At 72.2% G+C, this 57671-nt stretch carries 48 protein-coding genes (2 of these 48 only partly in view); 20 read left to right on the top strand and 28 right to left on the bottom strand.

All coding sequences use genetic code 11. The annotated features are described in order from the left end of the window. From AC0693_RS27225 to AC0693_RS27190, 8 genes are all read left to right on the top strand, one after another. Positions 1–1401: the end of a sensor histidine kinase gene (locus tag AC0693_RS27225; protein ID WP_478803135.1), read on the top strand. Its footprint begins 2610 nt before the window's first position; the window shows 1401 of its 4011 coding nt (coding positions 2611–4011); the start codon falls outside the window, past its left edge; it ends in the stop codon at positions 1399–1401. Positions 1402–1410: 9 nt separating this feature from the next. After that, positions 1411–1824, top strand: a complete 414-nt coding sequence (locus tag AC0693_RS27220; RefSeq protein ID WP_008739864.1) for a roadblock/LC7 domain-containing protein — start codon at positions 1411–1413, stop codon at positions 1822–1824. Between the two features lie 148 nt (positions 1825–1972). Further along, the gene (locus AC0693_RS27215) at positions 1973–2368 is read left to right on the top strand and encodes a DUF742 domain-containing protein (RefSeq protein WP_354380051.1); all 396 of its coding nucleotides are present in this window, start codon (positions 1973–1975) and stop codon (positions 2366–2368) included. Continuing rightward, on the top strand, positions 2349–2936 hold the full coding sequence (locus tag AC0693_RS27210) for a GTP-binding protein (protein ID WP_283459846.1): 588 nt from the start codon (positions 2349–2351) through the stop codon (positions 2934–2936). The genes AC0693_RS27215 and AC0693_RS27210 overlap by 20 nt, the downstream gene beginning before the upstream one ends. A 292-nt stretch (positions 2937–3228) precedes the next feature. Then, positions 3229–6447, top strand: coding sequence for a sensor histidine kinase (locus tag AC0693_RS27205; protein WP_478803134.1), 3219 nt, complete (start codon positions 3229–3231; stop codon positions 6445–6447). Between the two features lie 10 nt (positions 6448–6457). Beyond that, positions 6458–6871, top strand: coding sequence for a roadblock/LC7 domain-containing protein (locus AC0693_RS27200; protein WP_319722215.1), 414 nt, complete (start codon positions 6458–6460; stop codon positions 6869–6871). 93 nt (positions 6872–6964) lie between these two features. After that, on the top strand, positions 6965–7543 hold the full coding sequence (locus tag AC0693_RS27195) for a DUF742 domain-containing protein (protein WP_356412598.1): 579 nt from the start codon (positions 6965–6967) through the stop codon (positions 7541–7543). Continuing rightward, complete coding sequence (locus tag AC0693_RS27190) at positions 7524–8111, top strand: GTP-binding protein (protein ID WP_330332823.1); 588 nt, start codon at positions 7524–7526, stop codon at positions 8109–8111. Before AC0693_RS27195 ends, AC0693_RS27190 begins: the two co-directional genes overlap by 20 nt. A gap of 112 nt (positions 8112–8223) precedes the next feature. On the opposite strand, the gene AC0693_RS27185 is transcribed toward AC0693_RS27190, so the two are convergent. Both AC0693_RS27185 and AC0693_RS27180 read right to left on the bottom strand, forming a co-directional pair. Beyond that, positions 8224–8427, bottom strand: a complete 204-nt coding sequence (locus tag AC0693_RS27185) for an acyl-CoA carboxylase subunit epsilon (protein WP_356412600.1) — start codon at positions 8425–8427, stop codon at positions 8224–8226. Positions 8428–8445: 18 nt separating this feature from the next. Further along, positions 8446–10029, bottom strand: a complete 1584-nt coding sequence (locus AC0693_RS27180) for an acyl-CoA carboxylase subunit beta (RefSeq protein WP_356412602.1) — start codon at positions 10027–10029, stop codon at positions 8446–8448. A 277-nt stretch (positions 10030–10306) separates the two neighbouring features. Between AC0693_RS27180 and AC0693_RS27175 the strand changes: the two genes are divergently transcribed. Further along, positions 10307–10921 carry a YceI family protein gene (locus AC0693_RS27175; RefSeq protein WP_356412604.1) on the top strand — a complete coding sequence of 205 codons (615 nt, stop codon included), beginning with the start codon at positions 10307–10309 and terminating at the stop codon, positions 10919–10921. Between the two features lie 31 nt (positions 10922–10952). On the opposite strand, the gene AC0693_RS27170 is transcribed toward AC0693_RS27175, so the two are convergent. The 6 genes from AC0693_RS27170 to ureA all read right to left on the bottom strand — a co-directional run bounded on the left by AC0693_RS27170 (position 10953) and on the right by ureA (position 18551). Beyond that, entirely contained in the window at positions 10953–12305 is a 1353-nt protein-coding gene (locus tag AC0693_RS27170) for a hypothetical protein (RefSeq protein WP_478803133.1), read from the bottom strand. Between the two features lie 103 nt (positions 12306–12408). After that, on the bottom strand, positions 12409–14031 hold the full coding sequence (gene cimA / locus AC0693_RS27165; protein ID WP_469318282.1) for a citramalate synthase: 1623 nt from the start codon (positions 14029–14031) through the stop codon (positions 12409–12411). 281 nt (positions 14032–14312) lie between these two features. After that, positions 14313–14948 carry a TetR/AcrR family transcriptional regulator gene (locus AC0693_RS27160; RefSeq protein ID WP_478803132.1) on the bottom strand — a complete coding sequence of 212 codons (636 nt, stop codon included), beginning with the start codon at positions 14946–14948 and terminating at the stop codon, positions 14313–14315. Between the two features lie 25 nt (positions 14949–14973). Next, a complete protein-coding gene (locus tag AC0693_RS27155) occupies positions 14974–16020 on the bottom strand; it encodes an agmatine deiminase family protein (RefSeq protein ID WP_478803131.1) in 1047 nt (348 codons plus the stop codon). A gap of 87 nt (positions 16021–16107) precedes the next feature. After that, the gene (locus tag AC0693_RS27150; RefSeq protein WP_478803130.1) at positions 16108–17841 is read right to left on the bottom strand and encodes an urease subunit alpha; all 1734 of its coding nucleotides are present in this window, start codon (positions 17839–17841) and stop codon (positions 16108–16110) included. Next, on the bottom strand, positions 17838–18551 hold the full coding sequence (gene ureA, locus AC0693_RS27145) for an urease subunit gamma (RefSeq protein WP_478803129.1): 714 nt from the start codon (positions 18549–18551) through the stop codon (positions 17838–17840). The genes AC0693_RS27150 and ureA overlap by 4 nt, the downstream gene beginning before the upstream one ends. Positions 18552–18709: 158 nt before the next feature. Between ureA and AC0693_RS27140 the strand changes: the two genes are divergently transcribed. Further along, the gene (locus AC0693_RS27140; RefSeq protein WP_478803128.1) at positions 18710–20161 is read left to right on the top strand and encodes a cytosine permease; all 1452 of its coding nucleotides are present in this window, start codon (positions 18710–18712) and stop codon (positions 20159–20161) included. Positions 20162–20408: 247 nt separating this feature from the next. Here the strand turns inward: AC0693_RS27140 and AC0693_RS27135 are convergent, their stop codons facing one another. The 4 genes from AC0693_RS27135 to AC0693_RS27120 all read right to left on the bottom strand — a co-directional run bounded on the left by AC0693_RS27135 (position 20409) and on the right by AC0693_RS27120 (position 24187). Beyond that, a complete protein-coding gene (locus AC0693_RS27135) occupies positions 20409–21509 on the bottom strand; it encodes a branched-chain amino acid aminotransferase (RefSeq protein ID WP_356412617.1) in 1101 nt (366 codons plus the stop codon). 228 nt (positions 21510–21737) lie between these two features. Then, a complete protein-coding gene (locus tag AC0693_RS27130; protein WP_468464476.1) occupies positions 21738–22778 on the bottom strand; it encodes a 3-isopropylmalate dehydrogenase in 1041 nt (346 codons plus the stop codon). 88 nt (positions 22779–22866) lie between these two features. After that, a complete protein-coding gene (locus AC0693_RS27125; RefSeq protein WP_356412621.1) occupies positions 22867–22998 on the bottom strand; it encodes a hypothetical protein in 132 nt (43 codons plus the stop codon). A 259-nt stretch (positions 22999–23257) separates the two neighbouring features. Beyond that, entirely contained in the window at positions 23258–24187 is a 930-nt protein-coding gene (locus AC0693_RS27120; protein WP_478803127.1) for a LysR family transcriptional regulator, read from the bottom strand. 66 nt (positions 24188–24253) lie between these two features. On the opposite strand from AC0693_RS27120, the gene AC0693_RS27115 reads away from it, so the two are divergent. After that, entirely contained in the window at positions 24254–25267 is a 1014-nt protein-coding gene (locus AC0693_RS27115) for an NADP-dependent oxidoreductase (protein WP_478803126.1), read from the top strand. Between the two features lie 118 nt (positions 25268–25385). Next, positions 25386–27410: a phosphocholine-specific phospholipase C gene (locus AC0693_RS27110; RefSeq protein WP_478803125.1), complete on the top strand. Its 2025-nt coding sequence runs from the start codon at positions 25386–25388 to the stop codon at positions 27408–27410. Between the two features lie 23 nt (positions 27411–27433). Here AC0693_RS27110 and AC0693_RS27105 read toward each other — a convergent pair whose 3' ends face one another. Next, complete coding sequence (locus AC0693_RS27105) at positions 27434–27997, bottom strand: GNAT family N-acetyltransferase (protein ID WP_478803124.1); 564 nt, start codon at positions 27995–27997, stop codon at positions 27434–27436. A 134-nt stretch (positions 27998–28131) separates the two neighbouring features. Between AC0693_RS27105 and AC0693_RS27100 the strand changes: the two genes are divergently transcribed. Continuing rightward, the gene (locus AC0693_RS27100; protein ID WP_478803123.1) at positions 28132–28833 is read left to right on the top strand and encodes a nitroreductase family protein; all 702 of its coding nucleotides are present in this window, start codon (positions 28132–28134) and stop codon (positions 28831–28833) included. A 78-nt stretch (positions 28834–28911) separates the two neighbouring features. Here AC0693_RS27100 and pruA read toward each other — a convergent pair whose 3' ends face one another. Together pruA and AC0693_RS27090 are read right to left on the bottom strand one after the other, a co-directional pair. Then, entirely contained in the window at positions 28912–30543 is a 1632-nt protein-coding gene (pruA, locus tag AC0693_RS27095) for an L-glutamate gamma-semialdehyde dehydrogenase (RefSeq protein WP_478803122.1), read from the bottom strand. Between the two features lie 30 nt (positions 30544–30573). Further along, the gene (locus AC0693_RS27090; RefSeq protein WP_469318271.1) at positions 30574–31500 is read right to left on the bottom strand and encodes a proline dehydrogenase family protein; all 927 of its coding nucleotides are present in this window, start codon (positions 31498–31500) and stop codon (positions 30574–30576) included. Between the two features lie 163 nt (positions 31501–31663). Between AC0693_RS27090 and AC0693_RS27085 the strand changes: the two genes are divergently transcribed. Beyond that, the gene (locus tag AC0693_RS27085) at positions 31664–32857 is read left to right on the top strand and encodes a PucR family transcriptional regulator (protein WP_478803121.1); all 1194 of its coding nucleotides are present in this window, start codon (positions 31664–31666) and stop codon (positions 32855–32857) included. Positions 32858–32939: 82 nt separating this feature from the next. Here AC0693_RS27085 and serA read toward each other — a convergent pair whose 3' ends face one another. The 6 genes from serA to AC0693_RS27055 all read right to left on the bottom strand — a co-directional run bounded on the left by serA (position 32940) and on the right by AC0693_RS27055 (position 42802). Beyond that, the gene (gene serA / locus AC0693_RS27080) at positions 32940–34529 is read right to left on the bottom strand and encodes a phosphoglycerate dehydrogenase (protein ID WP_468464494.1); all 1590 of its coding nucleotides are present in this window, start codon (positions 34527–34529) and stop codon (positions 32940–32942) included. Between the two features lie 273 nt (positions 34530–34802). Then, positions 34803–35804: a ketol-acid reductoisomerase gene (ilvC, locus tag AC0693_RS27075; RefSeq protein WP_330332796.1), complete on the bottom strand. Its 1002-nt coding sequence runs from the start codon at positions 35802–35804 to the stop codon at positions 34803–34805. A gap of 118 nt (positions 35805–35922) precedes the next feature. Next, positions 35923–36447, bottom strand: a complete 525-nt coding sequence (gene ilvN, locus AC0693_RS27070; RefSeq protein ID WP_053677671.1) for an acetolactate synthase small subunit — start codon at positions 36445–36447, stop codon at positions 35923–35925. A gap of 28 nt (positions 36448–36475) precedes the next feature. Next, on the bottom strand, positions 36476–38365 hold the full coding sequence (locus tag AC0693_RS27065) for an acetolactate synthase large subunit (protein WP_356412638.1): 1890 nt from the start codon (positions 38363–38365) through the stop codon (positions 36476–36478). Between the two features lie 204 nt (positions 38366–38569). Beyond that, positions 38570–41581, bottom strand: coding sequence for a putative bifunctional diguanylate cyclase/phosphodiesterase (locus AC0693_RS27060; RefSeq protein WP_478803120.1), 3012 nt, complete (start codon positions 41579–41581; stop codon positions 38570–38572). Positions 41582–41854: 273 nt separating this feature from the next. Further along, the gene (locus AC0693_RS27055) at positions 41855–42802 is read right to left on the bottom strand and encodes a 2-hydroxyacid dehydrogenase (protein ID WP_478803119.1); all 948 of its coding nucleotides are present in this window, start codon (positions 42800–42802) and stop codon (positions 41855–41857) included. 73 nt (positions 42803–42875) lie between these two features. Between AC0693_RS27055 and AC0693_RS27050 the strand changes: the two genes are divergently transcribed. Together AC0693_RS27050 and AC0693_RS27045 are read left to right on the top strand one after the other, a co-directional pair. Further along, on the top strand, positions 42876–43895 hold the full coding sequence (locus AC0693_RS27050) for an aldo/keto reductase (protein ID WP_356412669.1): 1020 nt from the start codon (positions 42876–42878) through the stop codon (positions 43893–43895). Positions 43896–44078: 183 nt separating this feature from the next. Continuing rightward, entirely contained in the window at positions 44079–45383 is a 1305-nt protein-coding gene (locus AC0693_RS27045) for a PQQ-dependent sugar dehydrogenase (protein WP_478803118.1), read from the top strand. A gap of 62 nt (positions 45384–45445) precedes the next feature. Here the strand turns inward: AC0693_RS27045 and AC0693_RS27040 are convergent, their stop codons facing one another. From AC0693_RS27040 to AC0693_RS27015, 6 genes are all read right to left on the bottom strand, one after another. Beyond that, a complete protein-coding gene (locus AC0693_RS27040) occupies positions 45446–48481 on the bottom strand; it encodes a helix-turn-helix transcriptional regulator (protein WP_478803117.1) in 3036 nt (1011 codons plus the stop codon). Positions 48482–48561: 80 nt separating this feature from the next. After that, complete coding sequence (locus AC0693_RS27035) at positions 48562–48735, bottom strand: hypothetical protein (RefSeq protein WP_356412644.1); 174 nt, start codon at positions 48733–48735, stop codon at positions 48562–48564. Between the two features lie 205 nt (positions 48736–48940). After that, positions 48941–49537 carry a hypothetical protein gene (locus AC0693_RS27030; RefSeq protein ID WP_478803116.1) on the bottom strand — a complete coding sequence of 199 codons (597 nt, stop codon included), beginning with the start codon at positions 49535–49537 and terminating at the stop codon, positions 48941–48943. Between the two features lie 139 nt (positions 49538–49676). Next, positions 49677–50231, bottom strand: a complete 555-nt coding sequence (locus AC0693_RS27025) for a GNAT family N-acetyltransferase (protein WP_478803115.1) — start codon at positions 50229–50231, stop codon at positions 49677–49679. A 41-nt stretch (positions 50232–50272) separates the two neighbouring features. After that, positions 50273–52492, bottom strand: coding sequence for an MMPL family transporter (locus AC0693_RS27020; RefSeq protein ID WP_478803114.1), 2220 nt, complete (start codon positions 52490–52492; stop codon positions 50273–50275). A 208-nt stretch (positions 52493–52700) separates the two neighbouring features. Next, positions 52701–53159: a cupin domain-containing protein gene (locus AC0693_RS27015; protein WP_478803113.1), complete on the bottom strand. Its 459-nt coding sequence runs from the start codon at positions 53157–53159 to the stop codon at positions 52701–52703. 54 nt (positions 53160–53213) lie between these two features. Between AC0693_RS27015 and AC0693_RS27010 the strand changes: the two genes are divergently transcribed. Together AC0693_RS27010 and AC0693_RS27005 are read left to right on the top strand one after the other, a co-directional pair. Further along, complete coding sequence (locus AC0693_RS27010; protein ID WP_478803112.1) at positions 53214–54002, top strand: GNAT family N-acetyltransferase; 789 nt, start codon at positions 53214–53216, stop codon at positions 54000–54002. A gap of 42 nt (positions 54003–54044) precedes the next feature. Further along, positions 54045–54545, top strand: coding sequence for a DinB family protein (locus tag AC0693_RS27005; RefSeq protein WP_356412654.1), 501 nt, complete (start codon positions 54045–54047; stop codon positions 54543–54545). Positions 54546–54622: 77 nt separating this feature from the next. Here AC0693_RS27005 and AC0693_RS27000 read toward each other — a convergent pair whose 3' ends face one another. Next, complete coding sequence (locus AC0693_RS27000) at positions 54623–55354, bottom strand: siderophore-interacting protein (protein WP_478803111.1); 732 nt, start codon at positions 55352–55354, stop codon at positions 54623–54625. Positions 55355–55439: 85 nt separating this feature from the next. On the opposite strand from AC0693_RS27000, the gene AC0693_RS26995 reads away from it, so the two are divergent. Further along, entirely contained in the window at positions 55440–57551 is a 2112-nt protein-coding gene (locus AC0693_RS26995) for a penicillin acylase family protein (protein ID WP_478803110.1), read from the top strand. After that, a protein-coding gene (locus tag AC0693_RS26990; protein ID WP_468464516.1) for a GNAT family N-acetyltransferase crosses the window boundary here: on the top strand, positions 57548–57671 show its start. It continues 515 nt past the right edge of the window; only the first 124 of its 639 coding nucleotides appear in the window; it begins with the start codon at positions 57548–57550; the stop codon falls past the right edge of the window. Before AC0693_RS26995 ends, AC0693_RS26990 begins: the two co-directional genes overlap by 4 nt.

Below are 57671 nucleotides of genomic sequence, written 5' to 3'. Positions count from 1 at the left end.
CAGAACGACCCCTTCGGCCCGGGCACCCCGCCCGGCGGCCCGCAGGGCAACGGCGGCTTCGAGCGCCCGCAGCCGCAGGCGCCGGGCCAGGCCGGTCCCGGCCAGAACGGTCCCGTGACCCCGCGGGTGCGGCCGCAGCTGCCGCCGCGCGGTGGCGCGCCGCGCCCGGAGCTTCCGGGCGCCGGCACCGCCGCGTCCGCGGGGCTCCCGCCGGCCACCAGCTGGGGCGCGGACCCGGGCCGCCGCGGCGGTCAGGACGTACCGCGCGGGCACGACGAGGTCCAGGGTCCCGGCTCGACGGCCGAGTTCGCCCGCCCGGACTTCAACGGCCCGATGCCGGGCTCCGACGGCGCCTCCACGACGGGCCAGTTCGCCCGCCCCGGCACCGGCGGCTACCCGGACCCCGCGTCCACCGGCCAGTTCGCCGTGCCGGACCTGCGCGGCGCCCAGGATCCCTCCGCCACCGGGCAGTTCGCCCGCCCCGGCTTCCCCGGCGCCCAGGACCCTTCCACCACGGGCCAGTTCGCCCGTCCGGAGTTCCCCGGCGGCCAGGACCCCGCGTCCACCGGCCAGTTCGCCCGCCCCGAGGTCCCGCAGTCCGGGACCGGCCAGTTCGAGCGGGCCGACATCCGCGGGTCGCAGGACCCCTCCGGCACCGGCCAGTTCGCGCGGCCCGACTTCGCGGCGCCGCGGACCGGCGGTCCCGGTGTCGGCGGGTACGGCGACCAGGCCGGCCGGCAGGACCCGCAGCAGTACCCGGTCCAGCAGCCGCAGCAGCCACTCGGGGAGCCCGCAGCGGGCGCCCGCGCCGAGGCCGCGCTGCCCCGCTCCCGTCGGCCGGAGGCGCTGCCCCCGGCCCAGCAGCTGGGTGACGGCCGGACCCCGCTCTTCGACAACCTGGAGTCGAACTGGTTCCGCCAGGAGGGCGAGCAGCCCCCCGGGCAGGCACCGGCCGTACCCCAGCAGCCGCAGCAGGGTCTGCCGACGACCGGCCCCACGCCGGTCCCGGCCGCCCCGCAGCAGCCGCTGCCGCAGCGCGGCCAGGAGCGTGCGGCCGAGCAGCCCGCGCAGACCCCCGCGCCCGGCTCGCCCACGGTGAGCTGGCGCTCGTCCCCCAACGACGAGCTGATGCGGCAGGCCGAGCGCGTGCGCCAGCCCGCCGCGGGCGGGATCACCACCTCGGGCCTGCCCCGCCGGGTGCCCCGCGCCAACCTGGTCGCGGGGACCGCCCAGCAGCAGGCCGAGACCCAGGCGGGACCGCAGGTCTCGCGCGCCCCGGACGACGTCCGCGGTCGGCTCACCAACCTCCGGCGCGGTATCCAGCAGGGCCGTCAGGCCGGCACCACCGGTCCGGCGACCGGCAGTTACCACATCGACCCCACTTACCAGCAGGAGCGATAGTTGAGTTCGATGAGCCAGGCGGCACAGAACCTGAACTGGTTGATCACGAACTTCGTGGACAACACCCCAGGGGTGTCCCACACCGTGGTGGTCTCCGCCGACGGCCTCCTTCTGGCCATGTCCGAGGGCTTCCCCCGCGACCGGGCCGACCAGCTCGCCGCGGTGGCCTCCGGGCTGACCTCGCTGACCGCCGGCGCCTCCCGCATCTTCGAGGGCGGCGCCGTCAACCAGACCGTGGTGGAGATGGACCGGGGGTTCCTCTTCCTCATGTCCGTGTCCGACGGATCCTCGCTGGCCGTGCTCGCACACCCCGAGTGCGACATCGGCCTCGTGGGCTACGAGATGGCCCTCCTCGTGGACCGCGCGGGCAGCGTCCTCACCCCGGACCTGCGCGCGGAGCTGCAGGGCAGCCTCCTGATCTGACGCCCACGTCTCCCGGCCGGCGGGTACTGCCGGCCGGGAAACCGGGGCCCCGCCCCGGAAACCAGTACCGCCGCTCGGCCGTCATCCCGTCCCCCCACCGGCCCCGTCGGACGGCACGTTGACCACTGCTGTCCAGCCCGGAGGATTCATGACCCCGCCCCCCGCCTATTCCGATGCGTACGGCGACCCGTCGTACTCGGAAGGCGACCAGCCGCTGGTCCGCCCCTACGCGATGACCGGTGGCCGGACCCGGCCCCGCTACCAGCTCGCCATAGAGGCACTGGTCAGCACCACCGCCGATCCGATGCACCTGTCGGGCCTGCTTCCCGAGCACCAGCGCATCTGCACACTGTGCCGCGAGGTCAAGTCGGTCGCGGAAGTGTCCGCGCTGCTGTCGATGCCGCTCGGTGTCGCCCGGATCCTCGTCGCCGACCTGGCGGAGGCCGGAATGGTGGCCATCCACCAGCCGGGCAATGGAGAGGCCGGCGGCACGCCGGATGTAACGCTGCTCGAAAGGGTGCTCAGTGGACTTCGCAAGCTCTAGCGGCGGTGGCGGGGCGACCCGCTCCACCACTTCCGCGAAGATCGTGGTGGCGGGTGGCTTCGGCGTGGGCAAGACCACGTTCGTGGGTGCCGTCTCCGAGATCAACCCGCTGCGCACCGAGGCCGTGATGACCAGCGCGAGCGCCGGCATCGACGACCTGACCCACACCGGGGACAAGACGACCACGACGGTCGCCATGGACTTCGGCCGCATCACCCTGGACCAGGACCTGATCCTGTACCTCTTCGGTACGCCGGGCCAGGACCGCTTCTGGTTCATGTGGGACGACCTCGTGCGCGGCGCCATCGGCGCGATCGTGCTGGTGGACACCCGCCGTCTCGCCGACTGCTTCCCCGCGGTCGACTACTTCGAGAACAGCGGCCTCCCCTTCGTCGTCGCGCTGAACGGCTTCGAGGGGCACCAGCCGTACACCCCCGAAGAGGTCCGCGAAGCGCTGCAGATCGGTCCCGACGCGCCGATCATCACGACCGACGCCCGCCACCGCGCGGACGCCAAGAGCGCGCTGATCACGCTGGTCGAGCACGCGCTGATGGCGCGCCTGAAGTAACACCCGTGCCGTCTTCGAGGTTTCAGGGCGGGCTGTGTCCTACGACACGGCCCGCCCTCTCTTTTCATAACGTTTCGACAGAGAATTGGCCTCCGCTGGACACAGCGTGCGTTCGGGCGGTACCACTGCGCTCACAACTCGCCCCGGTTATCCCGTCGGTTGCTCTTTATGTCCGGTTTATGCGGGGCATAAGGCCCTGGGTATGGCCGGATTCAACTGTTTGGAACACGGCCGTTAACCGTGCTGGAATCAATGAACTAGCTAGTAGCACCGCCGAGAGGTTGTTGGTCGAGTGAGGCGAAGCAATTCGAGCCCCGCGGAGGAACCCGCGCGTGGCAACTTCACCCCGCCGCCGCGCGCGGGGGCGTCCTTCGACGTTCCCGTCGACGCGCCCGTCGGCGGTGGCAGCACCAGCAGGTTCGCGCCCCGCAACTGGCGCGTGCCCACCAAGCTGAACGCCATCCTGCTCGTCCCCGTCCTCGTCGGACTGGTCATGGGCGGCTTCCAGGTGAAGGGCTCCATCGACACCTGGAACGAGGCGAAGGACGCCGAGAAGACGGCCCGCATCGTCCAGGCGGCGGCCGAATACGGCCAGGCGCTGCTGAACGAGCGCGACCTCACCGCCGGCCCCCTCCTCAAGGGCGAACGCAGCAGCGAGGTCGTCACCAAGGCCTACGCGGCGACCGACGCGGCCAGGGCGAAGTTCGCCGACGCCGTCAAGGACATGCCGCCCAAGAAGGGCCTGGAACGGCGCCTGCAGCTCTTCCAGGAGGAGGAGCCCAAGCTCGAGGTGATCCGCAAGACCGCCTACGCCGCTCCGGAGACCGCGAAGAAGGACCTCCCCAAGTCGGCCGGGCCCATCCCGACCGAAGAGGGCTACGTCCTGGTCCAGCACAACCTCATGTCGTTCTCCAACGAACTGGGTCTGGGCACCGGGAACATCACCAGCTACGGCCGCATGGTCTACGCGATCGAGCTGTCCAAGGCCGCGAACTCGCTCCAGCGCTCCGTGGGCACCCACCTGCTGGTCCGCCCGAACGAGAGCGAGGACGTCCGCAAGGCCCAGCTGGTGGCCTTCTCCTCCTACGCCTACCTCGAAGAGATCGCGATCGGCGAGTACGTCTCCGCCGGCACCGAGGAGGACACGGACAAGCTCAAGGAGGTCATGGGCAAGCGGTCCGCCCTCGGCGCCGCCAAGCTCGCGGAGGCCCAGACGCAGGCCCAGCAGGCCGGGACCCCCTTCAAGGCCCCGCCCGTGGTCAACGGCTCCGCCCTCACCGGCATGACCGAGGCGATAGCCAGCGGTGCGAAGAACACCAAGCTCGCCGCGGAGGGCACCACCCCGCAGGCCTGGCAGGCCGCCGCCACCGCGAAGTTCGACGGATACGCCGAGATCGAGAAGGACCTCCTCGACAAGGCCGTCCAGGACACCATCGTCATCTCCGACGACGCCCGCAACGCCGCGATCACCAACGGCGCCATCGTGGTCGTGGCCCTGCTCGCCGCCTTCATCCTGGCCGGCATGATGGCCCGCCAGATGGGCCGCTCGATGCGCCGCCTGCGCAGCGCGGCCTTCGACATCGCCGAGCAGCGCCTGCCGATGCTCGTCGACCAGCTCTCGCGGACCGACCCGGGCAAGGTCGACACCCGCGTGGTGCCGATCCCGATCGACTCCCAGGACGAGATCGGCGAGGTCGCCCGCGCCTTCGACCAGGTCCACCGGGAAGCCGTCCGGCTCGCCGCCGAGCAGGCGCTCCTGCGGGGCAACGTCAACGCGATCTTCACGAACCTCTCCATGCGCAACCAGTCGCTGATCGAGGGCCAGCTGACCCTCATCACCGACCTGGAGAACAACGAGGCCGACCCGGACCAGCTGGAGAACCTCTTCCGGCTGGACCACCTGGCCACCCGTATGCGCCGCAACGGCGAGAACCTCCTCATCCTCGCGGGTGAGGAACCGGGCCGCCGCTGGGACCAGCCGGTCCCGCTGGTCGACGTCCTGCGCGCCGCCTCCTCCGAGGTGGAGCAGTACGAGCGCATCGAGCTGTCGGGGGTCTCCGAGGCGGAGATCCACGGCCAGGCCGTGACCGACCTCGTGCACCTGCTCGCCGAGCTGCTGGAGAACGCCACCACCTTCTCCTCCCCGCAGACCAAGGTCCGCGTCAACGCGACCCGGCTGCCCGACGGCCGCGTCATGATCGAGATCCACGACAAGGGCATCGGCCTCACCGCCGAGGACTTCGCGGACATCAACCACAAGCTGGCCAACCCGCCGACCGTGGACGCCGCGATCTCGCAGCGCATGGGCCTCTTCGTGGTCGGGCGGCTGTCGGACCGGCACGGCATCCGGGTCCAGCTGCGCCCCTCGGGCGAGCAGGCCGGTACCACCTCGCTGGTCATGCTCCCGGAAGCGATCACCCACGGTGGTGGCGGCGAGGGCATACCCGACGACGACTTCACGGTCTCCCGGATCGTTCCGGAGCAGCACCAGCTCCAGCAGAGCGCTCCGCTGCGCACGGCCGCCGAACTCGGTTTCGACGACTCGCAGTACGACCGCCGCCCCGCCTCCCCGGACGAGGGCCAGGACGGCGCCCCGCGCGAGCTGGACCCGGTGGGCCGCTCACTGAGCCGCGAGGAACGCCGGGCCGCGCTGGAGGCGCAGGTCGGCTACCCGCAGCAGGCCCAGGAGCAGGCGCGGGCGCAGGAGTATGCGGAACCCCAGCCGGAACACGGCTACCAGCCGTACCAGGGGTACGAGCAGCAGCCCGAACAGAGCTACGACGCGGCTGCGTACGAGACCCCGGACGGCTACCCCCAGCAGAGCGGATACGAGGCGTACCCGCAGGATGGTTACGCCTATCCGGAAGCCGGGTACCAGGACCAGCAGCAGGGCGAGCAGTCCTACGCCACTGGCTACGATGCCCAGCCCCAGCAGGCGGAGTGGCCGGAACAGAACACGTATCCGGCTGCCTACCAGCAGGATTACGGGACCGAATCGGAATCACCCTCCGGTGCCGGACAGGCCCCGGAGCGCGTAGGCTTCGACCGTCCGGACACCGCTGCCGACAACGGTCACCAACTGACCGGAGCGGGCCTGCCGCGTCGTGGCAGCCAGCAGCAGTGGCAGCCGGCACAGCAGGAAACGGAGTCCACCGGATCCCTCTTCGAGCAGCGGCCGCAGCGACAGCAGCAGCCCGCCGCGACGGAGTCGGCGCCGGAGGAGGCGGAAGGTCCCGAGTCCTGGCGTTCGCGCAACGACGAGCGCTGGCAGCAGGCCGGAAAGCTCAAGGAGCCGAAGGCGGGCGGGGTCACCCCGTCCGGTCTCCCTCGGCGGGTACCCAAGGCCAACCTGGTCGAGGGTGCGGCGGAATCGACCCCGCAGGGCGGCCCACAGGTCTCCCGCGCCCCTGAGGACGTCCGCGGCAGGCTGAGCAATCTGCGCCGCGGTGTCGAGCAGGGACGCAGTGCGGGTTCGGAGCAGTCAAGTAACAGCTATGACCAGGAGCGTTAGTGTGAGCCCGATGAGCCAGGCGGCACAGAACCTGAACTGGTTGATCACGAACTTCGTGGACAACACCCCCGGGGTGTCCCACACGGTGGTGGTCTCCGCCGACGGCCTCCTTCTGGCCATGTCGGAAGGCTTCCCGCGGGACCGCGCCGACCAGCTGGCGGCCGTGGCCTCCGGACTGACCTCGCTGACCGCCGGCGCCTCCCGCATCTTCGAGGGCGGCGCCGTCAACCAGACGGTCGTGGAGATGGACCGCGGGTTCCTCTTCCTGATGTCGGTGTCCGACGGATCGTCCCTCGCGGTGCTCGCGCACCCCGAGTGCGACATCGGCCTGGTGGGCTACGAGATGGCCCTCCTCGTGGACCGGGCGGGCAGTGTCCTCACCCCGGACCTGCGCGCGGAGCTGCAGGGCAGTCTTCTCAACTAGCAAACAGGCAGTGCGTTTCGCGCCATCGCACCATAGGGTGCGGTGGCGCGGTTCCACAGGGAGTACTGCGTTCTTGGAGTCGGAGGAGGAAACGTGACAACACCCCACGGAGGACATCCTTATGGCGGCGCGCAGCAGCCGCAGGGTGGGCACGACCAGAACCGCTTCAACTTCCCTTCCTCCCCCAGCCGGCCCGCGCCGGAGCACCAGCCCTACCCGCAGCAGCCCTACGGCATGCCCTCGCAGGCTCCGCAGCGGCAGCAGCCGTACACGCCACCGCAGCAGCACCAGCAGCCGCAGCGGCCTTCGCAGCCGCCGGCCCCCAAGGCGCACAACCCGCTGGTGCGTCCGTACGCCATGACCGGCGGCCGGACCCGGCCCCGCTACCAGCTCGCCATCGAGGCACTGGTCAGCACCACGGCCGATCCCACGCGCCTGCAAGGGCAGTTGCCCGAGCACCAGCGCATCTGCCGGCTCTGCATCGAGATCAAGTCGGTCGCCGAGATCTCGGCTCTCCTCTCCATCCCCCTCGGCGTCGCCCGAATCCTCGTCGCCGACCTGGCGGAGGCGGGCCTTGTCGCCATCCATCAGCCCGGCGGGGACGAATCCGCCGGCGGTCAGCCAGACGTGACACTGCTCGAAAGGGTGCTCAGTGGACTTCGCAAGCTCTAGCGGCGGTGGCGGAGCGACACGCTCCACCACTTCCGCGAAGATCGTGGTGGCGGGTGGCTTCGGCGTGGGCAAGACCACGTTCGTGGGTGCCGTCTCCGAGATCAACCCGCTGCGCACCGAAGCCGTGATGACATCCGCTTCCGCGGGGATCGACGATCTCACCCACACCGGGGACAAGACGACCACCACGGTCGCCATGGACTTCGGCCGCATCACCCTGGACCAGGACCTGATCCTGTACCTCTTCGGTACGCCGGGCCAGGACCGCTTCTGGTTCATGTGGGACGACCTCGTGCGCGGCGCCATCGGCGCCGTCGTGCTCGTCGACACCCGCCGTCTCGCCGACTGCTTCCCCGCGGTCGACTACTTCGAGAACAGCGGCCTCCCCTTCGTCATCGCCCTGAACGGCTTCGACGGACACCAGCCCTACACCCCCGAAGAGGTCCGCGAGGCCCTGCAGATCGGGCCCGACGCGCCGATCATCACCACCGACGCCCGCCACCGCGCCGACGCCAAGAGTGCCCTGATCACTCTGGTCGAGCACGCGCTGATGGCCCGCCTGCGCTGAGCGGCCGGACCGCACGCGAAAGCCCCCCTCACTCGAAGGAGTGCGGGGGGCTTTTCACGTGGTCACGGCGCGCGGTGCGCGGACCGGCCGGGCGGCGGGGCTACGAAGCGGCCTAGCCCTGCCAGCTGTGCGGGGCGCGGAAGCCGGGGGTGCGCTCCAGGCGGCGCCAGCCGGCGGTGGAGCCGGTGCGGTGGGCCGGGCCTGCCTCGGGGGCGGCGGCGGCGCGGGCCAGCAGGATCGCGGTGATCGCGGCCAGCTCCTCGGGCTCGGCGTGGCCCTTTTCGACGCGCAGCACGGTGTCGGCGGTAACGCTCATGCAGGTCTCCTTCACTTCTTACTGCGGCGGGTTGCCGTGCTTGCGGGACGGCAGGTCGGCGTGCTTGTTGCGGAGCATGGCGAGGGCGCTGACGAGGACCTCGCGGGTCTCTGCGGGGTCGATGACGTCGTCGACGAGACCGCGTTCGGCCGCGTAGTACGGGTGCATCAGCTCGGACTTGTACTCCTTGACCATCCGGGCACGCATCGCCTCGGGGTCTTCGGCGTCCGCGATCTGCTTGCGGAAGATCACGTTGGCGGCGCCCTCGGCGCCCATGACCGCGATCTCGTTGGTCGGCCAGGCGTAGGTGAGGTCGGCGCCGATGGACTGGGAGTCCATCACGATGTACGCGCCGCCGTACGCCTTGCGCAGGATCAGCGAGATCCGCGGGACGGTCGCGTTGCAGTACGCGTACAGCAGCTTCGCGCCGTGGCGGATGATCCCGCCGTGCTCCTGGTCGACGCCCGGCAGAAAGCCGGGGACGTCCAGCAGCGTGATGATCGGAATGTTGAACGCGTCGCACAGCTGGACGAACCGGGCCGCCTTCTCGGAGGCGTGGATGTCCAGCACGCCCGCCAGGTGACCGGGCTGGTTGGCGACGATGCCGACGACCTGCCCGTCCATCCGGGCCAGCGCACAGATGATGTTGCGGGCCCAGCGCTCGTGGATCTCCAGGACGTCGCCCTCGTCGACGAGCTCCTCGATGACCTTGATCATGTCGTACGGGCGGTTGCCGTCCGCGGGCACCAGGTCCAGCAGGACGTCCGAGCGGCGGTCGGCCGGATCGGCGCTCTCATGGACCGGGGGGTTCTCCCGGTTGTTGGAGGGCAGCATCGAGATCAGGTAGCGGACCTCGGAGATGCAGGTCTCCTCGTCGTCGTACGCGAAGTGCGCGACGCCGGAGGTCTCGGCGTGCACGTCCGCGCCGCCGAGTCCGTTCTGGGTGATCTCCTCGCCGGTCACCGCGCGGACCACGTCGGGACCGGTGATGAACATCTGCGAGGTGTCGCGGACCATGAACACGAAGTCCGTCAGCGCCGGGGAGTAGGCGGCGCCGCCCGCGCACGGGCCGAGCATCACGGAGATCTGCGGGATGACGCCCGAGGCGCGGGTGTTGCGCTGGAAGATGCCGCCGTAGCCGGCGAGCGCCGAGACGCCCTCCTGGATACGGGCGCCCGCGCCGTCGTTCAGCGACACCAGCGGAGCGCCCGCGGCGATCGCCATGTCCATGATCTTGTGGATCTTCGTCGCGTGGGCCTCGCCCAGGGCGCCGCCGAAGATCCGGAAGTCGTGCGCGTAGACGAAGACCGTCCGGCCCTCGACCGTGCCCCAGCCCGTGATCACACCGTCGGTGTAGGGCTTCTTGGCCTCCAGGCCGAACCCGGTGGCCCGGTGCCGACGCAGCTGCTCGACCTCCTTGAAGGACCCTTCGTCGAGCAGGAGCGCGATCCGCTCCCGCGCCGTCAGCTTGCCCTTGGCGTGCTGCGCCTCGGTCGCACGGTCACTGGGGCCGCGCCGCGCCTGCTCGCGCAGGGCGTGCAACTCGGCCACACGGCCACGGGTGTCCGTCGGCTCGCTCGAAGTCTGGTCCACAACGGTCATGTACTGACCTTACGAAGCCGACCCCCCAAAACCCTCCGTTGGTTCCGCACAGTCTCCGGCCCGATCCGCTGTGCGGCCCGGACAGAAGGCGCCCGTCATGCGAGGACTCCACCAGCTGGGGCCGTCGTCCGTTGTGGAAATACGACAAAAGAGCGGTGACCGGTGGGCTAGATGTTGAAATTTGAACAGAACGGGTCTACTGTCAATCTCGTTGAAGGTTAAACAACTACTTCGACGCGAAGGGCTCCCGCCGGGGGCCGCGACCAAGGAGCGAGTCATGGGCATCTTCACCCGCCGCAGCGAGAACACCACCGCCACCACCGCCGTCGCCACCCTCGAGGTGGACCCCGCCCTCGCCGCGCTCACCGGTGACTACGTGATCGACCCCGCCCACAGCAGCATCGGCTTCACGGTCCGCCACGCCATGGTGACCAACGTCCGCGGCACCTTCGCCGAGCACGAGGGCGTGCTGCACCTGGACGGCGCGGACCCCAGCCGCTCCACCGCCTCCATCGACGTCACGATCGCCTCCGTCGACACCGGGATCGCCGACCGCGACGGCCACCTGCGCTCCGGCGACTTCTTCGACGCCGAGGCCTTCCCCCTGATGACCTTCCGCTCCACCGCAGCGGCGGCCCTCGGCGGCGACACCTACCGCATCACGGGCGACCTGACGATCAAGGACGTCACGCGGCCGCTCTCGATCGACCTGGAGTTCAACGGCTCCGCCACGGACGTCTACGGCAACGAGCGCGTCGGCTTCGAGGGCTCCGCCACGATCCTGCGCTCCGACTGGGGCCTGACCTGGAACGCCGCCCTGGAGGCCGGTGGCGTGATGGTCAGCGACAAGGTCAAGCTGACCTTCGACATCTCCGCGATCAAGCAGGCCTGATGCCGCGGGCGGCCGGAACCGGCGGCCGGGACTAGAAGTCCCCGCCGCCGAAGCCGCCGCCACCGTCGAACCCGCCACCACCGTCGAAGCCGCCGCCTCCCCCGAAGTCTCCCCCGCTGAAGTCGGACGGGTTGAAGTCGGCGCCGGAGACGTCCCCGCCGTCGAAACCGCCTCCCGTGTCGGAGGCGTAGGCGGGACCGGACATCATCATCGAACCGAGCATCGTGCCCATGAGCAGACCGGGCAGCATGCCGCCGCCGAAGTACCCGCCGGCCCAGGGGCCGTAGGCCGGGCCGGCGTCGTAGTACGGACGCGGGCCGTGCTCGGTGTCGACCGTACGGACCGCCGGGTCCCGCCCCTCGCGCAGCCGCACCGCGTCCGCCGCGCAGACCGGGACGGTGCGCGCGGCCCCGCCCGCCGGGGCCCACTGCGCGTCCTCGGTGCCCGGGCCGTGGCGCGGGTCGAAGAAGCACGGCGGACGGCGCTCGGGCACGGGCCTGCCCTGCCGGCGCGCGTCGAGCGAGGCCAGCGCGAAGCGGCCGTCCTCCAGCGCCTGGGTGACGCCCCGGACCTCTTCGGGATGCCGCACCGAGGCCATGATCTGCTTGGCCCGCTCGTACGAGTCGAGGGCCTGTGCGTAGTCCGTGCGCATGGCGTCGTCGGCGCCGGGCTCTCCGGGGTGGAAGTCGAGCCGGTCCAGCTCCTCGCCGAAGGCCGTGATGTCCTCGTCGACGACCACCGAGAGCCTGCGGATCGCCTCGCGCTCCTCCTCTTCCCGCTTCTTGCGGTTGCGGCGGACCAGGACGTACGCGCCGCCGCCGCCCACCAGCGCCACCGCGCCGAGGCCGATCAGCGCGCCGGACCCGCCCGTGTCACCGGATTCCGAGCCGCCCCAGGAGGCCGGGGCGCGGCCCTTGACCTGGGACAGGGCCTGGTCGACGAAGGTGTCGAGCTGGGTGGCCGCGTCGAGGGGACCGCCCGCCTTGACGGCGTCGGTGAGGTTGCGGACCGCGTTGACCGGCATGACCGTGCGGTCGGCCGCGGCGTTGAAGCCGTCCCCGAGGCGGATCGCGTACAGCCCGGTGATGCCGGTCTCTGTACGGACCGTGCGGAGCACGGTGGCGGCCGGGAACTCGGCGGTGGCGGGCAGCACCGCGACGAACACCGGCTTGCCCGCGTCCCTGATCTTCTTCGCCAGGGCGTCCGCCCGGCCCGGGGGCAGCTGCGCCTCGGCGCGGGGGTCGACGTAGACCGAGCCCTTCTTGAGGGCCTCCGCCACGGCGGCCGGACCGGTGGCCGCGGCGGCCTGGGGCGCGGCCACGAGGGCCGTCGCGGACAGGGCCAGCAGCAGACCGGAGAGCGCGGATATCAGCCTGGTCCTCATGGTCCCGACGGTACCCGAACCGGTCGTTTCCCGTGTGAGCGGGACATAAGGGTCCGGGGGCCCGCTGCCGGGCCCCCGGACCGTCTGCCCCGGCGCCCCGGCCCTACTCCGCCGGTTCGACGCCCGCGCGCAGCAGGCCGTAGGTGTACGCGTCCTCCAGCGCCTGCCAGGACGCCGCGATCACGTTGGTGCCCACGCCGACCGTGGACCACTCGCGGTGTCCGTCGGTCGTGGCGATCAGCACCCGGGTCGTGGAGTCCGTGCCGTGCTTGCCCTCCAGGATGCGGACCTTGTAGTCGGTCAGCTCGAACTTGGCGAGCTGCGGGTAGAAGCGCTCCAGCGCCCCGCGCAGCGCCCGGTCGAGCGCGTTGACCGGGCCGTTGCCCTCGGCGGTGGAGACGATGCGCTCGCCCTTGGCCCACAGCTTCACCGTGGCCTCGTTGGCGTGCGTGCCGTCGGGGCGGTCCTCGACGATCGCGCGCCAGGACTCGGTACGGAAGTACTTGCGCGCCCGGCCCTCGACCTCGGCCCGCAGCAGCAGCTCGAAGGACGCGTCGGCGGCCTCGAAGGTGTAGCCCGCCAGCTCGCGCTCCTTGACCCGCTCGACCACCCGCGAGATCAGCGCCCGGTCCCCGCCGAGGTCGACCCCCAGCTCCTTGCCCTTCAGCTCGATCGAGGCGCGCCCGGCCATGTCGGAGACCAGCATCCGCATGGTGTTGCCGACGCGCTCGGGGTCGATGTGCTGATAGAGGTCCGGGTCCACCTTGATCGCCGAGGCGTGCAGGCCGGCCTTGTGCGCGAAGGCCGAGACGCCGACGTACGGCTGGTGCGTCGAGGGGGTGAGGTTCACGACCTCGGCGATGGCGTGGGAGATCCGGGTCATCTCGGCCAGCGCGCCGGCGGGCAGCACCGTGCGGCCGTACTTGATCTCCAGCGCGGCCACGACGGGGAAGAGGTTGGCGTTGCCGACGCGCTCGCCGTAGCCGTTGGCCGTGCACTGCACGTGGGTGGCGCCCGCGTCCACGGCGGCCAGGGTGTTGGCGACCGCGCAGCCCGTGTCGTCCTGCGCGTGGATCCCCAGGCGCGCGCCCGTGTCGGCGAGGACGGTGGCGACGACGGCGCTCACCTGGGCGGGCAGCATGCCGCCGTTGGTGTCGCAGAGGATGACCACGTCGGCCCCGGCCTCGTGGGCGGTGCGCACGACCGCCTTGGCGTAGGCGGGGTTGGCGCGGTAGCCGTCGAAGAAGTGCTCGCAGTCCACGAACACCCGCCGGCCCTGCTCGCGCAGGTGGGAGACGGTGTCGCGGACCATGGCGAGGTTCTCGTCCAGGGTGGTGCGCAGCGCCAGCTCGACGTGCCGGTCGTGGGACTTGGCCACCAGGGTGACGACCGGGGCGCCGGACTCCAGCAGGGCGCGGACCTGCGGGTCCGTCGCCGCCGAGCCGCCCGCGCGCCGGGTCGCGCCGAAGGCGACCAGCTGGGCGTTCCGGAAGTCGATCTCGGTGCGGGCGCGGGCGAAGAACTCGGTGTCGCGCGGGTTGGCGCCGGGCCAGCCGCCCTCGATGAAGCCCACGCCGAAGTCGTCCAGGTGCCGGGCGATCGTCAGCTTGTCCGCGACGGTGAGGTTGATGCCCTCGCGCTGCGCGCCGTCGCGCAGGGTGGTGTCGAAGACATGGAAGCCGTCGTCGAGGGGCGCGCTCGCCGCTGTCGCCTCTGTCGTCGTCATGCTGATCTGACTCCTGTCGGATGAGTGGCTCCGGATGTCCGGGATCCACTTGCCCCCATCATCGCGCGCGGTCCGCGCCCGGCGGGAATGGTGCCGGGAAACGAAAAAACCCCTCGCGGGTGCGAGAGGTCTGCGCGCGGGTCTGGGGCACGATGCCGCTGCCGCGAAGTTCTTCCACGGGGTCAGCGGTCACGGCGGACCGGCGCGCTGCTGCCGGTAATCATGGGCTGAGCAAGCACGCCCGCAGTCTGCCACACGTCCCGCCCCGCGAGCGGGCCGTCTCAGGATGCGGTCGGCGGCCGCGCCGGGGCCGGGGACAGGAGCGTCTCGGCGAGGACCTCTCCGACGTGCGCCAGGATGCCGGCCCGCTCGGTGCCGGGCAGGCCGACGGCCAGCTGAATGCTGAAACCGTCCAGCAGCGCCCGCAGCCGGGCCCCGAACCGGTCCGGGTCCACCGGCCGGAACTCCCCGCGCGAGATCCCCTCGGCGAGCAGGGCCACCAGGTCGCGGTGCCAGGCGCCCTCGATGGCCGCCTGGCGCTCGCGCTCCTCGGGGCCGGCGTTCTGCGAGCGGTTCCAGACCTCCATCCACAGGGTCCAGTGCGGGTCCCGGGCCCCGTCGGGCACGTACAGGTCGACGTACGCCTGGAGCCGGCCGCGGACCGGGCCGCGGCGCGAGAGCAGGGCGCGCCGCTCGTCACCGAGGGCGGCCTCGCTCCACTCCAGGGTCTGCAGGAGGAGTTCGTCCTTGCTGCGGAAGTAGTAGAGGAGGTGCCCGCTGCTCATGCCGACCTGGCGGCCCAGGCCCGCCATGGTCAGGCCCTCCAGACCGCGCTCGGCGATCGTGGCCATGGCGGCGACGAGTACGTCCTCGCGCGGCGGCGCGTTCTTCCGCGCGCGTACCCCACCGGCCGCCATGGCACTCCTTGTCGTCCGCCGCAGGTCACACCTTCGGCTGCTGCTGGGTGATGCAGTGGATTCCGCCGCCCCCGGCGAAAATCGTACGCGCGTCTACCAGCCGTACGGTCCGCTCGGGGAACAGTCCGCGGAAGATCTCGGCGGCCTCCTCGTCGCGCGGGTCGTCGAAGGAGCACAGCACCACGCCGCCGTTGCAGAGGTAGTGGTTGATGTAGGAGTAGTCGACCCACTCGCCGTCCTCCTCCAGGACGGTCGGCGCGGGGACCTCGACGACCTCCAGCCGGCGGCCCCGGGCGTCGGTCTGGGCGCGCAGCAGGGCCGCGATCAGCTTGCAGCGCTCGTGGTCGGGGTGCGCCGGGTCGGGCTGGGTGTGCACGAGCACCACGCCGGGGCGGGCGAAGGCCGCGACGATGTCCACGTGGCCCTGGGTGCCGTAGGTGCCGTAGTCCCCGGCCAGGCCGTAGGGCAGCCAGATCGCCTTGGTGGTGCCCAGGTGCGCGTGGACCTCCCGCTCGACCTGCTCCCGGGTCCAGCCGGGGTTGCGGCCCGCGCCGAGCTGCACGGTGTCGGTGAGCAGGACCGTACCCTCCCCGTCGACGTGGATCGCGCCGCCCTCGTTGACCAGGGGCGTGCTGTACGTCCGGGTGCCGGCCAGGTCGGAGACGTGGCGCGCGATCTTCGAGTCGTGCTCCCAGCGGGCCCATTCCTGGGCGCCCCAGCCGTTGAACGTCCAGTCCACGGCGGCCAGTTCGCCCGCCTCGCTGGTGACGAAGGTCGGGCCGATGTCCCGCATCCAGGCGTCGTCCAGCTCCCGCTCCACCAGCTCGATGTCGTCACCGACGACCGCGCGGGCGCTGTCGGCGTCACCGGGGGCGACGACCAGGGTCACCGGTTCGAAGCCGCGCACGGCGCGGGCGACGGCGCCCCAGGCCGCCCGGGCTTCGGTCAGCTCCTCCTCGGTGGTGAAGGTCGGGTTCGGGCTGGGCCAGGCCATCCAGGTGCGCTCGTGGGGAGCCCACTCGGGGGGCATGCGGAATCCGTCGGCGGCGGGGCTGGCGGGGGTGACGGTCATGGAGGGGTCCTTCCGGGCTGCGGGGCGGGGCGAACGTCGCGGGGCAGGGCAGGGCGGGGCGGGGCGGGGCGGCGGAGCGTGGGCGGATCAGAGGAAGTAGAGCCGGTTCAGCGCGACGGAGTCGGCCGCTTCGGAGCGCAGCGGGTCGCCGTCGAGGCTGACGAGCCCGCTGCGCGCGTCCACGTCGACCGCGCCCACCCGGGAGTTGAGGAGGAGGTCGCGGGGGCCGATGCCGCGGGTGCCGCGGACGGCGACCCGGCGCCTGCGGGTGGGCATCGCGTCACTGCCGAGGGCTGCGGCGGCGGCCGAGACGAAGGCCACGGAGATGTCGGCGGCGGTGGCTCCGTACGCACCGAACTGCGGTCCCAGCACCAGGGGTTCGCAGGTGTCGGTGGCCGCGTTGGGGTCTCCGGTGACCCCGTAGGCGGGGAAGCCGGACTTCAGGACGAGCTGCGGCTTCGCGCCGAAGAACTGCGGCCGCCACAGCACGATGTCGGCGAGCTTGCCGACCTCGATGGAGCCGATCTCGTGGGCCAGGCCGTGGGCGATGGCCGGGTTGATGGTGAGCTTGGCCATGTAGCGCAGGACGCGGGCGTTGTCGTCGCCCTCGCCGTCGCCTTCGAGCGGGCCCAGTTCGCCCTTCATCTTCGCGGCCATGGCGAAGGTGCGGCGGATGGTCTCGCCCGCGCGGCCCATGCCCTGGGCGTCGGAGGAGGTGATGCCGATGGCGCCCAGGTCGTGCAGGACGTCCTCGGCGCCCATGGTGCCCGCCCGGATGCGGTCGCGGGCCATGGCCGCGTCCCCGGGGAGGTCGGGCTTGAGGTCGTGGACGGAGACGATCATGCCGTAGTGCTCGGCGACCGCGTCCCGGCCGAAGGGCAGAGTCGGGTTGGTCGAGGAGCCGATGACGTTCGGGACGCCCGCCATCTTCAGCACGTTGGGAACGTGCCCGCCTCCGCAGCCCTCGATGTGGAAGGCGTGGATGGTGCGCCCGTCCAGGACCCGCAGGGTGTCCTCGACGGAGAGGCACTCGTTGAGGCCGTCGCTGTGCAGGGCGACCTGGACGTCGTGCTCCTCGGCGACCCGCAGGGCGGTGTCCAGGGCGCGGGTGTGCGCGCCCATGTCCTCGTGGACCTTGAAGCCGGACGCGCCGCCCTCGGCGAGGGCCTCGATCAGGGGGGCGTCGTCGGAGGAGGAGCCGCGGGCGAGGAAGCCGATGTTGACGGGCCAGGCGTCGAAGGCGTTGAAGGCGTGCTTCAGCGCCCACGGGGAGTTGACGCCGACGCCCCAGACCGGGCCGAACTCCTGGCCGATGATCGTGGTGACGCCCGCTGCGAGCGAAGCCTCCATGATCCGCGGGGAGAGCAGGTGGACGTGGGTGTCCACGGCTCCGGCGGTGGCGATCATGCCCTCGCCGGAGACGATCGAGGTGCCGGTGCCGACCACGACGTCCACGCCGTCGAGGGTGTCCGGGTTCCCGGCGCGGCCGATCGCGTGGATGCGGCCTTCGCGGATGCCGATGGAGACCTTGCGGATGCCGAGGACGGCGTCGATGGCCAGGACGTTGCTGATCACGACGTCGCAGGTCTCGCGGACCGCGGCCGCCTTCAGGTGCAGCCCGTCGCGGGCGGTCTTGCCGAAGCCGGCCAGGAACTCGTCGCCCGGCTTCTGGGAGTCGTGCTCGACCCGCACGGTGAGGCCGCTGTCGCCCAGGCGCACGCGGTCGCCGGCGCGGGGGCCGAAGACGGAGGCGTACTCGTGCGGGTCGATGTGGCGGCTGCCGGGGGCGCAGTGGTCGCTGTGCCGGGTCTGCTTGCTCACGCCTGCTCTCCGTCCGTGGGGTCGGTGGTCTCGCTGCCGAGGTAGCCGCAGGCGGCCGCGCGGCGCAGGGCCTCGGCCTTGGCGCCCGGGGCGTCGAGCGGGCCGTCGACCAGTCCGGCGAAGCCGATGGCGATCCGTGCGCCGCCGATCGGGACCAGGGCGACCTCGGCCTCGCCGCCGGGGTCGAAGCGGACCGAGGAGCCGGCCGGGACGCACAGCCGCATGCCGTAGGCGGCGGCGCGGTCGAAGTCCAGGCGCGGATTCGCCTCGAAGAAGTGGAAGTGGGAGGTGACGCTGACCGGCACGGTGGCGGTGTTGCGCACGTGCAGGTGCAGGGCGGGCTCCGGCTGGGGGGCGCCGGGTCCGGGGACGACCGCCCCCGGGGCGTGATCGCCCAGGCCGACGGCGCCGCGGATCGGGGACGCGACCACCGCGAGGCGGGAGCCGTCGTCGAAGACGGCCTCCACGTGCACCTCGGTGACCACGTCGCTGACGCCGGGCAGCACGTCGTCGGGGCCCAGCACGGAGGCGGCCTCCTCGATGGCCTCGGCCAGTCGCTTGCCGTCGCGCGCGGCCTCGCAGACCGTGTCCGCGATGAGCGCGGTGGCCTCCGGGACGTTGAGCCTGAGGCCGCGGGCCCGCCGGGCCCTGGCCAGTTCCGCGGCGCTGCGGAGCAGCAGCCGGTCGCGCTCCGTAGGGGTCAGCCGCACGCCGATCCACCACCTTTTGCGTCGATGAGTTAGAGCATCACTCTAACTCTTCATTTCGCCGCACTGAAGCATTGACCTGGGAGCAGGGCTTAGGTCACATTGAATGTCGCTCAAACAAACCGCATCGCCACCCCCCGCCCTGCCAAGGGAGCTCCCCCATGCCCATCGAACAGCGCGGAGTCGACACCATCCCGGAGGAGGAGCGAACGAGCGGTCCCCGTGACCTGATCTCGATCCTCCTCGGATCCAATCTCTGCCTCGGTGTGATCGTCTTCGGCTGGCTGCCCCCGTCCTTCGGACTGGGTCTGTGGCCGTCGCTCACCGCCATCGTGACCGGCACCGTCGTCGGAATCGCCGTCACCGCGCCGCTGGCCCTGGTCTCCCTGCGGACGGCGACCAACCTGTCCACCTCCAGCGGCGCCCAGTTCGGCGTCCGGGGCCGGCTCGTCGGCTCGGTGGTGGGCCTGCTGCTCTCGCTCGGCTACACCGCCCTGACGCTGTGGATCGGCGGTGACGTGATGGTGGGCGCCCTGTCCCGGCTCACCGGACTGCCCGACACCGGCGTCTCGCGGGCCGCGATGTACGGCGTGCTCGCCGCGTGTACCGTCGTCGGGGCCGTCTTCGGCTACCGGCTCCTGCTGCGCATGAGCAAGATCCTGTCCATCGGCATGGTGGTCCTGCTCGCGATCGGCCTCTTCGCGTACGCCCCCGACTTCACCACCTCCGCCGCGGAGACCTCGTACCTCCTCGGCGGCTTCTGGCCGACCTGGCTGCTGGCCGCCGTCGCCGCCGGGCTCAGCGGTCCCGTCGCCTTCATCACGCTCCTCGGCGACTACACCCGCTACATCTCGCCCCACAGGCACAGCTCCCCCAAGGTCCTCTGGGCCACCGGTTTCGGCCTGCTGATCGGCCTGCTGATCCCGCAGCTGTTCGGCACCTACACCGCGCTCGCCGCCAAGGCCGGGGCCGATGACTACGCCGGGCCGCTCGTCGCCGCGTCGCCCTTCTGGTACCTGGTCCCGCTGCTCGCCGCCGCCGCGGCCGGCTCGGTGGGCAACGCCGGGCTGATGCTGTACTCCATGGGCCTGGACCTCGACGCGATCGTCCCCCGGGCGACCCGCACCAAGGCCACCGTGATCGCCGCCGCCGTCGCCACCGTCTTCGTCTTCGTCGGCTCCTTCGAGTGGAACGTGCAGTCCGCGATGACCTCCTTCGTCCTCGTCCTGACCGCGCTCGGCACCCCGTGGGCCGTGATCACCCTCATCGGCTTCGTCCGCTGCCGCGGGCACTACGACGCCGACGCGCTCCAGGTCTTCAACCGCCGCGCGGTGGGCGGGATCTACTGGTACCGCGCCGGATGGAACCCGGCCGCGACCGCCTCCTGGGTGATCGGCGCGGGGGTCGGGCTGCTCGCCGTGAGCACGCCCTTCTACGAGGGCCCGCTGCTCGCGCTGACCGGCGGCGTCGACTGCTCCTTCATCTTCTCCGGCCTCGCCGGAGGCCTCGTCTACACGGCCCTGACCCTGCGCACGGGGCCCGCGCACGCCCCGGTCACCGCCCCGGCGTCCGCCTCCACCTCCGCCTCCGCCGAGGAGCCGGCCACCGTCTGAGCACCCCCGTACGTACGACGGCCCGCGACCTCCCCCTCGGGAGGCGCGGGCCGTCGTCGCGTACGGGAAGGGCTAGGGCGTGTTTTAAAAGTCCCGCCTGGCCTGCGACGCCTGGCACCGCACCTCGCCGCGTTGTCGGGGCGCCCAAGTACTCCAGTACACGGGCGCCCCTCCGCCTTGCGATGCACGGCACCAGACGCCGCAGGCGCGCCCTCCGGGCGCCCCGGCGCTACTTTTAAAACACGCCCTAGCCGAGCGGGTGCATCCAGCCGTGGGTGTCGGCGGCGCGGCCGGTCTGGAGGTCCAGGAGCGCCGAGCGGAGCTTCATGGTGACCTCGCCGGGCTCGCCGTTGCCCTGGGTCCAGTCGGCGCGCGCGGACTTGACCGAGCCGACGGGGGTGATGACGGCGGCGGTACCGCAGGCGAAGACCTCGGTGAGGGTGCCGTTCGCGTTGTCGCGCTGCCAGTCCTCGGTGGTGATGCGGCCCTCTTCGGCGGTGTAGCCGAGGTCGCGGGCGATGGTGAGGAGGGAGTCGCGGGTGATGCCCGGAAGGAGCGAACCGGTCAGCTCCGGGGTGACGATGCGCTGCGTTCCGTCCTCCTGCCCGTACACGAAGTACAGGTTCATGCCGCCCATTTCCTCGATCCAGCGGTGCTCGACCGCGTCGAGCCAGACCACCTGGTCGCAGCCGTGCGCGGCCGCCTGGGCCTGGGCGACGAGGGAGGCCGCGTAGTTGCCGCCGGTCTTGGCGTCGCCGGTGCCGCCCTTGACGGCGCGGACGTACTCCTCGGAGAGCCAGACGGAGACCGGCTTGACGCCGCCGGGGAAGTACGCGCCCGCCGGGGAGGCGATGACGATGAAGAGGAACTCGTTCGCCGGGCGGACGCCGAGGCCGACCTCGCTCGCGAACATGAACGGGCGCAGGTACAGGGAGGCTTCGCCGGAGTCCGGCACCCAGGCGCGGTCCTGCTTGATGAGCGCGTCGCACGCCTCGATGAACAGCTCGGTCGGCAGTTCCGGCATCGCCATGCGGCGGGCGGAGCGCTGGAAGCGCTCGGCGTTGGCCTGCGGGCGGAAGGTGGAGACGGTGCCGTCGGGCTGGCGGTAGGCCTTGAGGCCCTCGAAGATCGTCTGCGCGTAGTGCAGCGTCATGTTGGCCGGGTCCATCGACAGCGGGGCGTAGGGGACCAGCTCGGCGTCGTGCCAGCCGCGGCCCTCGGTCCACTTGATCGTCACCATGTGATCGGTGAAGTGGCGGCCGAAGCCGGGGCTGGCCAGGATCGCCTCGCGCTCCGCGTCGGACAGGGGGGTCGAGGAGGGCTTCAGCTCGATCGTGGGCGTCGTCATGAGTGCTTGTCCTTCACCGGTTCGTAGGGCGGACCGCGCTCACGGCGTACTAGGACGTCCGAGCTTCCCCGTATTCCGCGGCCTCGCGTTCGATTATCGCGCGCGGGCAGGCTTCGGTGAAACGGGGTGTTTGCGGCCCAGGGGAGATGGTGGCACCCGGGGCCGCACAGGAAAAGCCGCCGGGTGCGGTGTGCCACCCGGCGGCTTCCTGGAAGTGGAGCTGCCGGGTCAGCCGGCTACTCGTGCGGCGAGAGCGTCGCCGATCGCATCCGTGCTGCGGAACGTGCCGTCGCGCTCGGCCAGGTCGGCCGAGACCGCGTCCTCGATGCGGGCGGCCTGGGTCTCGTAGCCCAGGTGGCGCAGCAGGAGGGCGACGGAGAGGATCGTCGCGGTCGGGTCGGCCTTGCCGGTGCCCGCGATGTCCGGGGCCGAGCCGTGGACCGGCTCGAACATGGACGGGAAGGCGCCGGTCGGGTTGATGTTCCCGGAGGCGGCCAGGCCGATCCCGCCGGTGACGGCGGCGGCCAGGTCGGTGAGGATGTCACCGAAGAGGTTGTCCGTGACGATGACGTCGAAGCGCTCGGGCTGGGTGACGAAGAAGATCGTCGCGGCGTCGACGTGCAGGTAGTCGGTGGTGACCTCGGGGTACTCCTTGCCGACCGTGTCGAAGATGTTCTTCCACAGGTGGCCGGCGAAGACGAGGACGTTGTTCTTGTGGACCAGCGTCAGCTTCTTGCGGGGGCGGGCGTTGGCGCGCTCGTAGGCGTCGCGCACCACGCGCTCCACGCCGTACGCCGTGTTGACGCTGACCTCAGTGGCCACCTCGGCGGGCGTGCCGGTGCGCAGCGAACCGCCGTTGCCCGTGTAGGGGCCCTCGGTGCCCTCGCGGACGACGACGAAGTCGATGTCCGGACGGCCCGCCAGCGGGGTCGCGGTGTTGGGGAACAGCTTCGACGGCCGCAGGTTGATGAAGTGGTCGAAGGCGAAGCGGAGCTTCAGCAGCAGCCCGCGTTCCAGGACGCCCGACGGGACCGACGGGTCGCCGATGGCGCCGAGGAGGATCGCGTCGTGCTGCTTGAGGGCCGCGAGGTCCGCGTCCGGGAGGGTCTCCCCGGTGCGGTGCCAGCGCTGGGCGCCGAGGTCGTATTCCTTGGTCTCCAGCTTCACATCCTGGGGCAGGACCGCGGTAAGGACCTTGAGGCCCTGAGCCACGACTTCCTGGCCGATGCCATCACCGGGGATCACTGCGAGATTGATGCTGGTCGCCATGTCGGAACCGTACTCCCTGTCCCAGCCCTCGACATGTCCCGTCCAGCATGCGGACGGGACGTGTCGTGAGCAGCGGTCGGGCCCCGGGTCAGTGACCGGTCGAGCCGCCGTTGTCACGGCGGTCGAGGGCGCGCTGGAGCGCGGCGGCGGCGTTCTTGCGGTCGGCGTCGGCGGGGCGGGAGGCGTGGCGGACGCGGCGGACGGCAGAGGTCTGGGACATGGTGATCGACTCCTTGAGAAGAGAGGGGGTCTCCAAGGCGCCGGAAGGGGCGGGGAACGGTGCGCCACAGGGGTTGCCTGTCTGGGGGCGCACGCTCTCGACCGCATTCGCTGGATCAGCGAGACGTTCGGCTCCTACCAAGCTAGGCCAGCCCGCCCTGTATGTCTCGGCGATTACTCGGACTTCCTACTATCTGAGACGGCGGGGCCCGCCGTGGAGCACAACGGGACCGGCCCGGGCTCTCCCCCGCCCGTCCGCTTCAGCCCTTCTGCGCCCGGAGTTCCCTGATCAGGGCCCTGACGGCGAGGGTGGACGCCGCTTCCGGCGTGGTGACGTACCCCACGCGCCGCACCGGCCGCCGCGGGCCGAGAGCGGTGATCTCCACCGCGTCCGTGGCCTCCCGGAGCGACAGCTCGGGCAGGATCGCCATCCCCAGCCCGCGGCCGACCATGGTGAGCACCATCGCGTCGTCCTCGGCCTTGACCGTGGCGCCGGGGATCCAGTCCTGGGCGCGCCACCAGTCGCGGGTGTGGGAGCCGCAGTTCTCGTCCCAGTCCAGCAGCGGCAGTTCGCGCGGGTTCGGGTGCCCGGCCGGATGCACCAGGGCGTACGCCTCCTCCAGGAGCACCCCGGTCAGCAGGCCGTGCGGCCCGGCCGGCCCGGGCGGTACGTCGCCGGGCCCGCCCAGGGTCGCGATGCCCAGGTCCGCGCGGCCCGCGGCCACCTCGCCCGCGCTGCCGGCGCCCAGTTCGCGCACCACCCGTACCTCGGGCCGGATACCGGGGTGCAGCGCCGTCAGCCGCTCCAGGGCGGGCGGCAGCAGGTGGAGGGCGGCGCTGCGGAAGGCGGCGACGCGCAGCGGTCCGGCGACGGTGTCCCGGCCCGGGTCCCCCGTGGCGCCGCGCACCTCGGCGCCCATCACCTCGTACAGGCGCAGGATCCGGCGGGCGTGGGCGACGGCGCGTTCCCCGGCGGGGGTGGGCCGGGCGCCCGTACGGCCGCGCTCGAAGAGGACGACGCCGAGTTTGGCCTCGCTGCCGCGCACCGAGTGGGAGACGGCGGACTGGGTCAGCCCCAGGGTCTCGGCGGCGGCCGAGAAGCCGCCCGTCCCGGCGACCGCGACGAGCACCCGCAGTTCCCGCGGCAAGAGCTCCACAGGTCTCCCCCTCGTTCCATGAGCCCCGTTCATGGATGGCTCGCGTCCATGAACGCAACCCCCTGCCCGGCCCGGGGATTCCTTCCTAGCCTCCTGATCATGACCTCCCCGACCGCGTACGCCGTCCACCAGATCGCCCGCCCCACCGGCGTCCCGACCGCCGCCGACTTCACCATCGCCTCCTTCCCCGTCCCCTCCCCCGCCCCGGGCACCGCCCTGGTCGAGAACCTGCTGCTCTCCGTGGACCCCTACCACCGCGGGCTGATGGACGGCGGCGAGGACGGCTTCGTCCTGGGCACCCCGCTCGAAGGCCGCTCGGTGGGCCGGGTCGTCGCCTCCCGCGACCCGGGGCTGCGCGAGGGCGACCTGGTCTTCCACCGGGAGGGCTGGCGCACGCACGCGCTCGTCACCCGGGGGGTCGCCGGGACCCGCGTCCTGCCGGGCCACGAGGGCGTCCCGCTGGAGGCCTACCTGAGCATCCTGGGCGGCACCGGCCTGACCGCCTACGCGGCCATGACCCGCACGGCGCGGCTGCGCGCGGGCGAGGACCTCTTCGTCTCGGCCGCCGCGGGCGGGGTCGGCACCGCCACCGGCCACATCGCCCGGCTGCTCGGCGCGCGCCGCGTCATCGGCAGCGCGGGCTCGGCGGCCAAGGTGGCCCACCTGACCGGGACCCTGGGCTTCGACGCGGCCTTCGACCACCACGACGGACCGGTCGGCGAGCAGCTGGCCGCGGCCGCCCCGGACGGCATCGACGTGTACGTGGACAACGTCGGCGGCGACCACCTGGAGGGGGCGATCGAGGCGCTGCGGGAGCACGGCCGGATCGCCTGGGTGGGCGCGATCTCGATGTACAACGGGGACCGCTCGCCCGCCGCGCCGCGCAACCTCTTCGAGGTCGTGCACAAATCGCTGCGCCTGGAAGGGGTATTGGTTCGAAACCACACCAATTTGCAGGACGAGCTGGAGGACTTCCTCGTCCCGCACCTGCGCAGTGGCCGGATCGGTGCCGACACCACGGTTGTCCAGGGATTCGAGCACACCGTGGAGGCCTTCCTGGGCATGCTCCGAGGCGACAACCTGGGCAAGATGCTGGTCCGGGTCGCCGACTGAATCCCTGCCGCGCGAAGTTCACCGAACCCTTACCGCACGGCTGTAGACCTTTGGCGCACGCGCCGCCACTCTTGCGCCTGACGTGCCGACAGGGCACCCGAGTGGGGAGTGGTGGCCAGTGACTCCGATCAGCCGCAGAGGATTCGTGGGTATCGGCGCGGGGCTGGTGGCGGGGGCCGCCCTGCCCCCGCTCACGGCGACGGCGGCCGCGGCCGCCGCCACCGGCACGATCACCGATGTGAAGCACGTGGTGATCCTCATGCAGGAGAACCGCAGCTTCGACCACTACTTCGGCAGGCTGAAGGGGGTCCGGGGCTTCGGTGACCGCGCCGCGGGCAACATCCCGGGCGGCTGGGGCATGTTCAACCAGCCCAACTGGGGCGGCCGCCACTACCCCTGGAAGCTCAGCTCCACCCCGGCCGTCGGCGGGGTCGACGGCGAGACGCTCGCGCAGTGCAACGGCGACCTGCCGCACAGCTGGTCCTCGCAGCACGCGGCCTGGAACAAGGGCCGGATGGACAACTTCGTCACCGGCGTCGGCAACACCCGCACCCTCGGCTACCTCGACCGCGGCGACATCCCCTTCCACTACGCCCTCGCGGACCAGTACACCGTCTGCGACGCCTACTTCTGCTCCACCCTCAGCGCCACCGGCCCCAACCGCACCTTCCTGTGGAGCGGCAAGGTCGAGGCGGGCAGCAAGGACGGCGGCGACGAGTCCGGACTGACCTGGGAGACCTACGCGGAGGCCCTCCAGCGGGCCGGCCTGAGCTGGAAGGTCTACCAGAACGCCCAGGACAACTACGGCGACAACGGCCTGGCCTACTTCAAGAAGTTCACCGACGCCGCCCCCGGCAACCCGCTGTGGGACCGGGGCATGGGATCGGTGCCCAAGGTCACCGGCTCCACCCCCGACGACATCGCGGCCACCATCCGCGCGGACGTGGTCGCGGGCACCCTCCCCCAGGTCTCCTGGGTCGTGGCCAGCGAGGCCTTCTCCGAGCACCCCTACGCCCCGCCCGGCGACGGCGCGCACTTCGTGGACCTGGTCTACCGGGCCCTCGCGGCCGACCCCGAGGTGTTCGACTCCACCGTCCTCTTCCTCAACTACGACGAGAACGACGGCTTCTTCGACCACGTCCCCCCGCCGGTCGCCCCGCCCGGCACGCCCGGCGAGTACATCGACGGCACCCCGATCGGCCTCGGCTTCCGCGTCCCGATGATCGTCATGTCCCCCTGGACGCGCGGCGGCTGGGTCAGCTCCGAAGTCTTCGACCACACCTCGGTCCTCCGGTTCATGGAGACCTGGACCGCGGCCCTCGGCACCCCCGCCACCTGTCCGAACATCAGCGCCTGGCGCCGCAAGGTGACCGGCGACCTCACCGGCGTCTTCGACTTCGCCCACCCCGTGTACGGAGTCCCCGGCGGCCTCCCGTCCACCGCGAAGGTGATCGGGCAGTCGACCTGCGGCCCGCTCTCCAACCCGGTCCCCCAGGACAACGCCCTGCCGGTGCAGGAAGCCGGGACCCGCCCGGCGCGCGCCCTGCCGTACCAGGTGAACGGCAACCTGGACCGCTTCGAGTTCGGCGCCGCGGGCAAGATCCTCGCCTGGTTCTCGATGACCAACCAGGGCGCCCAGGCGAAGAGCGCGGCGCACTTCCAGATCCGCCCGCACCAGTACCGCGACACCGCGTCCTGGGAGTACACCGTCGACCCGGGCGGCTCAGCGAGCGACTACTTCAACATCGGCCTCGGCAGCGGCTCCGGCAAGTACGACCTCTCGATGGTCGGCCCCAACCGCTTCCTGCGCCGCTTCACCGGTGACACCACGAAGGCGGGCAGGTCGATCGAGGTCGCCGCCCGCTACGCGACCGAGCCGGGCACCGGCAAGACCGCCCTCTACTTCAAGCTGACCAACGCCTCCGCGTCGCCGGTCACCTTCACCATCCGCTCCAACGCCTACCGCACGGACGGTCCCTGGACCTACACGGTGGCCGCGAACTCCTCCCGCGAGGACTACTTCAACGTGGTGGCCTACGCCGACGGCTGGTACGACTTCACCGTCCTGGCGGACTCCGACGGCACCTGGTCGCGCCGCTACACGGGCCACATAGAGACGGGCGCCCCGAGCGTCAGCGGCTGAGCCGGCCTCATCCAACGGGCGGCTCAGAGCACGTCCCCGTCCCGCCAGTCGAAGTCGAGCCGCCCGGTGTGGTCCAGCAGGATCCCGCCGGGCGTGGTCCACACGTACGTCGACCCCTCCTCCCCGGCGAGCCGTTCGGGCCCGCCGGGGCCGAGGACGCCGAGCTCCCCGCCCCACACCCGCCAGCCCCGGCCCGCGTACAGCGCGGCCCCCTCCTCGGACGCCGAGAGCGCCCCGAGGACGTAGGCCCGCGCGATCACCCCCTCCAGCGCCGCCACGACCGCCGCGCCCAGCCCCCGGCGGCGGCGCTCCGGCCGGACGGCCACGGCCTCGACGTACCCCGTGCGCAGGGACCGGCCGCGGTACAGCGCCCGGCGCATGACGACGCTCCCGTGCGCGACGAGCCGCCCCTCCTCGCGGACCAGGGCGTGCATCCCGCCGAGGGCGTGCTCGAAGTCGAGGTCGTCGAAATCCCCGCGGAAGGCCTCGTCGAGCAGGCCCCGCACCGCGCCCAGTTCCCCCTCGTCCAGCTGCGCGGTGTGCCGCAGCGAGACGTGCCGTCCGGATGCCCCGTCCTCGTCAGCCATCCGGGGACCGTACCAAGCGGCCGGCCCCGCATCCCGCCCCGTATCCGCTATGCAGACACGCAATGTCACCCACCGGCCGGATTCGGCCGACACGGCCCTGGCGGTCTGGACCATTGGCTCGGCACACTCCCCCCATGTCTCCCGATACCCAGCAGTGGACCCCGATCCACGGCCAGCCGTACCGTCCCGCCCCCTACCGCCCCGAGCGGATGCCGGCCGGGGAATCCCTCGCGCGCGCCGCCGAGTTGCGCGGGCGGATGGACGAGCGCAGGACCGTACGCCACTTCTCCCCCGACCCGGTGCCCGAGCAGGTGGTCCGGGACGCCATCGCGTGCGCGGCGACGGCGCCCTCCGGGGCGCACCAGCAGCCGTGGACCTTCGTCCTGGTCAAGGACCCGGCCGTCCGGGAACAGATCCGCGCGGCCGCCGAGCAGGAGGAGGAACTGTCGTACGACGGCCGGCTCGGCGACGAGTGGCTCGCCGCCCTGCGCCCCATCGGCACGGACGCCGTCAAGACCCACCTGACCGACGCCCCGGCCCTGATCGTGGTCTTCCAGCAGCGCTACTGGCTCGGCGAGGACGGCACGAAGCACAAGCACTACTACGTCGACGAGTCGGTGGGCATCGCGGTCGGCATGCTCCTGTCCGCCCTCCACCTCTGCGGCCTGGCGGCCCTGATCCACACGCCGAGCCCGATGCGCTTCCTGGGCCAGGTCCTGAACCGCCCGGAGAACGAAAAGGCCTTCGCGGTCATCCCGGTCGGCTACCCCGCCGCCGACTGCAAGGTCCCGGACCTGACCCGCAAGTCCCTGGACCAGGTCCTGGTCGAGGTCTGAATGGGACCGCCCCCGCTCCGGACTTGGGGGTACCGGAGCGGGGGCGGGGTTCTGCGGGGCCGGTGCGGCCCGGGGGCGTCAGCCCATGTGCGGGTAGCCGTACTCGGTCGGCGGGACCAGGGTCTCCTTGATGGAGCGGGTCGAGGTCCAGCGCAGCAGGTTGGAGGCCGCGCCCGCCTTGTCGTTCGTACCGGACGCGCGGCCGCCGCCGAAGGGCTGCTGGCCGACGACGGCGCCGGTCGACTTGTCGTTGATGTAGAAGTTGCCCGCGGCGAAGCGAAGCTTGTCCATCGCGTCGGCCGCCGCGTAGCGGTCCTGGGCGATGACGGCGCCGGTCAGCGCGTACGCCGACACCGACTCCATCTGCTCCAGCATCGCGTCGAAGGCGTCGTCCTCGTAGACGTGGACGGCCAGGATCGGGCCGAAGTACTCGGTCGTGAAGACCTCGTTCGCCGGGTCGGTGCAGGCGATGACGGTCGGGCGGACGAAGTAGCCCGTCGTGTCGTCGTACGTGCCGCCCGCGATGATCTCGCAGGTCGGGTCGGCCTTCGCCCGGTCGATCGCGGCCTTGTTCTTCGCGAAGGAGCGCTCGTCGATGACCGCGCCGATGAAGTTCGACAGGTCGCGGACGTCACCCATGGTGATGCCGTCGACCTCCGCCGCGAACTCCTCCTTGAAGCCGTCGTTCCAGATCGAGGCCGGGACGTAGGCGCGGGAGGAGGCCGAGCACTTCTGGCCCTGGTACTCGAAGGAGCCGCGGGTCAGGGCGGTCTTCAGGATCGCGCGGTCCGCGGACGGGTGCGCGACGACGAAGTCCTTGCCGCCGGTCTCGCCGACCAGGCGCGGGTAGGACTTGAAGTTCTCGATGTTGTTGCCGACGGACTTCCACAGGTGCTGGAAGGTCTTGGTCGAGCCGGTGAAGTGGATGCCGGCCAGCTCGGGGTGGTTCAGCGCCACCTCGGAGACGGCGATGCCGTCGCCGGTGACCAGGTTGATGACGCCCTTGGGCAGACCGGCGGCCTCCAGCAGCTCCATGAGGAGGACCGCGGAGTGGGTCTGGGTCGGGGACGGCTTCCACAGGACCACGTTGCCCATCAGGGCGGGAGCGGTCGGCAGGTTGCCCGCGATGGCCGTGAAGTTGAACGGCGTGATCGCGTAGACGAAGCCTTCGAGCGGGCGGTGGTCGCTGCGGTTCCACACGCCGGCGGAGTTCGCGACCGGCTGCTCGGCCAGGATCTGGCGGGCGAAGTGGACGTTGAAGCGCCAGAAGTCGACGAGCTCGCAAGGGGTGTCGATCTCGGCCTGCTGGGCGGTCTTCGACTGGCCGAGCATGGTCGAGGCGGCCAGCTTCTCGCGCCAGGGGCCGGACAGCAGCTCGGCGGCGCGCAGGATGATCGCCGCGCGGTCGTCGAAGTCCATCGCGCGCCAGGCCGGGGCGGCGGCGAGGGCGGCGTCGATGGCCTCCTGCGCGTCGGCCTGCGTGGCGTTGGCGTAGGTACCGATGACGGAGGCGTGGTCGTGCGGCTGCACGACGTCGAAGCGGTCGCCGCCGCCCATCCGCTTCTCGCCGTTGATGGTCATCGGCAGGTCGATCGGGTTCTCGGCCAGCTGCTTGAGCTGGAATTCGAGGCGCGCGCGCTCCGGGGTGCCGGGGGCGTACGAGTGGACCGGCTCGTTGACCGGCGCGGGGACCTGGGTCACAGCATCCATGGGGCTGGTAACTCCTTGAGCTAGGTCTGACTAGTTCTTGGTGATCATCGAGCGGACGAAGAAGAGGAGGTTGGCGGGCTTCTCCGCGAGGCGGCGCATGAAGTAGCCGTACCAGTCCGTGCCGTACGCCGTGTAGACGCGCATCCGGTGGCCCTCCGCGGCGAGGCGCAGGTGCTCGTCGCTGCGGATGCCGTACAGCATCTGGAACTCGTACTCGTCGGGCTTGCGCCCGGCCTGGCGGGCCAGCTCCTGGGCGATGGCGATCAGGCGCGGGTCGTGGGACCCGATCATCGGGTAGCCCTCGCCCTCCATCAGCGTCTTCAGGATGCGGACGTACGCCTTGTCCGTCTCGGCCTTGTTCTGGTAGGCGACCTCGGCGGGCTCCTTGTAGGCGCCCTTCACGATCCGGACGCGGCTGCCGGCGGCGGCCAGGCGGCGGGCGTCGGCCTCGGTGCGGAAGAGGTACGCCTGGATCACGCAGCCGGTCTGCGGGAAGTCCCGGCGCAGCTCCTCGTGGATGGCGAACATCGAGTCGAGGGTGGTGTGGTCCTCGGCGTCGAGCGTGACGGTGGTGCCGATGGCGGCGGCGGCCTCGACGACCGGGCGGACGTTGGCGAGGGCCAGCTCGTGGCCCCCTTCCAGCGCCTGGCCGAACATGGAGAGCTTGACCGACATCTCGGCGCGCTCGCCGAGGCCCAGCTCGGCGAGGCGCTCGATGAGCCGGAGGTAGGCGTCGCGGGCGGCGTGCGACTGCTCGACGGTGGTGATGTCCTCACCGACGACGTCGAGGGTGACCTCCAGGCCCTTCTGCGTGAGCTCCACGACGATCGGGATGACCTGGTCGACCGTCTCGCCGGGGATGAACCGGTTCACCACGGGCTTGGTCACCGGAGCGGCGGAAACGATGCGGCGCATCTTGTCGCTGCGCGAAGCGGCAAGGATCGCGGGACCCAGCACGGGCACCTCCAACGGGTGGCAGACGTGAAAAGAATGGCAAGCAAGACCACCGTGAAACCTAGGGACCGCCTCGATCCTCTGCCATCGACAGCTGTCACGCATCCGTGGCCGCGATCTCATACAGATGTCTGAAGGGCGGCCGGGCGGGTGGGAGAATGGCCGCGTGAAAGGCGATTACCAGGACCTGGTGGACGAGATCTCGGCGCTGCTCGGCGCCCCGGCGACGCTGGAGAACCGGGACTTCCGCCTGATCGCCTTCGGTGCGCACGACAGCGAGGACGACCTCGCGATGGACCCGGTACGGACCCGCTCGATCCTGACGCGCCAGTCGACCGCGGCGGTACGGGCGTGGTTCGAGGGGTTCGGCATCACCCGGGCGACCGGACCGGTACGGATTCCCGCGGCGCCGGAGGCGGGGGTCCTGCGCGGGAGGATCTGCCTGCCGGTGCGCTACCGCGGGATCGCCCAGGGGTACGTGTGGCTCCTGGACGCCGATCCGGGGCCCGGGCCGGACCAGCTGGCCGCGGCCCTGGAGGTGGCCGAGCGGATCGGCGTCCTGATGGCCCAGGAGGCGAAGGCGGGCGCCGACCTGTCCCGGGAGTTCCGCGCGGTGCTCACCGCGGGGCGGGGCTGGCAGCGGGACATGGCGGTGGCCGCGCTCCGGGTGGCCCTGGGTCCGGACGCGGAGGGCCCGCACGCGGTGGTGTGCGTGACCCCCTGGAGCGGGCGGAACGGGCAGGCCCCGCCCTCGGTGCCGGGGGCCGCGGCCGTGTGCCTGGTCCCCCGGGCCCCGGGGGACGACGGCGCCGAGGGGCCCGCGGGCTTCGCGCTGGCGGTCCTGGTGCGGCTGCGGACGGCGGACCTGCTGACCCCGGCGCACACCACGGCGGCCCGGCTGCTCGCGGGGGACGCCGCGGCCGCGGCGGGCGGGTCCGCGACCGCCGGGATCGGGGTCCCCGGGGCCGGGCTGGCCGGGCTGCCCGGCGCCTGGGAGCAGGCGGTGGCGGCGGCCCGGGCGGCAGCCGCGCAGCCCCTGCTGGGGCCCGTCGCCGAGTGGTCGCAGATCGGCCCCTACCGGATGCTGGCGGCGCTGGCGGCGGCCCCCGGGCTGGCCCGGGACGACCCGGCGGCCCGCGCCCTGCTGGAGCCGGCCCACGCCGAGCTGGCCCGCACGGCGGAGGTGTACCTCGACTGCGCCGGCCAGGCGGGCCGCGCGGCGGCGGCCCTCGGCATCCACCGCCAGACCCTGTACTACCGGCTGGCCCGGGTGGAGAAGCTGACGGGCCTGGACCTGGACGCGGGCGAGGACCGGCTGCTGCTCCACATGGCCCTCAAGGCGTCCCGGCTGAGCGGCTGAACCGCGGGCGCCGACGCCCGTACGCCGAAGGGCCCGGGGTCTGCCCCGGGCCCTTCTTTCACACCTTCGTGTCGGGCGTCGGTCAGCCCAGGTTGACGGAGCGGGCGGAGACCGCGCCGATCTCCTCGGAGATGGCCGCGAGGACCTCGACCGGCACCTCGGCGTCCACGGTGAGCACGCCGAGCGCCTCGCCGCCCTCCTCGGCACGGGCGACCTGCATGCCCGCGATGTTCAGACCGGCCTCGCCCAGCAGGCGGCCGACCGCACCGACGACGCCGGGGCGGTCGGTGTAGCGCAGGACGACCATGTGGTCGGCGAGCGACAGGTCCACGTCGTACGCGCCGATGCCGACGATCTTCTGGAGGTGCTTGGGACCGGCGAGGGTGCCGGAGACCGAGATCTCCTGACCGTCCGACAGGGTGCCGCGGACGGTGACCACGTTGCGGTGGTCCGGGGACTCCGACGAGGTGGTCAGGCGCACTTCGACGCCGCGCTCCTGCGCGAACAGCGGCGCGTTCACGTAGGAGACCGTCTCGTCGACGACGTCCTCGAACACGCCCTTGAGCGCGGAGAGTTCGAGCACCTTCACGTCGTGCTGGGTGATCTCGCCGCAGACCTCGACGTCGAGGCGGACCGCGACCTCGCCCGCGAGGGCGGTGAAGATGCGGCCGAGCTTCTCGGCGAGCGGCAGGCCCGGACGCACGTCCTCGGCGATGACGCCGCCCTGCACGTTGACCGCGTCGGGGACGAGTTCACCGGCGAGCGCGAGGCGCACCGACTTGGCGACCGAGACGCCGGCCTTCTCCTGGGCCTCGTCCGTGGACGCGCCGAGGTGCGGGGTGCAGACGACCTGGTCCAGCTCGAACAACGGGGAATCCGTGCAGGGTTCCTTCGCGTACACGTCGAGGCCGGCGCCCGCGACGCGGCCCTCCTTGATGGCCGAGTACAGCGCGGCCTCGTCCACGATCCCGCCGCGGGCGGCGTTGACGATGCGCACGGACGGCTTCACCTTGTGCAGGGCCTCGTCACCGATGAGACCGAGGGTCTCCGGGGTCTTGGGCAGGTGCACGGTGATGAAGTCGGCGACCTCCAACAGCTCGTCCAGCGTCAGCATCTTGACGCCCATCTGGGCGGCGCGCGCGGGCTGTACGTAGGGGTCGTAGGCGACGATCTTCATGCCGAAGGCCGACATGCGCTGAGCGACCAGGACGCCGATGCGGCCGAGGCCGACGACACCGAGGGTCTTCTCGCTCAGCTCGACGCCGGTGTACTTGTTCCGCTTCCACTCGCCGTTCTTCAGGGCGGTGTTGGCCTGCGGGATGTTGCGCGCCGTGGCGACGAGCAGGCCGCAGGCCAGCTCGGCGGCGGTGACGATGTTGGAGGTCGGAGCGTTGACGACCATCACGCCGGCCTTGGTGGCGGACGAGACGTCGACGTTGTCCAGACCGACGCCCGCGCGGGCGACGACCCTCAGCTTCTTCGCGGCGGCGATGGCCTCGGCGTCCACCTTGGTCGCGGAGCGCACCAGGATCGCGTCGGCGTCGGCGATCGCGGGCAGCAGCTCCGCGCGGTCGGCGCCGTTGCAGTGCCGGATCTCGAAATCGGGGCCCAGGGCCTCGACCGTGGCGGGCGACAGCTCTTCGGCGATGAGTACGACAGGTTTCGAGCTCACGTGGGTCCTCACAAGTCCATTGCGGACGGCCGTCCCGACGGCCGCAGGCGTGGAGGGGGTAGCCGCGTGGAAGACGCACGACACTGTGGGCCTGACGCGTTGTCTGTGCAGTGTAATGGCGTTGCGGGACCGCTATTCCGCCTGTCCGGAAGGATCACCCGTCCGTGGTTGGCCGGGGTGGACAAGGCAGTGCACCGGGAAGACCTGGATCCGGCGGAGCCGGGTACGCGGCGGGTGCCGGGACGGCGCGTCCCGGCACCCGCCGCGCGGGGCTCAGCTCTCGTCGTTGTCGACCCAGCTCATCAGCTTGCGCAGCTTCTTGCCGGTGGTCTCGAGCAGGTGCTCCTCGTCGGCCTTCTTGTACTCGTTGTACTTCGGCAGACCGGCCTTGTACTCGGCCATCCAGTTGTTGGCGAAGGTGCCGTCCTGGATCTCGGCGAGGACCTTCTTCATCTCGGCCTTGGTGGCGTCGGTGATGACGCGCGGGCCGGTGATGTAGTCGCCCCACTCGGCGGTCTCGGAGACCGACCAGCGCATCTTCTCCAGGCCGCCCTCGTACATGAGGTCCACGATGAGCTTCAGCTCGTGGAGGCACTCGAAGTACGCGATCTCCGGCTGGTAGCCGGCCTCGGTCAGGGTTTCGAAACCGGCCTTGACCAGGGCGGAGGCGCCACCGCAGAGGACGGCCTGCTCACCGAACAGGTCGGTCTCGGTCTCCTCGGTGAAGGTGGTCTTGATGACGCCGGCGCGGGTGCCGCCGATGCCGGCCGCGTAGGACAGGGCCAGCTCGAAGGCCTTGCCGGTCGCGTCCTGCTCGACCGCCGCGATGCACGGAACGCCGCGGCCCTCTTCGTACTGGCGGCGCACCAGGTGGCCCGGGCCCTTGGGGGCGACCAGGGCGACGTCCACGTCCGCGGGCGGCTGGATGAAGCCGTAGCGGATGTTGAAGCCGTGACCGAAGAAGAGCGCGTCGCCGGCCTTGAGGTTGTCCTTGATGGACGCCTCGTAGACCTCGGCCTGGATCGGGTCCGGGGTCAGGATCATGATGACGTCGGCCCAGGCCGAGGCCTCGGCAACGGAGACGACCGTCAGGCCCTGCTCCTCGGCCTTGGCCTTGGACTTGGAGCCCTCCTGGAGGCCGACGCGGACGTCGACACCGGAGTCGCGCAGGGACAGCGCGTGGGCGTGGCCCTGGCTGCCGTAGCCAATGACCGCGACCTTGCGGCCCTGGATGATGGACAGGTCGGCGTCGTTCTCGTAGAACAGCTCGGCCACTGGGATATCTCCTTGGTGCGCTGGTGTTGCACCCACCGTACGGCGGGGAACGGAATCAGAGGTTTCAAGTCTCGCTATGCGAGCAGGTGGCGGGGCTGCCTGCTCGCTCAGCGGTGGATCAGGCGCTGCGGTCGAGCGCGCGCAGGCTGCGGTCCGTGATGGACCGGCCGCCACGCCCTATGGCGATCGTGCCGGACTGCACGAGTTCCTTGATGCCGAAGGGCTCCAGCATCTTCAGCATCGCGCCGAGCTTGTCGGTGCCGCCGGTCGCCTCGATGGTGACGGCCTCCGGGGACACGTCGACCGTCTTGGCGCGGAACAGCTGGACGATCTCGACGATCTGCGAGCGGGTCTCGTTGTCGGCGCGGACCTTCACCAGGACGAGCTCGCGCTCGATGGCGTTGTGCTGCTCCAGCTCGACGATCTTGAGCACGTTGACCAGCTTGTTGAGCTGCTTGGTCACCTGTTCGAGCGGGAGGTCCTCGACGTTGACGACGATGGTGATGCGGGAGATGTCGGGGTGCTCCGTGACACCGACCGCCAGCGAGTCGATGTTGAACCCGCGGCGGGAGAACAGCGCGGCGATCCGGGCGAGGATGCCGGGCGTGTTCTCGACCAGGACGGAGAGCGTGTGCTTGGACATGTCGGTCGTTCTCTCTTTCGCTCTTCGCTCAGTCGTCTTCGTTGTCGCCGAAGTCGGGACGGACGCCCCGCGCGGCCAGGACCTCGTCGTTCGAGGTGCCCGCGGCGACCATCGGCCACACCATGGCGTCCTCGTGGACGATGAAGTCGATGACCACCGGACGGTCGTTGATCGCGTTGGCCTCTGCGATGACCCGGTCCAGGTCGGCCGGGTCCTCGCAGCGCAGCGCCACGCAGCCCATGGCCTCGGACAGCTTGACGAAGTCGGGGACGCGGGTGCCCTTGCGGGGGGCGCTGGACTCGCCGAGCTGCGAGCCGACCGCCGTGCCCTGACCGGTTTCGTCGGCGTGCAGGACGGTGTTGGAGTACCGCTGGTTGTAGAACAGGGTCTGCCACTGGCGGACCATGCCCAGCGCGCCGTTGTTGATGATCGCGACCTTGATCGGGATGTTGTTCAGCGCGCAGGTGACCAGTTCCTGATTGGTCATCTGGAAGCAGCCGTCGCCGTCGATCGCCCAGACCGTGCGCTCCGGCATGCCGACCTTGGCGCCCATCGCGGCCGGGACCGCGTAGCCCATGGTTCCGGCGCCGCCGGAGTTCAGCCAGGTGCGGGGCTCCTCGTAGTTCACGAAGTGCGAGGCCCACATCTGGTGCTGGCCGACGCCCGCAGCGAAGATCGTGCTCTTCGGCGCGAGCGCACCGATCCGCTCGATGACCTGCTGCGGCGACAGCATGCCGTCCTCGGGCAGGTCGTAGCCCAGCGGGTAGGTCTCGCGCCAGCGGTTGAGGTCCTTCCACCAGGCGGTGTAGTCACCGGCGTGGCCCTCGGTGTGCTCGGCCTGGACGGCCTGGACCAGGTCGGCGATGACCTCGCGGGCGTCTCCGACGATCGGGACGTCGACGGCGCGGTTCTTGCCGATCTCGGCGGGGTCGATGTCCGCGTGGATGATCTTCGCGAAGGGGGCGAAGCTGTCCAGCTTGCCGGTGACGCGGTCGTCGAAGCGGGTGCCGAGGGCGATCAGCAGGTCGGCCTTCTGCAGGGCGGTGACCGCGGTGACGGCGCCGTGCATGCCGGGCATGCCCACGTGCAGCGGGTGGCTGTCGGGGAAGGAGCCGAGCGCCATCAGGGTGGTGGTGACCGGGACGCCGGTCAGCTCGGCGAGGACCTTCAGCTCGGCGGTCGCGCCGGACTTCATGATGCCGCCGCCGACGTACAGGACCGGGCGCTTGGCCTGGCAGATGAGCTTGGCCGCCTCGCGGATCTGCTTGGCGTGCGGCTTGGTGACCGGCCGGTAGCCCGGCAGGTCCTGGGTCGGCGGCCAGCTGAAGGTGGTCTTCGCCTGGAGCGCGTCCTTGGCGATGTCGACCAGGACCGGGCCGGGACGGCCGGTGGAGGCGATGTGGAACGCCTCGGCGATCGTCCGCGGGATGTCCTCGGCCCTGGTGACCAGGAAGTTGTGCTTGGTGATCGGCATGGTGATGCCGACGATGTCCGCCTCCTGGAAGGCGTCGGTGCCGATCGCCTTGGAGGAGACCTGACCGGTGATCGCGACGAGCGGCACGGAGTCCATGTGCGCGTCGGCGATCGGGGTGACGAGGTTGGTGGCGCCGGGCCCCGAGGTGGCCATGCAGACGCCGACCTTGCCGGTGGCCTGCGCGTAGCCGGTGGCGGCGTGACCGGCGCCCTGCTCGTGGCGGACCAGGATGTGACGGACCTTCCGGCTGTCCATCATCGGGTCGTACGCGGGGAGGATGGCGCCGCCCGGGATGCCGAAGACGGTGTCGCACCCCACCTCTTCGAGAGAGCGGATGAGGGACTGCGCACCCGTGACGTGCTCAACTGCGGCGGTGTGGGATCCGCCGTTACGGGCCCGCGGCTGCGGATGGTGGGCCCCGGTGGCCTGCTCGGTCATCGGCATTCTCTTCTCGAAGCTGAGGGTTTTTGCGAGGGTTCGGTGTGTGCCAGTGCAACAAAAAACCCCTCGTGCCGGGAGGCAAGCGAGGGGAGCGCGTCGGGTGCGTTGAGCGGGGGCATGAGTGACCCTGCTTCAGCCGACGCGCTTTCCAAGTACGAGAATTCGGGTGCGCATGGCACTGACCCTCCCTCCGGCGGGAGGTCGGTGTCAAGCGGGTGGGACGGGCGTCTCATTATGTGAGCCCCTATGGATGGCCATCGGTCCGCCGAGTGAGCCGCCGGCCAAGGCAGGCTGGGCCGCCCCGCCCGGTACAGGGAACGTACCGCGCACGAGGGCGCGGCGCAGCCGGTACTCGTCGAGAGGCCCGGAGAAGGCCATTCCCTGCCCGTGCGTGCAGCCCATCGCGCGCAGTGCGGCGAGCTGCTCGGGGAGGTCCACCCCGTCCGCCACCGACTGCATTCCCAGATCATTTGCGATCCGCAACAGACCTGCGGTGATCTTGTGCAGCCTGGCCGATTCGACCACCCCTTCGACCAGCCCGCGGTCCAGTTTGAGTACGTCGACCGGGAGCCGGCGGAGGGCGCTGATGGCCGCGTAACCGCTGCCGAAGCCGTCCAGGGCGATCCGGACGCCGAGCCGCCGCAAGGCCGTCAGGCGGCGCTCCAGCTCGTCGAAGGGCACACGGGGGTCACTGTCCGCGAGTTCGATCACCAGCGCGCCCGAGGGCAGACCGTGCCGGGCCAGCAGGGATTCGACCGAGCCGCCCGGCACCGACCGGTCCAGCAGCCGCTGGGCGGTCATCCGGACGGCGACCGGTACGTCGTGTCCGGACCGGTGGCGTTCGGCGGCCTGGTCCATCGCCTCCTCCAGCAGCCAGCGGCTCAGCTCGGCGGCCCGGGAAGCGTCCGGGACCGCGGTCGGCACCGGCCCGCAGGGCCCGCCGGGACCCGCCGCGCCCTCGCTGTATTCGGCCACCCGGAGGAACTCGGCGGGAGTGAAGAGGATCCCCTGGGCCGAGCGCCAGCGGGCCTGCGCGGCCACCGCCGTGACCTCACCGCTGGCCAGGCAGACGACGGGCTGGTGGAGCAGCGCGAACTCGCCCTCGTGGAGCGCGGTGCGCAGCCGCCCCGCCAGCTCCGCCTTGCGGACCACCTCCGCCTGCATCTGGGGCGCGTACAGCTCGACCCGGTTCTTGCCGCCGGCCTTGGCCCGGTACATGGCCAGGTCCGCGTTGCGCATCAGGTCCGAAGGGGTGATGCCGGGGTCGGCGAAGGCCACCCCGATGCTGGCGGCGACCCGGACGTCACTGCCCGCGATCCGGTAGGGCTGGGAGAGCGTGGTGCGCAGCCGGTCGGCGATCTCGTGGACCTGGTATTCGCGGGCGGAGCGGTCCCGGCTGCCGTCGCCGATGATCAGTGCGGCGAACTCGTCCCCGCCGAGCCGGGCGGCGGTGTCCCCGGCGCGGACGGAGTCCTGCAGGCGGCGGGCGGCCTCGATCAGGAGTTCGTCGCCGGCCTGGTGGCCGATGGTGTCGTTGACCGCCTTGAAGCCGTCGAGGTCGATGAAGAGCACGGCGGTGCTGTGGTCCCCGGCCCGGCGGCCGGTCAGGGCCTGGCGGACCCGGCGGGTGAAGAGGGCCCGGTTGGGCAGATCGGTCAGCGGGTCGTGTTCGGCGCTGTGCTGGAGCTGGGCCTGGAGCCGGACCCGTTCGGTGACGTCCCGGCTGTTGAGGATGAGCCCGCCCTGGTGCCGGTTGACGGTGGACTCCACGTTGAGCCATTCGCCCGCGCCGGACCTGAAGCGGCACTCGATGCGGGTGGTGGGCTCCTCGGCGGGCGGGGCGGCGAGGAAGCGGCGCACCTCGTGGACCACCCGGCCGAGGTCCTCGGGGTGGATCAGCGAGGAGAGCTCCCGGCCGACCAGGTCCTCGGCCTCCCGGCCGTAGACCCCGGCGGCGGCGGGGCTGACGTAGCGCAGTATCCCGGTGGGCGCGGCGATCATGATGACGTCGCTGGAGCCCTGGACCAGGGACCGGAAGTGGTTCTCCTTCTGGGCCAGTTCCTGGGTCAGGGCGATGTTGTCGAGGAGCATGATGCCCTGCCGGATGACCAGGGCCAGGACGACGGTGCAGCCGGTGAGGACGACCATGCGGTCGACCTTCCGGCCCTCGATCACGTTGTAGAGGATCCCCAGGGTGCACACGGCGGCGGCGAGGTACGGGGTGAGCGCGGGCAGCGAGCCGGTGATCGGGCGGCTGACCGGGCGCACCTCGCGCGCGTGCGCGAAGAGCAGCTCGCTGCCGCCGCGGGCCGCGCCGCGCCGGGCGGCGGCCGTGCGTCCCGCTCCGCCGCCGCGCGCGGGACGCGGGGCGCGCGGGACGGGCCTGCTCCGGGGTGCCTCGGGTACCGGGTGCGTCCGCGGGGCGCCCCAGGGCGCGTAGGCCAGCAGCAGGGAGCCGGCGAACCAGCCCGCGTCGAGCAGCTGCCCGGACTGGTAGTGGGCGCTCAGCAGCGGCGAGGTGAAGAGGGCGTCGCTGAGCACGGTGAGCGCGAGGGCCGCGATGGCGGTGTTGACGGCCGAGCGGTTGGTCGCGGACCGGCGGAAGTGCAGCACGAGCACCATCGAGACCAGCGCGATGTCCAGCAGCGGGTAGGCCAGGGACAGTGCGGCCCGCGGGACGCTGCCGAGGGCGCCCGACTGGGCGGTCCGGGCGGCGTGCGCGAGGGCCAGGCTCCAGGAGAGCGTCAGCAGGGATCCGGCGATGAGCCAGGAGTCGAGTGCGAGGCAGACCCAACCGGCCCGGTTGACGGGGCGCTTGGCGAGGACGAGGAGTCCGACGATGGCGGACGGTGCGAAGCAGAGGAAGGCGAAGTCTGCGACCGAGGGCTTCGGCACTTCCTGGCCGAGGACGACCTCGTACCAGCCCCAGACGAGGTTGCCGACGGCGGCCATGAGCGAGGAGAACGCGAACAGCAGCCAGGCGGGGCGTTCGCGGCGGCCGATGGTCCTCGCGTAGTGGTAGCAGGAGACCGCGGCCAGTAACCCGGCGGCGCTGAGGCCGAAGTCGCCCATGATCTCGGCGGCTTCCTTGGAACCCCAGCCGACGGCGGCCCCTACGGCGTATCCGGCGCTGATCACGGCGAGGAGGAGCTGCGCTGCCAGGCCCTTGCCGCCACTGGCGGCCGGCGGCCGGGTCAGGAGGGCCCCGGGGGCGCTCACCGGTCCGCCTCGGTGGCTGGTTTCGGTACGCGCTGTCGTCGCTTGCGGCGGCTGTGCCGCGCCGGATCCTTCGCCCATTGGCCGTACATCGCCCGTCGCCCCCCAAAGTGTCCGATCACTCCCCAGCGCCAGACGAACGCGCTGCATCCCCTTGCTCCGGACGATACACCACTTTCGTCACTCAGGGACATAGAGCTTCTACTCTCCGTCACCACCAAGGGAGTTGCACGCACGGCGCGCGTTCACCCGGCTACACAAGGTGTGCGAGTGGCCTCATTTGGTCGTCAGCACCGTGTTCGAGAGCGGCTCCCCGGCGGCCAGCGCGGAGAGCTGACGGGCCACCAGCCGCTTGGCCCGCGGCTCGAACGCCGAGCTGCTGCCGCCGACATGAGGGGTGATCAGGACATTTCGAGCATGCCAGAGCGGGTGCCCCGCTGGCAGCGGTTCGGGGTCGGTGACGTCCAGGGCCGCCCGCAGCCGTCCCGCGTCCAGCTCCGCCAGCAGCGCGTCCGTGTCGACGACCGGGCCGCGGGCGACGTTGACGAGCAGCGCCCCGTCCCGCATCCGGGCCAGGAACCCGGCGTCGGCCAGCCCCCGGGTCTCCTCGGTGAGCGGGGTGGAAAGGATCACGACGTCTGCGCCGGGCAGCAGTCCGGGCAGGTCGGCGAGGGCGTGCACCGGCCCGCGGGCGGCCGTGCGCGCCGAGCGGGCCACGCGGGTGATCCGGGCGCATTCGAAGGGCGCGAGCCGGTCCTCGATGGCGGCGCCGATGGACCCGTAGCCCACGATGAGGACGGACTTGTCGGCGAGGGCCTCGTAGAAGCCAAAGCGCCACTCCTCCCGGTCCTGGCCGCGGACCATGCCGGGGATTCCGCGCAGGGAGGCGAGGACCAGGGTGAGGGCGAGTTCGGCGGTGCTGGCCTCGTGCACGCCGCGGGCGTTGCACAGGTGCACGCCGGGCCGCAGGACGTCGAGGCCGCCCAGGACGTGATCGATGCCGGCGGTCAGGGTCTGGACGGCGCGCAGCTCGGGCATGTGCGCGAGCGGGCGCACGGTGACGGCCGGGGACTTCATGTAGGGGGTGACGTAGAAGACGCAAGCGGCCGGATCGGCCGGGAACTCCTCCTCGCCGTCCCAGTGCCGGTAGCGGTAGCGGTCGGGGAGACCCTCGATCTCTTCGGCGGGGAAGGGCAGCCAGACGTCCGCGGTCTTTGAAGTCATGATCACGAGGCTATGCGAAGCGGTGGTGATCAAGCCGTTAGTTTGGGTGGCGGAGCGGGAGGGGGACCGAGGAGTGGAGCGCAGGTCGATCGGGGCGTCGGCGCTGACGGTGGGCGCCATCGGGCTCGGCTGCATGCCGATGAGCTGGGGGTACGCCGCCTCGGGGCGCGAGGGCGCCGAATCGCTGCGGACGGTGCACACCGCGCTGGACCTGGGCGCGAACCTGCTGGACACGGCCGACATCTACGGGCCCTACACGAACGAGCTGCTGGTGGGCCGGGTGCTGCGGGAACGGCGCGCGGACGCGTTCGTATCGGCCAAGGTGGGCCTGCGGACGGGCGACCAGCACGTGGTGGCCGACGGTCGGCCGGGGTACGTGCGGCGGGCCTGCGACGCCTCGCTGCGGCGGCTGCGGACCGACGTCATAGACCTCTACCAGCTGCACCGGGTGGACCCGGACGTTCCGGTGGAGGAGACCTGGGGCGCCATGGCGGAGCTGGTGGGCGCGGGGAAGGTGCGCGCGCTGGGGTTCTGCGCGCTGGGGGCGGGCGCGGGGCCGGGGGCCGGGCGCCTCGGGGACCGCGCGTACACGGTGACACTGCGCCATCTGGAGCGGGCGCAGCAGGTGTTCCCGGTGAGCGCGGTGCAGGCGGAGCTGTCGGTGTGGTCGCCGCAGGCGGCCTGGCAGCTGCTGCCGTGGTGCCGCACGCGCGGCGTGGGGCTGCTGGCCGCGATGCCCATGGGAAGCGGCTTCCTGACCGGAACGCTGACGCCGGGGCAGGGCTTCGAGGAGACGGACGCGCGGGCCCGGCACCCCCGGTTCACGGCGGACGCGATGGCGGCCAACCAGGTTCTGGTGGCGGGGCTGCGGCGGATAGCTCAGCGGCACGAGGGGCCGGGCGGGCGGCCCGCGACGGTGGCCCAGGTGGCGCTGGCGTGGGTACTGGCCCAGGGGCCGCAGGTGGTGCCGGTGCCGGGGGCCGAGCGGGCCTGCTGGGCGGCGGAGAACGCGGGGGCGGCGGAGGTCCGGCTGACGGCGCGGGACCTGGAGGAGATCGCGGGGCTGCCGGCGGCGGTGGGAGCCTGGGATTAGGGGGTGTCCGGTGGGAGGATCTGCTCTCTTCCCCGTTCGGAGGCGTCCATCCCCACTCGATCGAGTGTACGAAGTGGCGGAACTTCGCCGACTCTGCGGGCTGTTGAGACAGGTGACCGGCAGGATCGTCGGGGTCGCCGGGATCCACGGTCGACGGGCGAGGGGCACGGAAGGAGCAGGGCGATGGGTACGGGAGCGATGCGGGGCCGCTCGGTACGGGGCGGGGTTCGGAGCAAGGCGGTGCGGGGCGCGGAGGGCGGGAGCGTGGGCGCCGGGCTCTTGGCCGCGGGAAGCGGGGCCTCCGGGAGCGCGGCCGGGCGGGGCGTGTGGGCGGCGGTGGCGCTGGCCGGGTGCGGGGCGCTGCTGGCGGCGGGATGCGGTCCGGCCGGGGGGCCCGGGTCCGGGGCGCCGGCGGGTTCGTCACCACCGGCGCGGGGTGCGGCGAGCCCGTCGGGGGGCGGTACGGCCTCCCCCACGCCCTCGGGGCCGCCCGCGAAGGGTTCGGTGACGGTGTCCGGCGAGGTCGCCAAGGGCCTGGAGTCGCCGTGGGGCGTGGCCGCGCTGCCGGACGGTGACCTGCTGGTGGCCTCGCGGGACAAGGGCACGATCTCCCGGGTCGGGACGAAGACGCGGAAGGTGACGGAGATCGGGAAGGTCTCCGGGGTGGCTCCGGGCGGCGAGGGCGGGCTGCTCGGACTGGCCGTGTCCCCGTCGTACGCCTCGGACCGGCTGGTGTACGTGTACTTCACTACGGAGTCCGACAACAGGATCGCCCGGCTCAGGTACGACGAGCAGAGACAGCCCGGCCAGCAACTGGGCGCGCCGGACACGGTGTTCCGGGGCATCCCGAAGGGGCTCGTGCACAACGGCGGCCGGATCGCCTTCGGCCCGGACAAGATGCTCTACGCGGGGACGGGCGAGACCGGGGAGACCGGGCTCGCACAGGACAAGAAGTCGCTGGGCGGGAAGATCCTGCGGATGACGCCGGACGGGCAGCCGGTGCACGGCAATCCGGAGGCCGACTCGGTCGTCTACTCCTCGGGGCACCGCAATGTGCAGGGGCTCGCGTGGGACAAGGACAAGCGGCTGTGGGCCTCGGAGTTCGGCCAGGACACCTGGGACGAGCTGAATCTGATCGAGCCGGGCGGCAACTACGGCTGGCCGGAGGCCGAGGGGAAGGCGGGCAAGCCGGGGTTCATCGATCCGGTGGCCCAGTGGAAGACCGACGACGCCTCGCCGAGCGGGATCGCCTACGCCCAGGGGTCGATCTGGATGGCCGGGCTGAAGGGTGCCCGGCTGTGGCGGATTCCGCTGGAGGGCACGAAGCCGCTGGCGGAGCCGGAGGCCTTCCTCCAGGGGACGTACGGGCGGCTGCGGACGGTGGTGGCGCTCGGCGGGGACAAGCTGCTGCTGGTGACCAGCGAGACGGACGGGCGCGGGACGCCGGAGCCGGGGGACGACCGGATCCTCAGTCTCACGGTGCGCTGACCGGCCACCGGCCGGCCCGGGCGCGGGCCGGACCGGCGCGGGCCGGATGAGCAAGGGGCGACCTAGGAGGGGGTGCGGGTGAAGAGGCGCAGGCGGTGGGCGAGGGCGGCCGCTTCGCCGCGGCCGGCGACGCCGAGCTTGGCCAGGATGTTCGAGACGTGGACGCTGGCCGTCTTCGGGGAGATGAAGAGTTCCCCGGCTATCTGACGGTTGCTGTGGCCCACCGCGACCAGGCGCAGGACCTCCCGCTCGCGGCTGGTCAGGCCGAGGCTCTCGGCCGGGTCGGGCGCGGACGCGGGGTGGGCCGGGGCGGCACGCTCGTCGGGGGCGGTGAGCTGGAGGCGGCCGCGCCGGGCGAGCAGGGCCAGGTCGTCGCGGAGCCGGAGCGAGCCCAGTTGCTCGGCGGTGGCGTGGGCCGCGCGGACCAGGCCGGCGGCGTGCTCCCGGTCGCCGCCCGCGGCCAGCAGTGATTCGGCGAACCGGTGGCGGGCCCGGGCCAGGAGGTACGGGCGGTCCAGCGGCCGGACCGCGGCCTCGACGGCGGTCCAGTCGTCGGGGGTGTCGCGGTCCTCGGCGCGGAGCAGTTCGGCGCTGACGAAGGCGGCGTGCGCGGCCCACAGCGGCACCGGGGCGGAAAGGGCGCGGGTGGCGCTGCGCAGGGTCTCCACCGCCTCGGCGTGACCCGCGGCGGCGGCCGGCAGGCCCCGGGCGTCGGCCTCGGCGGAGGCGGCCGCGAGCAGCAGGGGCCAGGCGTAGCGGTGGTGGCCGAGCGGGAAGCCGTGCCCGATCGCTTCCGCGACCTCGGTGCGGACGTCGGCGATCCGGCCCTCCAGGGCGGCCACGCCGACCGCCAGGCGGTACATAGGGATCCGGTGCTGGGGCTGGGTGTCGTGCGTGCCGAAGTGCTCGTGGGCGGCGGCCAGCCACTCGGCGGCCGCGGCCAGGTCACCGCGGGCCAGGGCGAGGTAGGACAGGCGTGCGCAGGCCATGCCGCGCGGGGCGGCGCTCTGGCTGACGCGCAGGGTGCGCTGGGCGGCTTCGGTGGCCTCGTCCCACCGGCCGAGGCTGTAGAGGCTCTCCGCCATGTTGCCGCGCACCCACGCCTCGGAGTCCAGGAGCCGGGAGGCTCCGACGAGCTGGACCCCTTCTTCCGCCAGTTGTACCGCTTCCCGTGAGCGGCCGTTGTTTTCGAGCTGAGAGGTGAGGTTGATATGGGCACGACCCGAGAGCATGACCAGGCCGAGTTCGGCGGCCCGTTCCTTGACCTCGTACATCAGGGCGAGGCCGCCCGCCACGTCGCCGGCGTCCGCGAGCAGGGAGCCGAGGGTGATCCGGGAGTGCAGTTCCACTTCCTGGGCGCCGACCCTGTGCGCGTATTCGACGGCGCGTTCGGCGGCCGCGATGTTGTCCAGGCCGGGGTTGTGCAGCATCCCCCAGCCCGCCGCGCGGGAGAGCACGTCGGCGTGCACGTGGGACGGGGGCAGCCCCTCGACGAGTGCCTGTGCGGTGCTCAGTTCGGCCCATCCGTCGCCGCGGCCCAGACTGGCGACCAGCTTGGAGCGTTCGGTCCAGAACCATGCGGAGCGCAGTGGGTCGTCCTCGTCCTCCAGCATCCGCAGGGCCATCTTGGTTATCTTCAGGGCGCGTTCGCGTTCGCCGCCGAAGCGGGCCGCGACGGTGGCCTCGGCCAGCAGGTCGAGGCGGCGCAGCGGGGTGGTCTGCGGGTCGCAGCCGCACGGCGGGTACACCTCCGTGTAGTCCGCGGGGCGGAGCTCCGCGCGGACCTCCGCCGGGGCGCTCTCCCACAGGTCGATGGCCCGGTCCAGCAGCCTGAGCTGCTCGGAGTAGGCGTGCCGGCGGCGGGCGGCGACGGAGGCGGCGAGCACGGCGGGCAGGGCCTTGGCCGCGTCGTTGGCGTAGTACCAGTAGCTCGCGAGCCGGATGGTCCGCTCCGAGGCGCAGACGAGGCTTTCGTCGGCCTCCATGGCCTGGGCGTAGCGGCGGTTGACGCGGGCGCGTTCGCCGGGCAGCAGGTCGTCGCTGACGGCTTCGCGGACGAGCGAGTGCCGGAAGCGGTAGCCGTCGTTGTCGGCACTGGCCAGCAGGATGTTGGCGCCCACGGCGGCGCGCAGCGCCTCGATCAGGGCGTCCTCGGTCAGCTGGGCGACGGCGAGCAGCAGGTCGTGTTCGACGGTGGAGCCGCCCTCGGCGACGATGCGGACCACGCGCTGGGCGGCGTCGGGCAGCACCTCGACGCGGACGAGCAGCAGGTCGCGCAGGGATTCGGTGAGGCCGGTGCGGCAGCCGCTCTCGCGGCAGGCGACGAGTTCCTCGACGAAGAAGGCGTTGCCGTCGGAGCGGTCGAAGACGGAGGCGACCAGGGCTTCTTCGGGCGGCGCGGCCAGGATGCCGGCGAGCTGGCGGCGTACTTCGGCCCGGTTGAAGCGGGGCAGTTCGATCCGCTGGACGGTGCGCAGCCGGTCGAGTTCGGCCAGCAGCGGGCGCAGCGGGTGGCGGCGGTGGATGTCGTCGGCGCGGTAGGTGGCGACGATGACGAGGCGGCCGCTGGAGAGGGTGCGCAGGAGGTAGGCGAGGAGGTGCCGGGTCGAGGTGTCCGACCAGTGCAGGTCTTCCAGGACGATGACGACGCTGCGGTCGGCGGCGAGCCGCTCCAGCAGGCGTACGGTCAGTTCGAAGAGCCGGGCGGTGCTCTCCTCGTCGTGCGGTCCCCGGGGGGTGTCGCCGAGTTCGGGGAGGATCCGGGCGAGTTCGTCCTCCTGGCCCGCGGCCGCGGCGGTCAGCGCCTCGGGGAGCTGACGGCGCAGGCTGCGCAGGGCAGCGGAAAAGGGGGCGAAGGGAAGGCCCTCCGCCCCTATCTCCACACAACCGCCGACGGCGACGACGGCGCCGCGCCGCTCGGCCTCGCAGAGGAACTCCTCGGTGAGGCGGGTCTTGCCGACCCCGGCCTCGCCCCCGATGAGGAGCGCTTGCGGTTCCGCGGCCGCGGCCCGGGTCAACGCGTCGGTGAGTACGGCCAGTTCGTCGGCGCGGCCGACGAACACCGGGCTGACAGATCTGGTCTCCACGCCGCCGAGCATCGCACAGCGGTCCGGGTGACCGGCACTGGTTATCCGTGCGCTCCTCATCACGTGTCGGACCACGTGGTGCGGGACGCGGGTTACGCGGCCGGGGTGAACCGGTTGCGGTGCTCCCTCACCGGCCTCTCCGAGGCCTTCTTGAGTGAGAAGCGGCGGCGCGCGCCCCGCTCCTGGGCCAGTCGCGTCTGGCGGTACTCGGCGGCCTCACGGATGAGGTCGTCGCGGTGGGCGGTGGCGATCTCGTACACGAACATCTCGTACTCCCTGGTTGCGTTTCTCGGGCACCTCGTCCGGTGTGATCCAAGATTCGCGTCCCAGGGGGTCCGGGTGCATCGGGCGCATGCCGCATCTCGCCGGGCCCGGGGGCCTTAGGCGGGGGGTCCCGTGGTCCCGGAGGGCCTAAGGAGGGGCGTTCCCCCGCCTAGGCAGGGGAACGTGCGCCGTTTTCGCCCGTGGTTCCTAGCCGGCGGCCGGGGCCTTGGGGAGTTCGAAGAGGACGTCGAAGTACATGAGGCCGAAGATCAGCACGCCGATCACACCGAGTGCGACGGCGACCCAGGAGGCGGCCTTGACCCACTGCGGGTTGACCCGGCCGGGAGCCCCGAAGGAGGGGCCGACCAGCACGAACATGCCGATGAGGAGGGCGATCGTGGAAAAGACACCGTTGACGAGGGCGGTCAGGTGCCAGCCGTCGCTGTACAGCGCGCTGATCTTCTGTTCCATCGAGGTGGCGTTGACCGACTCGATCTGGCCTATGAGGCCCTGGCGCTCGGAGATCACCCGCGAGACCCAGGTACCGCTGAGGGCGACGAGGGAGAGCCCGGCGCCCGCGATGGCCGCGGCGGCGGCGAAGACGCCGGTGGGGCGGTCCTCGGTGTCCTGGTCCAGGAGTTCGTCGGACTCGTCACCGTCGAGGTCCCCGTCCGGGTCGCCGGCCACGTCCGCGATATCGGTGACCTCGACATCGGCGGCGGTGGTTCCGGTGACGGTGGCCTCGGCCGACTCCTTGGAGTCGGACTCGGGCGCGTTCTGGGCGGGGGTCTTCGTGGTGTCCATGCGGGGCACGGTAGGCGGCCTATCTGAGAGGTTCCTGAGAGCCGCGTGTGCGCGTGTGGGGGCCGGTTCGCGGCTCGGTTCGCGGGTGTGCTCGTGGGCGGGTTCCCAGGTGGCCGGGCGGGTGGCCGGGCAGGTCGGGCTAGGCCGTCGGGGCGGCGGGCCATTCGTGGGCGAGGAGCGCCCAGATCTCGGTGTTCTGATGGACGCCCCGGTGGCGGTGGCTCTCGCGCAGGACGCCTTCGCGGGTCATGCCCAGGCGCTGGGCGACGGCGAGGCTCCTGGTGTTGAGCGAGGACGCGTGCCACTCGACGCGGTGCATGCCCCGTTCCCGGAAGGCGTGGTCGATCAGGATCCGGCAGGCGCGGGTGATCAGGCCGCGTCCGGCGGCGGCGGGCTCCAGCCAGCAACCGATCTCGCAGTTCCCCGCGGCCGCGTCGAAGGTCCGGAAGAGGACCCCGCCGACGAGGGTGCCGTCGACCCGGATGCCGAAGAGGCGGCCGGTGTCGGCGGCGGCCTTCTCGGCGTAGTTGGTCAGCAGGGTGCGCGCGGACTCGACGTCGGTGGCGGCGTCGGGGAAGCCGATGTGTTCCCCGATGTAGGCGCGGCCGCGCTCGATGTGCGCGAAGAATTCCTCGGCGTGCCGGGCTTCCAGGGGGAACAGCCGGGCATCGTCGGCGAGGTCTATGGAGAACATGCGGGATTCCTTCGGGTTCCTACGGCGCCGGTCCCGCCGGGTCAGCGGGGCGCGGCGGCGGGTTCGTCGGTTTCGCTGCGTTGCGCGGGCAGTGTCGCACGGAGGCGGCACTCGGGCGGCTCGATGCTGATCTTGGGCAGGCGGCGGTCGAGCCAGCCGGGGATCCACCAGTTCGCGCCGCCCAGCAGGTGCATGAGGGCGGGCACCAGCAGGGTCCGCAGGACGAACGCGTCGAGGGCGACGGCGGCGGCGAGCGCGATACCGAACATGGCGATCAGCCGGTCGCCGCTGAGCACGAAGGCGAGGAAGACGGAGATCATGATCACCGCCGCCGAGTTGATCACCCGGCTGGTCTCGGCCAGGCCGACCCGGACGGCCCGCCGGTTGTCGCCCGTGGCCAGCCACTCCTCGTACATCCAGCTGACCAGGAACACCTGGTAGTCCATGGAGAGGCCGAAGAGGACGGAGACCATGATCACCGGGAGGAAGGGTTCGATCGGCCCGGCGCTGCCGAGGCCCAGCAGTTCGCTGCCCCAGCCCCATTGGAAGACCGCGACGACGACACCGAAGGAGGAGGCCACGGCGGCGATGTTCATGGCGGCCGCCTTGAGCGGGATGCCGATGGACCGGAAGGCCAGCAGCAGCAGGACGCAGCCGAGCGCGATGACCACGCCGACGAAGAGCGGCAGCTTCCCGACGATGACGTCGGCGAAGTCGTCGTAGCCCGCGGTCACGCCGCCGACGTGGACGTCCATGCCGTGTCCGTGCCGGGCGCGCGGGATGACGTCCTGGCGCAGCCGGTCGACGAGTTCGCTGGTGGCCCGCGACTGCGGGGCGGAGGCGGGTACGACCGTCAGGACGGCGGTGTCCCCGCTCCGGTTGAAGACGGCCGGGCCGGCGGCGGCGACGCCGGGGGTGGTGCGCAGGGTCTCGCCGAGGGTGTCGAGGGCGGCGCGGTCCCCCGGGCCCGAGAGCCGGGCGACGAGCGTGAGCGGCCCGTTCACGCCGGGACCGAAGCCGTCCGCGAGCAGGTCGTAGGCCTGTCGGGTGGTGGAGGCGGCCGGGTTGTTGCCCTGGTCGGAGGTGCCGAGGTGGAGGGAGAAGGCGGGGACGGCCAAGGCCGCCATGAGCAGCGCGGCGAGGGCGCCGAGCAGTGTGGGGCGCCGTTCCACGAAGGCGGACCAGCGGACGGCGAACCCGACGGGCGGTCGCGGGCGCGGCCTGTCGGAGGCGAGCCTGCGGCGCTCGCGGCGGGACAGGGCGCGCATGCCGATGTACGAGAGGAGCGCGGGCAGCAGGGTGACGGACGCGGCGACGGTGAGGACGACGGTCAGCGAGGCGGCCAGGGCGACGCCGACCAGGAAGTCGAGCCGAAGGACCAGCATGCCGAGCAGGGCGATGCAGACGGTGGCGCCGGCGAAGACGACGGCGCGGCCGGTGGTGGCGGCGGCCGCGCGGGCGGCTTCGTCGACGCTCAGGCCGCGCAGCAGGCCCTTGCGGTGCCGGGTGACGATGAAGAGCGCGTAGTCGATGCCGACGCCGAGCCCGACGAGGGTGGCGAGCATCGGGGCGAAGTCGGCGACCGGCAGGGCGTGCCCGAGCAGGGTGATGCCGAAGTACGCGGTGCCGACGCTCACGAGCGCGGTCGCCAGGGGCAGCAGGCTGGCGGCGAGCGAGCCGAAGGCGAGGAAGAGGACGACCCCGGCGACGGCGACCCCCAGCACTTCGGCGAGGTGGGCCGTGGGCGCCTCCGTCAGGCCGATGGCGCGGCCGCCCAGGGCGACCTGGAGGCCGTCGCGTTCGGTCGCGGGGTTCTTCGCGGCGTCCAGGACGGCCCGGGCCTGCGCCGGGGGGACGGCGTCGGCCGGCCGGTCGAAGGTGACCACCGCGTAGGCGGTGCGCCCGTCGGAGCTGATCTGCGCCGCGCCCTCGGGTCCGTAGGGGCTGACGACGGAGCCGACGCCGGGCAGTGCGGCGATCGCGCCGAGGGCCCGGCTCATGCGCCGCTCGACCTCGGGCGTACGGGCGTTCTCGTGTGCGGGGGTGCGCCACACGACGGTGTCGGTGTCGCCGCCCTGGCCGTGGAAGCCCTCGCGCAGCAGGTCGTGCGCCCGGCCGGATTCGGTGCCGGGGACCTCGTAGTCGTGGGAGAACGCGCTTTTGGCACTCGCGGCGGCCGCGGCGCTCGCGCCGAGGGCCAGGAGCCAGAGCAGGACGGCGACGAGGCGGTGCCGCATGCACCACCGAGCGATGGCTGCCAACGAACGTGCTCCCTGGTGGTTCGGATCCTGTGCCGGGAACAGCCCGTCGGAAGGAACGCGTAGGTCCGAGACGGCCCACACCGCAACGATCCCAGCGATTCGTGATCGTTGGTCCTGTTCGTGTGCATCGTCACAGGATGGGCGGGTGGGTGAGGGTGTCCAGGACATCGCGCCCGGGTCCGACGGCCCGGGCGCGACGGCCGGCGGCCTACCGGCCGGGGCCCTCGTCCGCCCGGTAGCCCGGCAGGGAGGGCCAGCGCACGGTGAGGACGACGGTGTCCTCCTCGGCGTACCAGGAGTGGTTCACTCCGCGCCCCCACAGGACGTAGTCGCCCTGCTCGGCGAGGACCACGGTCCGCCCCGGGAACTCCAGCCGGAACCTCCCGCTGATGAGCACTTGCAGGGCCGTGCGCTCCTCACCGGTCACCCACTGCGCGCGCTCCTCCCCCTTCGGGTGCACGCCCCACTTGATCTCGACGTCCGCGCTGTGCCGGGGGTCGTCGGGGTCCTTGAAGTGCCCGAGGAGCCAGCCCCGGTCGGCGGCGGCCTCGGGTCCCGCCTTGCCGGTGTGCACGGTCCCGTCGGAGCCCGCGGGGGCGGGGGCGCGTCCGCTGGCGGGGGCGCTCGCGGCCCCGGAACGGCGGGTGTGGTCGGTCGCGTCGGGCATGGAGGGAGACTAATCCAGTTGCGGTGAGGGGTGATGGACTGCTGAGCTGCGCGGATGACGACGGATCTTGATGCAATAAGGGCCCTTTTCGACGCCGAGGCCCGCCGGGGAGCGCAGCCGGACGGGGACCATTCCCTGGTGGAGCGCGACGGGGACGTCGTACGGCGCGTCTCGCGCGGACCGGGCTGGAACGGGGTGCTCTGGTCGGACCTCGACGAGGACACGGCGGACGCGCGGATCGCGGCGCAGGTCGCCTACTTCGAGGGCCTCGGGGTGCCGGAGTTCGAGTGGAAGATGTACGACTACGACGCCCCCGCGGACCTGGGCGCGCGCCTGCTCGCCGCGGGCTTCGTGCCGGACCCGCCGGAGACGCTGATGGTGGCGCGGGTGGCGGACATCGCGCGGGAGGTGCCGGCACCCGAAGGGGTGACGCTGGTGAACGTGACGGACGTCGAGGGCGTCGACCTGATGATGGACGTCCACGCCCAGGCCTTCGGCGAGGACCGGCCGCGGATCCGGCACGCGCTGGTCACGCAGGTGACCCGGGCGCCGGAGACGATCCTGGCCGTGGTCGCGATGGCGGACGGCCAGCCGGTCAGCTCGGCGCGGATGGAGATCACCCCGGGCGCGTCGTTCGCGGGCCTGTGGGGCGGCGGCACCGTCCCCCAGTGGCGGGGCAAGGGCATCTACCGCGCCCTGGTGGCCCACCGCGCCCTCGCGGCGGCCGAGTTGGGGATCCCCTACCTCCAGGTGGACGCGTCGAGCGAGAGCCGCCCGATCCTGGAGCGCCTCGGGTTCGGAGTGCTGGGGGTCACGGTGCCGTACGTGTGGGTCGGCAAGTAGCGGCCCTTCCGCGCCGGCCGCCCGCGCGGCAAGATCGCTCCCATGGATCGCACAGCACCCCCCATGACCGGCGACGAGCGCGAAACCCTGCGCGCGTTCCTCGACTTCCACCGCGCCACCCTCGCCATGAAGTGTGAGGGCCTCACCGACGAGGAGCTGCGCCTGCGGGCGTCGCCGCCCTCGACCCTCACCCTGCTCGGCCTGGTGCGGCACATGGCCGAGGTGGAGCGCCACTGGTTCCGGCGCGTGCTGGCGGGCGAGGACGTGCCCCACGTCTGGTCCGACGAGCACGACTTCCAGGCCGCCTACGACGCCTCCGCCTCCACGCGCGCCGAGGCCTTCGCCGCGTGGGAGGCGGAAGTCGCCTTCGCCCGCCGTTTCGAGGCCGAGGCCGAGTCCCTCGACGTGACGGCCTACGTGGAGCGGTGGGAGGGGGACGCCTCGCTGCGCCTGCTGATGCTGCACATGATCCATGAGTACGCCCGCCACAACGGCCACGCCGACTTCCTCCGCGAGGCCATCGACGGCACCACCGGCGCCTGAGCGCCCCGGGCCTGACCCCGGCTCCCGCCCCTGACCCCGGCCCCGGCTCCCGCCCCGGCCCCTGCCCCGGCCGGTCGCTAGACCGGTCGCCAGTACCCCAGCGCGTTCACCCGCTGCTTGGGGAGCGCCAGTTCCTTGCGCAGGTACGCCGTCAGCGTCCGCGTGGTCGTCGTGTCGCACGCCAGCCACACGTAGGCCGTGGCCGGGTCGTCGACCAGCTCGGGCAGCCCGGCCTTCACCGCGTCCACGAGGGCGGTCCCGCCGCGCGCGACGCGCCGGACGTCGTGGTGCGCCGGGTCCACGCGGAGCGGAAGACCGGCGTCCGATTCGTGCTGCGTCTCGACCCAGAGGGTGGCCGGAGTTCGCGGGAAGGCCTCCAGCAGCGAATTGACGGCGGGCAGCGATGCCGCGTCCCCGATCACCAGCAGCCGCCGCGGCGCCGGGTCGGGCGCGGCGAAGCCGGTGCCCTGCACCGTGGCGTCGATGGTGTCGCCGGGCTGCGCGTCCCGCGCCCAGCGGCTGGCGACCCCGTCGTGCAGCGCGAATTCGAGCGTGAAGGTGCCGGCGGCCGGGTCGGGGTCCACCAGCGTGTAGGCGCGCTGGTGGGGCCTGCCCTCGCTCTCGAACCACACGCGCACCCACATCGTCGGATGCAGCGACTCCCCCACCGCCGCGAGCAGGCCGCCGTCCGACAGGTGGACCCGGCGGTAGTGCTCCGTGACCTGCTCCGCCCCCGTCACCGTGAACGTGAAGTCCTTGCCGCGCAGCAGCTTGAGGACCACGCCCTCCCAGCCCTTGGCAACGCCCATGACCGTCCTTCCCCCCGACTTCCCCTGGCACATCTTTTCGGCCTTATAGTAAGGCGAGCCTAACCTAATGCATCTGGGGAGCAGTGTGAGCAGCGTGACCGATTCGGCTCCCGGGGAAGCGGTCGGCCCGGAGCCGTACGCCTGCTACCGGGACGCCTGGGGCGTCCCCCACCTCCGGGCGGCCGACGCCCTGCGCCTGTCCTACGCCCAGGGCCGGACCACCGCCGGCGACCGCGCCTGGCAGCTGGAGGTGGAGCGGCGCCGTTCGCAGGGCTCCTCCGCGGCCTTCCTCGGCGCCGCCGAGGTCGCCTGGGACCGGTTCGCCCGCCAGTCCCGGCTCGACGACACCGCCCGCCGCTGCTTCGAGGCCCTCGACGCCGCGACCGCCGCATGGGTACGGGCCTACGTCGACGGCGTCAACGACGGCATGGCGGCGGGCGCGGCCCGCGACGAGCGGTTCGCGCGCACCGCGCTGGTCCCCGCCCCCTGGGAGCCCTGGGTCCCGCTCGGGATCTGGCTCTCCACCCACGTCCTGTTCACCGGGTTCCCCACCAAGCTCTGGCGCGAGCGGGTCGCCCGCGTCCTCGGCGACGAGGCCCTCACCCTGTTCGCCACCGACGGCCCCGGCACCGCGGGCAGCAATGGCTGGCTCGTACCGGGCGAGCACACCTCCACCGGGTCCGCGATCATCGCGGGCGATCCGCACCGCTTCATCGAGGACCCGGGCGTCTACCAGCAGATCCGGCTCGCCTGCCCCGAGTTCGACGTGGTCGGCCTCGCCGTCCCCGGGGTGCCCGGCCTGGCGCACTTCGGCCACACCGGCTCCGTCGCCTGGGCGATCACCAACGCCATGGCCGACTACCAGGACCTGTACGTCGAACGGCTCACCCGCACCGGTGGCCCGGGCGGCGAGCGCGTCGAGGCGCTCGGCCCGGACGGCGTCCCGGAGGCCGTGGCCCGGCACACCGAGGTCCTCACGGTCGCGGGCGCGGACGGCGCCGCTCCCACCGAGGTCGAGGTGGAGGTCCTGGAGACCGCGCGCGGCCCGGTCGTCGTCGACACCCCCGACCAGACCCTCAGCCTCCGCTACCCGGCCCGGGTCCGCGCCGACCTCGGCTTCGCCGCGCTCCCGGCCCTCCTGCGCGCCCGTACGGTCGCCGACGTCGACCGCGCCGTCGACGGCTGGGCCGAGCCCGTCAACGTCCTCCAGGCCGCCGATACCGAGGGCGGCCTGCTGCACCGGGTCGCGGGCGCCGTACCGCTGCGCCACCCGGACAACCGGCTGCGCCCGGTACCCGCCTGGGATCCGGCGTACGCGTGGCGGGGCTGGGCCGAGCCGCCCGCCGAACCGGTGCAGGGGGTCGCGGTCATGGCCAACGCCCGGGGGATCGCCTCCCCGCTGGGCGTGGAGTTCGCGCCCCCGCACCGGGCCCACCGGATCCGGGGACTGCTCGGCGGCTCGGCCGACTGGTCCGCCCCCGGGATGGCCGCCGTACACCGTGACACCTTCCTCGGATCCGCGGCGGCCGTGCTGGAGCGGCTGCCCGCGCCGGCGGACCTCTCCCCCGGGGCCGGGCGGCTGCGCGAGCGGCTGCTGCGCTGGGACCGGCACATGGCGGCCGACAGCGCCGACGCGACCCTGTTCGCGGCGCTGCGCACCGCCCTCGTCCGGCGGATCGCCGCCGACCCGGCGCTCGCGGGGCTGACCGGCCCGCCCACCGGCCCGGCCGTCTTCCACCCCTGGCTCCATCTGCTGCCGCGCGTCGGGTACGCCCTCGAAGGCCTGCTGACCACGGTGCTGCTGCCCGGCCTCGACCGCGCCGCGCACCTGCGCGCCGCCCTGGAGGAGACGGCCGCGGCGGCGGCTCCCGAGACGGCCTGGTCCGAGGTCCACCGGCTCGCGCCCTGGCAGGCGCTGCACGATCCCGCAGCCCGCTGGCCCGGCCTGGGCGGCGACCACGACTGCGTGAACGCCACCTCCAGCGTCCCCGGGGTCACCGACCTCAGCTCCCGCGCGTCGGCCGCCCGTTACGTCTGGGACCTGGCCCGGCGCGAGGACAGCCTGTGGGCCGTCCCGCTCGGCGCGGACGGCGTCACCGGCTCCGCGCACCACCTCGACCAGCTCCCGCTCTGGGTCCGGGGGGACCTCGTCCCCGTCGTCACCGACTGGACCCTGCTCACCAAGGAATCGATATGACCTCCCCCGCCGCCTCCTCCCGGCAGCCCGTCCACACCCACCACGTCGAGGGGTTCGGCACGGTCACCATCACGCCCGTCGACCCGGCGGCCGACGCCGCGCTGATCCACGCCTGGGTCA

This window comes from Streptomyces sp. NPDC043876 (assembly GCF_056435825.1).
Note: the sequence above shows the minus strand (reverse complement) of the source record. Positions and strands in the feature narration are given on the sequence as shown.

Bases quoted from the DNA above. Each gene is read 5' to 3' on its own strand.
- AC0693_RS27220 (WP_008739864.1), top strand. From the start codon at position 1,411: ATGAGCCAGGCGGCACAGAACCTGAACTGGTTGATCACGAACTTCGTG.
- AC0693_RS27215 (WP_354380051.1), top strand. From the start codon at position 1,973: ATGACCCCGCCCCCCGCCTATTCCGATGCGTACGGCGACCCGTCGTAC.
- AC0693_RS27200 (WP_319722215.1), top strand. From the start codon at position 6,458: ATGAGCCAGGCGGCACAGAACCTGAACTGGTTGATCACGAACTTCGTG.
- AC0693_RS27185 (WP_356412600.1), bottom strand. From the start codon at position 8,427: ATGAGCGTTACCGCCGACACCGTGCTGCGCGTCGAAAAGGGCCACGCC.
- AC0693_RS27180 (WP_356412602.1), bottom strand. From the start codon at position 10,029: ATGACCGTTGTGGACCAGACTTCGAGCGAGCCGACGGACACCCGTGGC.
- AC0693_RS27175 (WP_356412604.1), top strand. From the start codon at position 10,307: ATGGGCATCTTCACCCGCCGCAGCGAGAACACCACCGCCACCACCGCC.
- AC0693_RS27170 (WP_478803133.1), bottom strand. From the start codon at position 12,305: ATGAGGACCAGGCTGATATCCGCGCTCTCCGGTCTGCTGCTGGCCCTG.
- cimA (WP_469318282.1), bottom strand. From the start codon at position 14,031: ATGACGACGACAGAGGCGACAGCGGCGAGCGCGCCCCTCGACGACGGC.
- AC0693_RS27160 (WP_478803132.1), bottom strand. From the start codon at position 14,948: ATGGCGGCCGGTGGGGTACGCGCGCGGAAGAACGCGCCGCCGCGCGAG.
- AC0693_RS27155 (WP_478803131.1), bottom strand. From the start codon at position 16,020: ATGACCGTCACCCCCGCCAGCCCCGCCGCCGACGGATTCCGCATGCCC.
- AC0693_RS27140 (WP_478803128.1), top strand. From the start codon at position 18,710: ATGCCCATCGAACAGCGCGGAGTCGACACCATCCCGGAGGAGGAGCGA.
- AC0693_RS27135 (WP_356412617.1), bottom strand. From the start codon at position 21,509: ATGACGACGCCCACGATCGAGCTGAAGCCCTCCTCGACCCCCCTGTCC.
- AC0693_RS27130 (WP_468464476.1), bottom strand. From the start codon at position 22,778: ATGGCGACCAGCATCAATCTCGCAGTGATCCCCGGTGATGGCATCGGC.
- AC0693_RS27125 (WP_356412621.1), bottom strand. From the start codon at position 22,998: ATGTCCCAGACCTCTGCCGTCCGCCGCGTCCGCCACGCCTCCCGCCCC.
- AC0693_RS27120 (WP_478803127.1), bottom strand. From the start codon at position 24,187: ATGAACGGGGCTCATGGAACGAGGGGGAGACCTGTGGAGCTCTTGCCG.
- AC0693_RS27115 (WP_478803126.1), top strand. From the start codon at position 24,254: ATGACCTCCCCGACCGCGTACGCCGTCCACCAGATCGCCCGCCCCACC.
- AC0693_RS27105 (WP_478803124.1), bottom strand. From the start codon at position 27,997: ATGGCTGACGAGGACGGGGCATCCGGACGGCACGTCTCGCTGCGGCAC.
- AC0693_RS27100 (WP_478803123.1), top strand. From the start codon at position 28,132: ATGTCTCCCGATACCCAGCAGTGGACCCCGATCCACGGCCAGCCGTAC.
- pruA (WP_478803122.1), bottom strand. From the start codon at position 30,543: ATGGATGCTGTGACCCAGGTCCCCGCGCCGGTCAACGAGCCGGTCCAC.
- ilvN (WP_053677671.1), bottom strand. From the start codon at position 36,447: ATGTCCAAGCACACGCTCTCCGTCCTGGTCGAGAACACGCCCGGCATC.
- AC0693_RS27065 (WP_356412638.1), bottom strand. From the start codon at position 38,365: ATGCCGATGACCGAGCAGGCCACCGGGGCCCACCATCCGCAGCCGCGG.
- AC0693_RS27055 (WP_478803119.1), bottom strand. From the start codon at position 42,802: ATGACTTCAAAGACCGCGGACGTCTGGCTGCCCTTCCCCGCCGAAGAG.
- AC0693_RS27045 (WP_478803118.1), top strand. From the start codon at position 44,079: ATGGGTACGGGAGCGATGCGGGGCCGCTCGGTACGGGGCGGGGTTCGG.
- AC0693_RS27040 (WP_478803117.1), bottom strand. From the start codon at position 48,481: ATGCTCGGCGGCGTGGAGACCAGATCTGTCAGCCCGGTGTTCGTCGGC.
- AC0693_RS27035 (WP_356412644.1), bottom strand. From the start codon at position 48,735: ATGTTCGTGTACGAGATCGCCACCGCCCACCGCGACGACCTCATCCGT.
- AC0693_RS27030 (WP_478803116.1), bottom strand. From the start codon at position 49,537: ATGGACACCACGAAGACCCCCGCCCAGAACGCGCCCGAGTCCGACTCC.
- AC0693_RS27025 (WP_478803115.1), bottom strand. From the start codon at position 50,231: ATGTTCTCCATAGACCTCGCCGACGATGCCCGGCTGTTCCCCCTGGAA.
- AC0693_RS27015 (WP_478803113.1), bottom strand. From the start codon at position 53,159: ATGCCCGACGCGACCGACCACACCCGCCGTTCCGGGGCCGCGAGCGCC.
- AC0693_RS27010 (WP_478803112.1), top strand. From the start codon at position 53,214: ATGACGACGGATCTTGATGCAATAAGGGCCCTTTTCGACGCCGAGGCC.
- AC0693_RS27005 (WP_356412654.1), top strand. From the start codon at position 54,045: ATGGATCGCACAGCACCCCCCATGACCGGCGACGAGCGCGAAACCCTG.
- AC0693_RS27000 (WP_478803111.1), bottom strand. From the start codon at position 55,354: ATGGGCGTTGCCAAGGGCTGGGAGGGCGTGGTCCTCAAGCTGCTGCGC.